At 67.4% G+C, this 46,568-nt stretch carries 47 protein-coding genes and 2 tRNA genes; 19 read left to right on the top strand and 30 right to left on the bottom strand.

Going from position 1 to position 46,568, the window contains the following annotated elements; translation table 11 throughout:
* The first annotated feature begins 189 nt into the window (after positions 1–189).
* From AU194_RS22510 to pknB, 4 genes are read left to right on the top strand one after another with little or no spacing between them, the layout of a single operon-like run.
* Positions 190–1,605: an FtsW/RodA/SpoVE family cell cycle protein gene (locus AU194_RS22510; protein ID WP_059091490.1), complete on the top strand. Its 1,416-nt coding sequence runs from the start codon at positions 190–192 to the stop codon at positions 1,603–1,605.
* Positions 1,602–3,080 (top strand): D,D-transpeptidase PbpA, encoded by a 1,479-nt coding sequence (gene pbpA, locus AU194_RS22505; RefSeq protein ID WP_059091489.1) that lies wholly within the window; start codon positions 1,602–1,604, stop codon positions 3,078–3,080. Before AU194_RS22510 ends, pbpA begins: the two co-directional genes overlap by 4 nt.
* On the top strand, positions 3,077–4,408 hold the full coding sequence (locus tag AU194_RS22500) for a protein kinase (RefSeq protein WP_059091488.1): 1,332 nt from the start codon (positions 3,077–3,079) through the stop codon (positions 4,406–4,408). Before pbpA ends, AU194_RS22500 begins: the two co-directional genes overlap by 4 nt.
* Complete coding sequence (pknB, locus tag AU194_RS22495) at positions 4,405–6,279, top strand: Stk1 family PASTA domain-containing Ser/Thr kinase (RefSeq protein ID WP_059091487.1); 1,875 nt, start codon at positions 4,405–4,407, stop codon at positions 6,277–6,279. The genes AU194_RS22500 and pknB overlap by 4 nt, the downstream gene beginning before the upstream one ends.
* Here pknB and AU194_RS22490 read toward each other — a convergent pair.
* Both AU194_RS22490 and AU194_RS22485 read right to left on the bottom strand, forming a co-directional pair.
* Complete coding sequence (locus AU194_RS22490) at positions 6,257–6,931, bottom strand: aminodeoxychorismate/anthranilate synthase component II (protein ID WP_059091486.1); 675 nt, start codon at positions 6,929–6,931, stop codon at positions 6,257–6,259. The genes pknB and AU194_RS22490 overlap by 23 nt on opposite strands.
* 23 nt (positions 6,932–6,954) lie before the next feature.
* Complete coding sequence (locus AU194_RS22485; RefSeq protein ID WP_082698794.1) at positions 6,955–7,791, bottom strand: DUF881 domain-containing protein; 837 nt, start codon at positions 7,789–7,791, stop codon at positions 6,955–6,957.
* Positions 7,792–7,856: 65 nt separating this feature from the next.
* Between AU194_RS22485 and crgA the strand changes: the two genes are divergently transcribed.
* Both crgA and AU194_RS22475 read left to right on the top strand, forming a co-directional pair.
* A complete protein-coding gene (gene crgA / locus AU194_RS22480; protein WP_059091484.1) occupies positions 7,857–8,141 on the top strand; it encodes a cell division protein CrgA in 285 nt (94 codons plus the stop codon).
* Positions 8,142–8,296: 155 nt separating this feature from the next.
* The gene (locus AU194_RS22475; RefSeq protein ID WP_059091483.1) at positions 8,297–8,716 is read left to right on the top strand and encodes a PH domain-containing protein; all 420 of its coding nucleotides are present in this window, start codon (positions 8,297–8,299) and stop codon (positions 8,714–8,716) included.
* A 12-nt stretch (positions 8,717–8,728) separates the two neighbouring features.
* Here the strand turns inward: AU194_RS22475 and AU194_RS22470 are convergent, their stop codons facing one another.
* Positions 8,729–9,265 carry a peptidylprolyl isomerase gene (locus AU194_RS22470; RefSeq protein WP_197417714.1) on the bottom strand — a complete coding sequence of 179 codons (537 nt, stop codon included), beginning with the start codon at positions 9,263–9,265 and terminating at the stop codon, positions 8,729–8,731.
* 88 nt (positions 9,266–9,353) lie between these two features.
* Here AU194_RS22470 and cwsA point away from each other — a divergent pair, with 88 nt between their 5' ends.
* Positions 9,354–9,767: a cell wall synthesis protein CwsA gene (cwsA, locus tag AU194_RS22465; RefSeq protein WP_059091481.1), complete on the top strand. Its 414-nt coding sequence runs from the start codon at positions 9,354–9,356 to the stop codon at positions 9,765–9,767.
* 349 nt (positions 9,768–10,116) lie between these two features.
* Here the strand turns inward: cwsA and AU194_RS22460 are convergent, their stop codons facing one another.
* From AU194_RS22460 to AU194_RS22435, 7 genes are all read right to left on the bottom strand, one after another.
* Positions 10,117–10,434 (bottom strand): hypothetical protein, encoded by a 318-nt coding sequence (locus AU194_RS22460; RefSeq protein ID WP_059091480.1) that lies wholly within the window; start codon positions 10,432–10,434, stop codon positions 10,117–10,119.
* Positions 10,434–11,282 (bottom strand): phage major capsid protein, encoded by an 849-nt coding sequence (locus AU194_RS22455; RefSeq protein WP_059091479.1) that lies wholly within the window; start codon positions 11,280–11,282, stop codon positions 10,434–10,436. The genes AU194_RS22460 and AU194_RS22455 overlap by 1 nt, the downstream gene beginning before the upstream one ends.
* A gap of 119 nt (positions 11,283–11,401) precedes the next feature.
* Positions 11,402–11,569: a hypothetical protein gene (locus AU194_RS31960; protein ID WP_157576415.1), complete on the bottom strand. Its 168-nt coding sequence runs from the start codon at positions 11,567–11,569 to the stop codon at positions 11,402–11,404.
* Between the two features lie 16 nt (positions 11,570–11,585).
* On the bottom strand, positions 11,586–12,032 hold the full coding sequence (locus AU194_RS22450) for a hypothetical protein (RefSeq protein ID WP_059091478.1): 447 nt from the start codon (positions 12,030–12,032) through the stop codon (positions 11,586–11,588).
* Complete coding sequence (locus AU194_RS22445) at positions 12,029–12,616, bottom strand: hypothetical protein (RefSeq protein WP_059091477.1); 588 nt, start codon at positions 12,614–12,616, stop codon at positions 12,029–12,031. Before AU194_RS22445 ends, AU194_RS22450 begins: the two co-directional genes overlap by 4 nt.
* Positions 12,613–13,950: a phage portal protein gene (locus tag AU194_RS22440; protein ID WP_059091476.1), complete on the bottom strand. Its 1,338-nt coding sequence runs from the start codon at positions 13,948–13,950 to the stop codon at positions 12,613–12,615. Before AU194_RS22440 ends, AU194_RS22445 begins: the two co-directional genes overlap by 4 nt.
* Positions 13,947–15,413, bottom strand: coding sequence for a terminase TerL endonuclease subunit (locus AU194_RS22435; protein ID WP_059091475.1), 1,467 nt, complete (start codon positions 15,411–15,413; stop codon positions 13,947–13,949). The genes AU194_RS22440 and AU194_RS22435 overlap by 4 nt, the downstream gene beginning before the upstream one ends.
* A 14-nt stretch (positions 15,414–15,427) precedes the next feature.
* On the opposite strand from AU194_RS22435, the gene AU194_RS31955 reads away from it, so the two are divergent.
* Positions 15,428–15,628 (top strand): hypothetical protein, encoded by a 201-nt coding sequence (locus AU194_RS31955; RefSeq protein ID WP_059091474.1) that lies wholly within the window; start codon positions 15,428–15,430, stop codon positions 15,626–15,628.
* Between the two features lie 377 nt (positions 15,629–16,005).
* Here the strand turns inward: AU194_RS31955 and AU194_RS22425 are convergent, their stop codons facing one another.
* From AU194_RS22425 to AU194_RS22410, 5 genes are all read right to left on the bottom strand, one after another.
* Positions 16,006–16,278, bottom strand: coding sequence for a hypothetical protein (locus AU194_RS22425; RefSeq protein ID WP_059091473.1), 273 nt, complete (start codon positions 16,276–16,278; stop codon positions 16,006–16,008).
* Entirely contained in the window at positions 16,275–16,562 is a 288-nt protein-coding gene (locus AU194_RS31420) for a hypothetical protein (RefSeq protein ID WP_231743538.1), read from the bottom strand. The genes AU194_RS22425 and AU194_RS31420 overlap by 4 nt, the downstream gene beginning before the upstream one ends.
* Positions 16,559–17,956, bottom strand: a complete 1,398-nt coding sequence (locus tag AU194_RS22420; RefSeq protein ID WP_157576411.1) for an AAA family ATPase — start codon at positions 17,954–17,956, stop codon at positions 16,559–16,561. Before AU194_RS22420 ends, AU194_RS31420 begins: the two co-directional genes overlap by 4 nt.
* Before the next feature lie 277 nt (positions 17,957–18,233).
* Positions 18,234–18,827 (bottom strand): hypothetical protein, encoded by a 594-nt coding sequence (locus tag AU194_RS22415; protein WP_157576408.1) that lies wholly within the window; start codon positions 18,825–18,827, stop codon positions 18,234–18,236.
* The gene (locus AU194_RS22410; protein ID WP_059091470.1) at positions 18,827–19,039 is read right to left on the bottom strand and encodes a hypothetical protein; all 213 of its coding nucleotides are present in this window, start codon (positions 19,037–19,039) and stop codon (positions 18,827–18,829) included. The genes AU194_RS22415 and AU194_RS22410 overlap by 1 nt, the downstream gene beginning before the upstream one ends.
* A gap of 175 nt (positions 19,040–19,214) precedes the next feature.
* Here AU194_RS22410 and AU194_RS32285 point away from each other — a divergent pair, with 175 nt between their 5' ends.
* Positions 19,215–19,724 (top strand): helix-turn-helix domain-containing protein, encoded by a 510-nt coding sequence (locus tag AU194_RS32285; protein WP_059091469.1) that lies wholly within the window; start codon positions 19,215–19,217, stop codon positions 19,722–19,724.
* Complete coding sequence (locus AU194_RS22400) at positions 19,711–20,907, top strand: tyrosine-type recombinase/integrase (RefSeq protein ID WP_059091468.1); 1,197 nt, start codon at positions 19,711–19,713, stop codon at positions 20,905–20,907. The genes AU194_RS32285 and AU194_RS22400 overlap by 14 nt, the downstream gene beginning before the upstream one ends.
* A 16-nt stretch (positions 20,908–20,923) precedes the next feature.
* Here the strand turns inward: AU194_RS22400 and AU194_RS22395 are convergent.
* The 10 genes from AU194_RS22395 to dnaA form a co-directional block, all read right to left on the bottom strand.
* Positions 20,924–20,996 (bottom strand) — tRNA-Ala (locus tag AU194_RS22395).
* A gap of 160 nt (positions 20,997–21,156) precedes the next feature.
* Positions 21,157–21,230, bottom strand: a tRNA-Ile gene (locus tag AU194_RS22390).
* Between the two features lie 58 nt (positions 21,231–21,288).
* Entirely contained in the window at positions 21,289–22,134 is an 846-nt protein-coding gene (locus tag AU194_RS22385) for a DUF3566 domain-containing protein (RefSeq protein ID WP_059091467.1), read from the bottom strand.
* Positions 22,135–22,151: 17 nt separating this feature from the next.
* Positions 22,152–24,662 (bottom strand): DNA gyrase subunit A, encoded by a 2,511-nt coding sequence (gene gyrA, locus AU194_RS22380; protein WP_059091466.1) that lies wholly within the window; start codon positions 24,660–24,662, stop codon positions 22,152–22,154.
* A 30-nt stretch (positions 24,663–24,692) separates the two neighbouring features.
* Positions 24,693–26,720, bottom strand: coding sequence for a DNA topoisomerase (ATP-hydrolyzing) subunit B (gyrB, locus tag AU194_RS22375; RefSeq protein WP_059091465.1), 2,028 nt, complete (start codon positions 26,718–26,720; stop codon positions 24,693–24,695).
* A gap of 211 nt (positions 26,721–26,931) precedes the next feature.
* Positions 26,932–27,501, bottom strand: coding sequence for a DUF721 family protein (locus AU194_RS22370; protein ID WP_059091464.1), 570 nt, complete (start codon positions 27,499–27,501; stop codon positions 26,932–26,934).
* Entirely contained in the window at positions 27,498–28,640 is a 1,143-nt protein-coding gene (gene recF / locus AU194_RS22365) for a DNA replication/repair protein RecF (RefSeq protein WP_059091463.1), read from the bottom strand. Before recF ends, AU194_RS22370 begins: the two co-directional genes overlap by 4 nt.
* 4 nt (positions 28,641–28,644) lie before the next feature.
* Positions 28,645–29,538, bottom strand: a complete 894-nt coding sequence (gene gnd / locus AU194_RS22360) for a phosphogluconate dehydrogenase (NAD(+)-dependent, decarboxylating) (RefSeq protein WP_059091462.1) — start codon at positions 29,536–29,538, stop codon at positions 28,645–28,647.
* Between the two features lie 30 nt (positions 29,539–29,568).
* Positions 29,569–30,765: a DNA polymerase III subunit beta gene (gene dnaN, locus AU194_RS22355; protein ID WP_059091461.1), complete on the bottom strand. Its 1,197-nt coding sequence runs from the start codon at positions 30,763–30,765 to the stop codon at positions 29,569–29,571.
* Positions 30,766–31,350: 585 nt separating this feature from the next.
* Complete coding sequence (gene dnaA / locus AU194_RS22350; protein ID WP_059091460.1) at positions 31,351–32,820, bottom strand: chromosomal replication initiator protein DnaA; 1,470 nt, start codon at positions 32,818–32,820, stop codon at positions 31,351–31,353.
* Positions 32,821–33,367: 547 nt separating this feature from the next.
* On the opposite strand from dnaA, the gene rpmH reads away from it, so the two are divergent.
* The 9 genes from rpmH (at position 33,368) to AU194_RS22310 (ending at position 39,550) form a co-directional block, all read left to right on the top strand.
* Entirely contained in the window at positions 33,368–33,511 is a 144-nt protein-coding gene (gene rpmH / locus AU194_RS31405; RefSeq protein ID WP_005142265.1) for a 50S ribosomal protein L34, read from the top strand.
* A 21-nt stretch (positions 33,512–33,532) separates the two neighbouring features.
* Positions 33,533–33,889 (top strand): ribonuclease P protein component, encoded by a 357-nt coding sequence (gene rnpA / locus AU194_RS22345; protein ID WP_059091459.1) that lies wholly within the window; start codon positions 33,533–33,535, stop codon positions 33,887–33,889.
* Positions 33,886–34,209, top strand: a complete 324-nt coding sequence (gene yidD / locus AU194_RS22340; RefSeq protein ID WP_059091458.1) for a membrane protein insertion efficiency factor YidD — start codon at positions 33,886–33,888, stop codon at positions 34,207–34,209. The genes rnpA and yidD overlap by 4 nt, the downstream gene beginning before the upstream one ends.
* Positions 34,210–34,252: 43 nt before the next feature.
* Positions 34,253–35,302, top strand: a complete 1,050-nt coding sequence (yidC, locus tag AU194_RS22335; protein ID WP_231743539.1) for a membrane protein insertase YidC — start codon at positions 34,253–34,255, stop codon at positions 35,300–35,302.
* A gap of 35 nt (positions 35,303–35,337) precedes the next feature.
* The gene (locus AU194_RS22330; protein WP_059091456.1) at positions 35,338–35,865 is read left to right on the top strand and encodes a R3H domain-containing nucleic acid-binding protein; all 528 of its coding nucleotides are present in this window, start codon (positions 35,338–35,340) and stop codon (positions 35,863–35,865) included.
* A 54-nt stretch (positions 35,866–35,919) separates the two neighbouring features.
* The gene (rsmG, locus tag AU194_RS22325) at positions 35,920–36,597 is read left to right on the top strand and encodes a 16S rRNA (guanine(527)-N(7))-methyltransferase RsmG (protein ID WP_059091492.1); all 678 of its coding nucleotides are present in this window, start codon (positions 35,920–35,922) and stop codon (positions 36,595–36,597) included.
* On the top strand, positions 36,594–37,586 hold the full coding sequence (locus tag AU194_RS22320) for a ParA family protein (RefSeq protein ID WP_059091455.1): 993 nt from the start codon (positions 36,594–36,596) through the stop codon (positions 37,584–37,586). Before rsmG ends, AU194_RS22320 begins: the two co-directional genes overlap by 4 nt.
* Before the next feature lie 27 nt (positions 37,587–37,613).
* A complete protein-coding gene (locus AU194_RS22315; RefSeq protein ID WP_059091491.1) occupies positions 37,614–38,606 on the top strand; it encodes a ParB/RepB/Spo0J family partition protein in 993 nt (330 codons plus the stop codon).
* Positions 38,607–38,806: 200 nt separating this feature from the next.
* Positions 38,807–39,550: a hypothetical protein gene (locus AU194_RS22310; RefSeq protein WP_059091454.1), complete on the top strand. Its 744-nt coding sequence runs from the start codon at positions 38,807–38,809 to the stop codon at positions 39,548–39,550.
* A 3-nt stretch (positions 39,551–39,553) separates the two neighbouring features.
* Here the strand turns inward: AU194_RS22310 and AU194_RS22305 are convergent, their stop codons facing one another.
* The 5 genes from AU194_RS22305 to murJ all read right to left on the bottom strand — a co-directional run.
* Positions 39,554–40,750: an N-acetylmuramoyl-L-alanine amidase gene (locus AU194_RS22305; RefSeq protein WP_059091453.1), complete on the bottom strand. Its 1,197-nt coding sequence runs from the start codon at positions 40,748–40,750 to the stop codon at positions 39,554–39,556.
* Between the two features lie 143 nt (positions 40,751–40,893).
* On the bottom strand, positions 40,894–41,226 hold the full coding sequence (trxA, locus tag AU194_RS22300; protein ID WP_059091452.1) for a thioredoxin: 333 nt from the start codon (positions 41,224–41,226) through the stop codon (positions 40,894–40,896).
* Positions 41,227–41,271: 45 nt separating this feature from the next.
* On the bottom strand, positions 41,272–42,243 hold the full coding sequence (gene trxB, locus AU194_RS22295) for a thioredoxin-disulfide reductase (protein ID WP_059091451.1): 972 nt from the start codon (positions 42,241–42,243) through the stop codon (positions 41,272–41,274).
* Positions 42,244–42,325: 82 nt separating this feature from the next.
* Positions 42,326–42,970 carry an RNA polymerase sigma factor SigM gene (gene sigM, locus AU194_RS22290; protein ID WP_059091450.1) on the bottom strand — a complete coding sequence of 215 codons (645 nt, stop codon included), beginning with the start codon at positions 42,968–42,970 and terminating at the stop codon, positions 42,326–42,328.
* Between the two features lie 64 nt (positions 42,971–43,034).
* A partial coding sequence (gene murJ / locus AU194_RS22285) for a murein biosynthesis integral membrane protein MurJ (RefSeq protein WP_059091449.1) occupies positions 43,035–46,568 on the bottom strand: 3,534 nt, incomplete at its 5' end.

The following is a 46,568-nucleotide window of genomic DNA, read 5'->3' as shown; positions in this document are numbered from 1 at the left end:
AACCCTGCACCTCCGGCACCCCCACCGTCGGCCGCCCCGACCACCAGCGCCGCCGAGCTGGCCCGGTTCCTCGCCGGCGCCCGAGACCCCCACGACGGTCACCGCGCCGCCGCCCCCACCTCCGTCCCCCACCGTCACACCACTGCCGCCCCCGCCACCACAACCGGGAACGACCTGCCGGGCGGTGTCATGACCACCCAGCCGCAGTCGCCGGTGACGGTCACCCCGCCGCTGCCGAATCGGCGCAACGCCGAGCTGCTACTGCTGGCCTTCGCCGCGGTCATCACCACCGTCGCCCTGCTGATGGTGGAGGCCAACCAGGAACAGGGGATCAGCTGGGACCTGCTGCAGTACGCGGCCGGGTACCTGGCGCTGTTCGGCGGTGCGCACCTCGCGGTGCGCCGGTACGCGCCCTACGCCGATCCGCTGCTGCTGCCCGTCGTCGCGCTGCTCAACGGCCTCGGGCTGGTGATGATCCACCGCCTCGACCTGGCCCAGGGTGAGCTCATCGAACGCGGACTCGGCGGCACCGCCAACCAGCAGATGCTGTGGACGCTGGTCGGTGTCATCGGATTCGCTTGTGTCATCGCGTTTCTCAGTGATCACCGGATGCTGGCCCGCTACGGCTATGTGTGCGGGCTGTCCGGTCTGATCCTGCTCGCCATCCCCGCGGTGCTGCCTGCGTCGATGTCGGAGCAGAACGGCGCCAAGATCTGGATCGAGTTGCCGGGCTTCTCGATTCAGCCCGCGGAGTTCTCGAAGATCCTGCTGTTGATCTTCTTCGCGGCGGTCCTGGTCGACAAGCGCGAACTGTTCACCAGCGCGGGCAAGCACTTCCTGTGGATGGATCTGCCCCGCCCGCGCGATCTCGCCCCGCTGCTCGCGGCGTGGATCGCCTCGATCGCGGTGATGGTCTTCGAGAAGGACCTCGGCACCTCGCTGCTGTTGTTCGCGTCGTTCCTGGTGCTGCTCTACGTCGCGACCGAACGGATCAGTTGGGTCGCCATCGGATTGAGCCTGTTCGCGCTGGGAAGCGTGGTGGCGTACAACCTCTTCGGCCATGTGCGGGTGCGGGTGCAGACCTGGCTGGACCCGTTCGCCGACCCCGAGGGCGCCGGCTACCAGATGGTGCAGTCGATGTTCAGCTTCGCCACCGGCGGCATCTTCGGCACCGGTCTGGGCAACGGTCAGCCGGGGACGGTGCCCGCGGCGTCGACGGACTTCATCATCGCCGCCGTGGGTGAGGAACTCGGGCTCGTCGGGTTCTCCGCGGTCCTGATGCTCTACACGATCCTGGTCATCCGCGGGCTGCGCACCGCGATCGCCGTACGCGACAGCTTCGGCAAGCTGCTCGCCGCAGGATTGGCCTCGACGCTGGCGATCCAGCTGTTCATCGTCGTCGGGGGAGTGACGCGGCTGATCCCGCTGACCGGTCTGACCACCCCGTGGATGTCCTACGGTGGATCGTCGCTGCTGGCCAACTATCTGCTACTGGCGATCCTGCTGCGCATCTCGCACGCGGCCCGCAGGCCGATCACCACCAAACCGCCGCAGCAGCAGACGCCGCTCGCCGCCGCCAGCACCGAGGTGATCGACAAGGTATGAACACCTCACTGCGCCGCGTCGCCATCACGATCATGGTGTTGATCGTGCTGTTGCTCGGCAACGCCACCATCACCCAGGTCTTCACCGCCGACGGTTTGCGGACCGATCCGCGCAACCAGCGCGTCCTGCTCGACGAGTACTCACGTCAGCGCGGTCAGATCACCGCGGGCGGGCAGCTGCTCGCGTACTCAGTGGCGACGCCCGGCCGGTTCCGGTTCCTGCGCGTCTACCCCAACGCGGAGGCCTACGCCCCGGTGACCGGGTTCTACTCGCTGACCTACTCGAGCGTCGGCCTCGAACGCGCCGAGGACACCATCCTCAACGGCTCCGACGAGCGGCTGTTCGGCCGCCGCCTCGCCGACTTCTTCACCGGCCGCGACCCGCGCGGCGGCAACGTCGTCACCACGATCAGCCCGCGGGTGCAGCAGGCCGCGTGGGATGCGATGCAGCAGGGCTGCGGCGGCGATCCGTGCAAGGGTTCGGTCGTCGCGCTGGAACCGTCGACGGGCAAGATCCTGGCGATGGTGTCCGCACCGTCCTACGACCCGAACCTGCTGGCCACCCACGACGTCGAAGAGCAGACCGCGGCGTGGCAGCGGCTGCGCGACAACCCGGACAATCCGCTGGTCAACCGCGCGATCTCGGAGACCTACCCGCCTGGGTCCACGTTCAAGGTGATCACCACCGCCGCCGCGCTGGAGAACGGCGCGACCCCGGACACCCAGCTCACCTCCGCCGCGCGCGTGCCGCTGCCGAACAGCACCGTGACGCTGGAGAACTACGGCGGCTCGCCGTGCGGGGGCGGGCCGACCGCACCTCTGCGCGAGGCGTTCGCCCGCTCGTGCAACACCGCCTTCGTCGAGCTCGGCCTCGACACCGGTGCCGAAGCGCTGAAGAGCACCGCCGCCGACTTCGGCTTCGACACCCCGACCGCGCCGATCCCGTTGCAGGTCGCCGAGTCCACGGTCGGGCCCATCATCGACGGCGCGGCGCTGGGGATGTCGAGCATCGGGCAGCGGGACGTGGCGTTGACTCCGCTGCAGAACGCGATGGTCGCTGCCACCGTCGCCAACGAAGGGGTGACCATGCGGCCCTACCTGGTGGACAGCCTCCGGGGACCCGACCTGGCTAACCTGACCACGACCGAGCCGGTGGAAGAGCGCCGGGCGGTGTCACCGCAGGTCGCGGCTACACTGACGGATCTGATGGTCGGCGCCGAGCAGCAGACGCAGCAGAAGGGAGCCATCGCCGGCGTGCAGATCGCTTCGAAGACAGGCACTGCGGAGCACGGGTCTGATCCCCGTAACACCCCGCCGCACGCGTGGTACATCGCGTTCGCGCCCGCACAGGCTCCCAAGGTCGCCGTCGCCGTCCTGGTCGAGAACGGTGGCAACCGGCTGTCGGCCACCGGCGGTCAGGTCGCCGCGCCGATCGGTCGCGCCACCATCGCCGCCGCGCTGAGGGAGGGCTCATGAGTGCCCGCGTGGGTGTCACCCTGTCCGGCCGCTACCGCCTGCAGCGGCTCATCGCCACCGGCGGTATGGGTCAGGTGTGGGAGGCCGTGGACAGCCGCCTGGGCCGCCGCGTCGCCATCAAGGTCCTCAAGGCCGAGTACTCCACCGATCCGGAGTTCGTCGAACGGTTCCGCGCCGAGGCGCGCACCGTCGCGATGCTCAACCACCCCGGCATCGCGAGCGTGTACGACTACGGCGAGACCGATATGGACGGCGAGGGCCGCACCGCCTACCTCGTCATGGAGCTCGTCAACGGCGAACCGCTGAACTCGGTGCTCAAACGCACCGGCCGGCTGTCGCTGCGGCATGCGCTGGACATGCTCGAGCAGACCGGCCGCGCGCTGCAGGTCGCGCACACCGCGGGGCTGGTGCACCGCGACGTGAAACCCGGCAACATTCTCATCACCCCGACCGGGCAGGTGAAGCTCACCGACTTCGGCATCGCCAAGGCCGTCGACGCCGCACCCGTGACGCAGACCGGCATGGTGATGGGCACCGCCCAGTACATCGCCCCCGAACAGGCCCTCGGCCACGATGCCACCGCCGCCAGCGACGTGTACGCGCTCGGTGTCGTCGGCTACGAATCGGTGTCCGGTAAGCGACCGTTCACCGGCGACGGTGCGTTGACCGTCGCGATGAAGCACATCAAGGAGACCCCGCCGCCGCTGCCCGCGGATCTGCCGCCGAATGTGCGGGAGCTGATCGAGATCACGCTCGTGAAGAACCCGGGCATGCGGTACCGCTCCGGCGGCCCGTTCGCCGACGCGGTGGCCGCAGTGCGTTCCGGACGGCGTCCACCGCGGCCGAACCAGGCGCCGACGCTCGGCCGCGCCACGCCGGCGGCCGTGCCGTCGGCCGCGCAGGCCCGCGCCGCCGCCGACCTGACCGGACGCGCGCCGGTCACCGCCGCCCGCGCCAGGCCCACCGGCGCGATCCACCGGCCGCCGCCCCCGCGGCGCACCTTCTCCTCGGGTCAGCGTGCGCTGCTGTGGGCGGCAGGCGTGCTGGGTGCGCTCGCGATCGTCATCGCGATCCTGATCGTCCTCAACGCCCAGGACCGCAAGGACCGCGAGGTGCCGCCGCCGACGGTGACCAACACGATCACCGAGACCACGCCCTACGAATCACCCGCGGCCATGCCCGACCGGATGCCCGATTGGACCTCTTCTGCGGTCATCGGTCATCGTGGAGACAACCACGGGACCGCCGGTCCCGACGCGGCTGCTGCTTCCGCGCACCTCAGGGCGCTGTCCGCCCCAGCACAGACATGGCTTCGAGCACAGACATGACCACCCCACAGCACCTGTCCGACCGCTACGAACTGGGCGAGATCCTCGGCTTCGGCGGGATGTCGGAAGTCCACCTCGCCCGCGATACGCGCCTGCACCGCGACGTCGCGATCAAGGTGCTGCGCGCCGACCTCGCCCGCGACCCGAGCTTCTACCTCCGGTTCCGCCGCGAGGCGCAGAACGCGGCCGCGTTGAACCACCCAGCGATCGTCGCGGTCTACGACACCGGTGAGGCCGAGACGCCGACCGGACCGCTGCCCTACATCGTCATGGAGTACGTCGACGGAGTGACGCTGCGCGACATCGTGCACTCCGAGGGGCCGATGCCGCCGAAGCGGGCACTCGAGGTCATCGCCGACGCCTGCCAGGCGCTGAACTTCAGTCACCAGCACGGCATCATCCACCGCGACGTCAAACCCGCCAACATCATGATCAGCAAGACCGGCGCGGTGAAGGTGATGGATTTCGGCATCGCCCGCGCGCTGGCCGACTCGAGCAGCGTCACCCAGACCGCCGCCGTCATCGGCACCGCGCAGTACCTGTCCCCGGAACAGGCCCGCGGCGAGAAGGTCGACGCCCGCTCCGACGTGTACTCGCTCGGGTGTGTGCTCTACGAGATCCTGACCGGGGAGCCGCCGTTCGTCGGCGACTCGCCGGTGGCCGTCGCGTACCAGCACGTCCGGGAGGATCCGGTGCCGCCGTCGCAGCGGCACGAGGGCGTCTCGCGTGACCTCGACGCGGTGGTGCTCAAGGCGCTGGCGAAGAACCCGGACAACCGCTACCAGACGGCCGCCGAACTGCGCGCCGACCTGGTCCGCGTGCACAGCGGGGAAGCCCCTGAGGCGCCGAAGGTGTTCACCGACGCCGAGCGCACCTCGATGCTGGCCGCCGCACCGCATCCCGACCGCACCGAACCGATCGGCCACATGCCGCGGCCCGAACCGCGGCTGGCGCAGCAGAACCGGGGCGGGTCGATCGGCCGGTGGATCGTCGCGGTCGCGGTGCTCGCGATCCTGACCGTCGTCGTCGCCGTCGCGATCAACACCTACGGCGGCGAGACCCGTGCCGTGCAGGTGCCCGATGTGCGCGGTGAGGTCTCCGCGGAGGCCATCGCCCAGCTGCAGAACGCCGGCTTCGCGGTGCGCACCCAGCAGGAACCGAACTCCGAGGTCCCGCCCGACCACGTGATCGGCACGTCGCCGGAGGCGAACTCCGAGGTCGACGCGGGTGAGGAGATCACCCTCAACGTCTCCACCGGGCCCGAGCAGCGCGAAGTGCCCGACGTGAAATCGCTGACCTACGCCGAGGCGGTGCGCAAACTCACCGACGCGGGCTTCGGGCGGTTCCGGCAGCAGGCCTCGCCGTCGACCCCGGAACTCAAGGACCGGGTGATGGCCACCAACCCGCCGGCCAACCAGACCTCGGCGATCACCAACGAGATCACGATCATCCTCGGCTCCGGCCCGCAGAGCCGCGCCGTGCCCGAGGTCGTCGGCCAGTCGGTGGAGTCGGCCCAGCAGATCCTCACCGCATCCGGATTCAGCAATTCGGTGCCCGCCGAGGTGGACAGCACCGAACCGGCGGGCCAGGTGATCGGCACCAGCCCGACGGCGGGGGAGAACGTGCCGGTGGACACGCTGATCCAGCTGCAGGTGTCGCGCGGCAACCAGTTCGTGATGCCCGACCTGACGGGTCAGTTCTGGACCGACGCCGAACCCCGGCTACGGGCACTCGGCTGGACCGGTGTGCTCGACAAGGGCGGCGACGTGCAGAACAGCGGTCAGCGCACCAACGCGGTCGTCCGGCAGAACCCGCCCGCGGGCAGCGGTGTGAACTTCAACAGCAGGATCACGCTGAATTTCGCGTCGTAGCCGCGGCGACCGTGGTGGCGACCTCGTCCTCGAGGCGGCGGACCAGCGCCTCGTCCGGGGCGCTGCCGCAATAGCCGAGCCAGTTGGCCAGCATGCGGTGGCCGCCCTCGGTGAGGATCGATTCGGGATGGAACTGCACGCCGTGGATCGGCAGCTCGGTGTGCCGCACACCCATGATCACGCCGCCCGGCGTGCGGGCGGTGACCTCGAGTTCGTCGGGCACGGTGTCGGGCAGGATCGTCAGCGAGTGGTAGCGGGTCGCGGTGAACGGATCCGGCAGCCCGCGCAGCACCCCGTCGTTCGTGTGGTGCACGACGCTGGTCTTGCCGTGCAGGAGTTCGGGGGCGCGGTCGACGGTGCCGCCGAACGCGACGCCGATGGCCTGGTGGCCGAGGCACACGCCCAGCAGGGGAGTGCTCGCCTCCGCGCACGCGTGCACCAGCGGGATCGACGCGCCCGCGCGCTCCGGGGTGCCGGGGCCGGGGCTCAGCAGCACCCCGTCGAACTCGTCGGCGGCCTTGGCGATGTCGGCGTCGGTGCGCAGGCGGTCGTCGTCGTTGCGCCAGACCGTGACGTCCACCCCGAGCTGTCCGAGGTACTGGACGAGGTTGAACACGAAGCTGTCATAGTTGTCGACGACCAGAAACTGCATTCGCCCAGGTTACATGCGGTCGTTCAGTACCCCAGGGGACCGAGGGGTTTCGCGAACCGCATCCGCACCGGTTCGGTGTGACCGACGAGTTCGACCTCGCCGCGCGGTTCCTCGGTGTAGCCGAGGCCGAACCGCATCACGTACTGCCGGTAAAGCGACACCAGCGGCGACGCCGCCAGCGCGGCCTGCATCGCCTCGGCGTCCCCGATCGCGGTGATCACGTACGGCGGGCTGTAGGTGCGGCCGTTGAGCAGCAGCGTGTTGCCGACGCAGCGGGGCGCCGAGGTGGCGATGATCCGCTGGTCCTGCATCTGGACGCCCTCGGCGCCCGCACTCCACAGTGCGTTGAGGACGGCCTGGATGTCCTGCTGGTGCACCACCAGATCGTCGGGGGCAGCGTCGCGCGGGAAGCGGCCCTCGGCGTCGCGGTGGGCGTCGTCGAGGGTGACGACCAGCCCCGGCCCCTTCATCGGGTCGATGCCCACTCCGACGGCGAGCGCCGCGGACCGGTTGGTGATGGCGGCCAGGGCGGCGTCGGCGCCCGGGCTGCCGCCGTGGTGACCGTCGACCTCGGCGGCGAGGGTATCCCGTTCGGCGCCGAGCAGGTCGACCGACTGTTGCGCCTCGCGGACCAGGTCGACCAGGCGGGGTGCGTCGCTGCGCCGGATCTCGTCGCCGCCGGAGACCCCGTGGGTGGCCGCCAGCAACAGCCCCGCCGCCAGGCACACCAGGGGCACCCCGAACCGCCACGCGGAGCGCCGTCCGGTGGCGGGACGCCCGGGTGCTGCGGGGACCGTCGCCTCCGTGGGCGGCCGATCCCGATCCGGTCCTGCGTTAGGCTCTGGGGGCATCCGCACCATCGTCGCATTTCGGAGCCGGTCAGCGCACCGGGGGAAGTGCGACACCGACCGCCACGAAGGTGACCATGCCCAAGTCGAAAGTCCGCAAGAAGAACGACTTCACCATCAACCCGGTGAGCCGGACTCCGGTGAAGGTGAAGGCCGGGCCGTCGAGCGTGTGGTTCGTCGCGCTGTTCGTCGGCTTGATGATCATCGGCCTGATCTGGCTGCTGGTGTTCCAGCTCGCCGCCACCAACCCGATCGACGCCCCGGGATTCCTGCAGTGGATGTCCGACCTCGGCCCGTGGAACTACGCGATCGCGTTTGCCTTCATGATCTCGGGTCTGTTGCTCACGATGCGTTGGCGCTGACCCCGGAAACCGGCCAGATGAATTCATCTCAGCCGGCTCCCACCGGTATCACAGCAACTTCAGGCGCCTGCAATCACAACCGTGTAGTTCATCCCCATTGGGGATAGCACCTGTGGATAACCTCATCGGCAACGGTAAGAGGGTGTGGACAACTCATGCAGCAAACTGAGTGGAGCCCGCGACCGCTCGGAATAGCAGGTTGCGGGCTCGTGGGAATCCTGATGGCTATCGTCTGTGTGACTGTCGTCACAGATGCGCCAGGACGTGTCATCACGGGGATTGCCGCAGTGGGACTGATCACGTTTGCAATCTTGTCGTGGCGTGCGCGGCCGAAGCTGGCAATCACCACCGAAGGCGTCGCAATCCGCGGTTGGCGGAATACGCAGGTGCTGACGAACGCCGAGATCAAGCTCGTCCGGATCACGGAGTTCCGGCGGCTGGCGCGTAAGACGCGGCTACTGGAGATCGACACAGCCGACGACCGGCTGCACGTGTTCACCCGGTGGGATCTGGGAACCGACCCACTCGAGGTGCTCGACGCCCTCACTGCGGCCGGCTACACCGGCGCGCAGTGAGGCGTCAGTCGGTCAGCTGATGGTGACCGACTCGATGACCACGGGATCGGTCGGACGGTCGTTACGGTCGGTCGCCGTGTTGGCGATCGCGTCGACGACCTTCTGCGACTCCTCGTCGACGACCTCACCGAAGATGGTGTGCCGCCGGTTGAGGTGCGGGGTCTGGCCGACGGTGATGAAGAACTGCGAACCGTTGGTGCCCGGTCCGGCGTTGGCCATGGCCAGCAGGTAGGGCTTGTCGAACTGCAGCTCGGGGTGGAACTCGTCGGCGAACTGGTAACCCGGCCCGCCGCGGCCGGTGCCGGTCGGGTCGCCGCCCTGGATCATGAAGCCCGAGATGACACGGTGGAACACGGCGCCGTCGTAGAACGGGCCGGACGTGCTGCCCGAGGCGTTCTCGCCCTGGTAGTCCTTCGTGCCCTGGGCCAGTCCGACGAAATTCGACACCGTCTTCGGTGCGTGGTTTCCGAACAGGGCGATCTTGATGTCGCCACGATTGGTGTGCAGGGTGGCCGTCGCGGTCTGAATGGGGCTCGTCACGAAAGTCAGTCTGCCATCCGCCGATTGCGTGTCGTCACCGCACCCGGTGATGGCAGGCTGTACGTGCCCGACCCGGCACCGCGAGAGAGGTATCCGCATGAGCCCCGCACCCCTGACATCGCGCCAGCGGCTGGCCCGCGGCCTGACGTACACCGCGCTCGGGCCCGTCGACGTGACCCGCGGCGCGCTGGGGGTGAGCACGGACACCGCCCGGGCGACGGCCGCCGAACTGCGCAGGCGCTACCGCAGCGGTCAGCTTCGCCGCGAACTGGCCACCGCGCAGCAGACCCTGGTGGCCGAGCTCGCGGCCGCGCAGGAGGCCGTCAGCAGCCTTCCCGAGGTCCTCACCGGAGCCCGGGTGAAGAACAAGCGGCGTAAGCGCCTGCTGATCGTCGGGGTGGGTGCGGGTGTGCTCGCCGTCGGCGCAGTGAGCTTCTCGATCCTGCGCCGCTCGATGCAGCCGGAGCCGTCGCCGCTGCCGCCGAGTGTGGACGTCGCCCCCAAGCCCTGACGTCACGAGGGCTGGAGCCTGCCGAGGAAGGGGCGGATGTGGCGATGAACGCCTCGAGCCGATCCATCTGGCGCGGTGTGCCAAAAAGAGTGGAGCCTAGGAGATTCGAACTCCTGACATCTGCCTTGCAAAGGCGAATCACGGTGCTGTTCAGGTGATTCCACACGCGGTTTCCTGCGAAATCACCTCAGTGTGATTCACCGGAGATAACTGTAACTGTGGTCAAATTGTGGTCACGGTGTGGTCGGCCCGGCGCAGGAATCCACTCTCAGACGCCATATGTCCGGTCGTGGTGAACCCTTGCCCCTCGAAAGGAGTGAAGCGGGGTTTGACGCCAGGCCGACCTGATCTACATCGCGCGCCTGCGGTACCGGTTGAGGACGAACAGCTCGGCGAGCGTCCAGCCCTGGAAAGCTCCCCGCACTGACTGGGTGAACTGGCCGGCGGTGGCGTCGTGAGCGATCCCGGATGGGTTGGACACCATGCGAGCCGAGGCGGTGACGATCACGGCGTCCAACTCCTCGTTTGACTCCCATCCGGGACCGCCACGCACGTAGGCCCGAACCATCACTGTGACGATAGGGACGGCCTGCTGGGCGATGGCCAGGGTGGCCGCGTCTTCGGGTTTCCCGAGGAACGCGGCCACCTGCTCGGCTTCAACAGCCACTAGCTGCCGTCCGTGTCCAGGACGATGACGCCCTCGGGGTGCAGCAGGCCGAGGTCATAACGAGTCACGACCCTCAAACCGACCTGATCAAACTCGGCGTAGCGTTCCGTGAGGACCGTGACCGAGGGTGCGATGTCGCGGGCGATGGCCACCTGGGACATGTCGGCCAGGACCGCCTGGCCTTCAGCCAGCTTGTTGGTAACGACCACCTCCAAGCCAAAGAGCCGGTAGGTGGCGTCCTTGGTCAGGTCCGACTCGAGGACGTACTTCTTGCTTCCAGAATTGTTCTCTTTTACCTTGCGGAGCTTGATGAAGTCCGCGCCGTTGATGAACCACCGGTTCGGGTTGGCCTCGGCGGCGACGGCCAAGCCGATGGCGTCCATGAGGCTGTCCGGGTCGGTGGGGTCCCAGTCGGAGGTCTGGACGTTGGGCTGGTTGATGAAGCCGGTGATCGTGTCGGAGGTGCCGGTGCCCTTGAGCAGTGCGTCGTCGAGGGCGTCGGAGACATCCTTGACGAGGCGGGCCTTGAGGACTGCGTCGATGCCGAGCACCGACTGGCGGACCAGCTCGTTGGTGTACTTCAGGATCGTCTTGATGCTCTTGCGTTCGGTCGGCATCAGGACGAGTTCGTCGAAGTCGACGTCGGCAGTGTCGGGGATCAGCTGGCCTTCCCCGACGAACGTGGGGGTAGAGCCGGACACGAGCTTGGGGATGCGCAGCACGCCGCTGGTGTCGAAGATCCGCGGTCCGCTGGAGAGGACGACGCTGGCGGCTTCGAGGGGTTGGACGAGGAGATTGGCTACCTGGTCAGCGAGAAGCTCGGGATTGGCGGCAGTTGTTTCAGTCATGGAATGTCCTTGTGACAGCGTGACTTTGAGTCACGTAGTGGATTCAGGGAACCCGTGTCACCAGGACAGCGATGGGGCCGGCCACCAGGACCGACCCCATCAGCATACCCCGGGGGGGTTTATGACTGCGACACTCGCTCGATTGAGGTCACGCTCGTCGTCGGCAGTGCGAAAACCTTCTCGTCGGCCGGAGAAAAGAACACCACGAGCGACTCCACCTCCCGGAAGTTCTTCGCCTCGACCGTCTTCTCTGACTCGTACCCCTTGTTGATCACGAACTGCGCCACGTTGACACCTTCCCCTTTAGCTGGCTTTGCCGCGCAGGATTGCGGCGAGGTCGACGGTACCGCCGGGGGGTGACACGCCCTGGCCGATGTCGCCGACGGGGCGGCGGCTAGCAAGGTGCGGTTTGCGTGCCAGCAGGTCGTCGATGGCTGCGGTCATCTTGTCGGGCTCGGCAAGATGGTCCTCGTCGAAGGGCATGTCGGTGGGGTCGGCTAGCCTGCCGGTTGCCCTGACGAGTTCGGTGTGGAGGCGCTGTGCGTAAACGTCGGCCTTCTGGGCGCGCTGCCGGTACTTGCCGTTCTCCTGGCGCAGATCCTCGACGTAGGCGCGGGGGAAGGTGTCCGGCTCATCATCGGCATTGGGAGATACCCCCACATCGCCGTCGGCGGCTTGCTCGGTATTTCGGATTTCCGAATCTGTTTCGGCCGCTTCGTTGATCTCGTTGTCGGGATTGTCGTCGGTCATGCTGCGCTCCTTCTGAGTTGGCGGGTGTAGCCGGTGGACTTGATGTCCTCGGCGAGGACGATGCGGGGTTGGCAGTTGCAGCCCTTGTGTCGCTGGAAGGGGTGTTCCTTGGGCCAGATTCGGCCCTCTCGCCACCACCAGGTGCAGAGCTGGCAGGGGTCGGCGTCCATCTGCCGGGTCCAGCCCTCGACGAGCTGCTGGGACTGCATGGCTTCGTGGATGCCGTTCTGGGCGGCCTCGAGGGATTCACTGCGGGCCAGGCGGGACAGGCGCATCTCGGCGTCGGCCTGCTCGGTCAGCACAGTGTGCACGGCGGTGATGAGGCGTTCGGAGTCATCGGTGGGGAGGACCCCGACCGAGCGGGTCGCAACCCCGGTGAGTTCTTCGATCTGGGCGGTGAGCCAGAGATCTCCGAGGGTGACTGCGGCGGCGGTGGCGCGGTTGATGATGCCGCCGATGATCAGCATGGCGTCTTCCATGCTGATCTGACCGGCCGTGTACGCGGCGTACACGGTCAGCACCTCTTGTTGGGTCGTGGCGGCCAGCGTCGCGGTACTGACCTGGAACTCCTCGACGGCTGTCATGCCGACCTCGGCAGGGCTTGCAGATCGACGGCGACGGTGTCGAGAGCTTCGGCGCGGCGGGCGGCACGGATCTTGGCGATCTCGTCGTCGGAGTAGCCGAGTTTGGCGAGCGCGTAGGAGGCGGGCAGCAGGCCAGCGGTGTGCAGTTTGACCACGGCGTCGGCTTCCTGCGCGACGGAGCGGGTGGCGGCGTCGGCCCACTGAACCCGGACGTCGATCTGGTTGGGGTCGCGCCCATCTCGGACGGCGATCATCAGTTTGGCGACCTGCTCCCACGCTCGCCCGAATGTCGCCTGCCTTGCCTCAGCGCGGGCCGTGAGCGATGCCTCAGCGGCGCGGAGAGCATCGGCGGAGGCGGGGTTGTCGGTGAATACCCCGACGTAGTGCGCGGGCAGGGTGGACACGGCCATGATCTGTCCGAGGATCACTCGAACCGACGCTTCGTACCCGCCGAGGTCGGCGGCGGCGAGTTGACCGAACTTCGCGCCCTCCTCCTCGGCGATCATCGCGCGATTGCCCTCGGGGATCGGGTTGACTTCGGTCATCACCGGCTCGTTGTTCTCGTCGAGGACGGGGTTGCCGTCGTCGTCGAGGACGGGCTTCTCCGTCAGTTCAACACCAGTTGCCCAGCGGCGCGGCCGGCCGGTGTATTCGGAGGTGACCATCATGTCGAGCAGGCTCTTGTTGAGAGCGTCCACGAGCGGCATCAGGTCGTCGAGTTCGGACAGTCCGCGCCCGTCGAGGATGCGGTCACTGTTTCGGATCTGCACGACCGGCACCACTCCCAGCGGGTTGGCGATCTCCTCCACCGGTTGGAACCCGTTGATAGTGGCGCCCGTCGCATTCGCGCGTAGGCGGACGATTCGGTCAGGCATGTAGTGGACCGCCTCGGTGGTGGTCGCGGTTTCCCACCGCTTCACCGCGGCCAGGATCTGCCTGGTTCCCGGATCGCACTGCACAGCAACCTGTTTCGCGGATTCGATGGTGACCTTGGGCCGGCCGAACGTGTCGGCCCACACCATCGCGTAGGAGTCGCCCAACAGCAGGGCTTCACGGTGCGCAGTTCCGGAGAGCTGGTCGAGGTCACAGCGGATCCAGTCATCCCAGAGGGCGGGGTCGGAGAACCCGGTGATGCGGAGGCGCTCCGCGAGGGCGGTGATCGACAGGCGGCAGATGTTGGACGCCATGCGCCCGAACCGGTTACCCAAGGCGACCTTCGATTCCGGGGACAGGAACGCCGCGCCCTGCATGCCGGTGTAGTAACGGTCCAGCATCGAGTACCGGGCCACCGGTTCATCGAGCTTTTGGAGGAGTTGTGTCAGTTGGTCATTCATGCTGCGAAGCTCACCGCTTTCTTTCGTTTCTTATGGGTAGCGCGCCAGGTGGCGCGTGAGTGCGCCATGACAAGGCAAGCGGCGCAGTCGATTTTGCGGGCGTTCCGGGAACGGGACGCTTTGTCCAGTCGCATGCCCCGGGGGTCTTCCCGGATCACCGCGGCGGCGACGTGGGCGGCCAGCGTGGAGTTTCCTGAGTGGGTCAGGTCGCCGTTCACGCACGCCTTGTACAGATCTGTGGTGGCCGCGGTCAGCCGGGACGGCGAGTGAGGGAATTCGACCACCGGTAGACGCTCGGACTCCAACGCCTGCAGGGTGCGGGTGAAACGGAACGGGTCCGCCACGATCTCCTGTACCCGCCACTTTTTTGCCGACTGCCGAATAACTTCCTCGACCTCGGCGACCGGCACCCGGTAGTCGGGGTCGCCCTTCGGGTCCCACACCCGCACCACATCGAAATGTGGTTGCGCAGAGACCGTCCCGACCAATAGCGCTGTGGTATCGCCGTTGTAGGAGCCGTCCAGAGCCAGGACCACGTCCAGGCCGTGCGGCACGTCCTTCCCCGTCGACAGGGACTCCCACACCCCTGGCGGAAGGAACGCGTTGTCCGTGTCGATCGGCAACTGACACAACCGGGCTCGCCGGAACGTCGCTTCCCGCGTCTTCGGCGGCAACAATGCATACAGGGCGTCGCGGTGCAGGAAGTCGTCCAGTGCGGGATTGGCAAGCTCCCAGCAGTGCTGACAATCGGGTGGGTGGTCCTCGAAACCGGCGGCCGAGAACTCCCGGAACACCAGCGACTTGTCGTCCGGGTTGTCCGCGGCGTAGGACCGCAGATCCAGGAGCACCTGGTCGTCCAGCCGCGGGCCGGGGGTTCCGATAGCGACCAGTACCGAGCGTTCCCGCTTGCCCTGGGCGAGCTGCACCACCTCGAACAGATCTCGGTTGACCACACCGGCCTCGTCGACGATGGCGAGCACGTAGTCCAGCCCCTCGGCGCCAGCCGGTGACGCCGGGTACACCGCGAACGACGAGTCCGTGGACGGGATGACCAAGCGGTCCTTGAACACCTGGCACCGCTCGGCCAGTTCCGGTGACAGCTCGACCATGCGGCGGGCCGCCGAGAACGCCAGATTCGCCTGGCGCTCATCGACGGCGAACACCACCACATTCGCGCCGTCTCCCCAGCAGAAGAACACGTACAGGCCGATAGCTGCGTTCAAGGTGGTCTTGCCTGAACCCCTCGGCAGCATCAATCCCACAGTGCGAGCACCGGAGTCGAGGACGTCTTCAGCGATCTCCACCTGCCACTTGCGGAGGTTCAGCTTTCCCCGCGAGTTCGTGCCCTTCGGCACCCGCAAGAACTTGTCCGCGAACGCCACAAACCGCTCTGACTCCACCTCCGACCGAGGTCGGAAGGGCAGCGGGGAATCGTCAACCGCCGCTTTCGGGCCGGCCTTCACGGCATACTCGCTTCATGATCAGGGTCACCTACATCAATCCCATCCCCGACGATCCCAAGCACATCGAGGAGAACTTCACCGGCTGGAAGTACACCTTCGACCCGAGTGGCGCGCTGATCCTCACGAAGGGCAAGGAGAAGACCGCCTTCGGCCCCGGATTCTGGGTCCGCATCACCGACAACGACGCCCCCGAGGACGGCCTCACTCGCGTGTAACTGGGTGTGTAACGCCCTCTGCGCCTTGCCATCGGTGCTTGGACCTGCGGGTTGAGGGTGATCCCCCTGGGTGGCTCGGTGGCTGCCGGGGCGTGCGGATCCGCGCCGGATGTTGCAGGGGCCGCAGACGACGTCGACGTCGCGCAGGCGGATGGGTTTGCCTTGGGCCTTGCGTGCCCATGCTGATGGCAGGTGGTCGCACTGGAGGTTGTCGGTGGTGCCGCAGTCGGTGCAGAACTTCTGGAGTCGTCGTGCTCGTCGGGAGAGCTGGTCCCATGTCCAGTCGTATCCGCGTTGGCGTCGGTCGCGGGTGTCCTTGAGTTGGTGGTCGGCGCACCGTGTCTGGTCGGTGGGTTCGCCGCAGTCGAGGCAGGGCTTCACTGGCCGTCCTTCAGTTGCGTGATGGCGGCGGAGAGCTTGGCGGGGTCGTTGCAGATTTCGGAGAACTCGGCGGCTTGCTCGAGTAGGTCGGTCCAGTTGTCGCGGCCGAGGAAGTAGCGGTGCCAGCCGTCTTTGGTGGCGACGAGGAGTGAGCCGACGAGGTGTCCTTCGGTGGTGATGCTGAGGCTGAGGCCGACGAGGTCGGCGGGTTCGACGATGGTGTCGGGGGGCAGGGTGTCGGCGAGGTTGACGTACTCGGGCTTGCTCATGGGGTTGGTCCTTTCTCCACTGCGTCGACGAGGGCGTCGGCGAGGGCGATGGCTTGGGCTGGGGTGAGGTTGAGGCCGGCGAAGGAGATGGTGTTGCCGTCTCGGTGGATGGTGGGGATGGCGTCTGCTGGTCGGCAGGTGGTGCAGTAGCCGGTGATGCTGCGGGTGGTAGTGCGGCAGGTTCGGCAGGGCCGGGACTTGTTGGCGCGCCTGCGGGACGCCGGTTGCTGGTCGGCGGGCAGCCAGTAGTCGTCGCCAGGGAAGATCACGCGGCGGGCGGTCATGCTGTCTCCTGTTTGCTGACGCAGCTCAGGTGTGCGTCGCCCTGTCCGCCGACGACAGCCTTGCCGCAGATGTAGCAGCGAGGGACTTCTTGGCCTTTGACGCGGATCGTTCGGCGGCCACTCAGTTCTTGCCGACGTGCATCGAGCGGTGTCGGAGGTGTCAACAGTGGAGACTCCACAGCGCTGGGAGCACCAAGGGAGCACTCTCCTGCACCCTGCTCCCTTGGTCTGATTTCGCCTTCCTGCACCCCTCCTGACGTGCAAGGGAGCAAGGGAGCAGCTGTGTGCACGACAGGGGTGCTCCCTTGGTCGGTGCTCCCTTGGCTTGGAGGGGTTGGCATGGACCAGAACCACGGGCCGTCACCGGAGGGACGCTCGGCCTTGATGCCGAGGCGCTTCTTCGCCCGCTTGGCCTGATCCTTGCTGTATCCGGCTGCGTCGGCCGCAGAGTAGACGTCGTTGGCCTTCTTGGATCCGGTAGCTAGGAAGTCTCTCAGCCAGGCGTCGATGTCGCGGGCGTCGTCACCGTCGCCGCCGGAGAGGATGTCTCTGGCGTCGATGGTGGTGTCGCCGATCCAGCGGACGGTGCCGATCTCGGTTGGGCCGTCGTCGGTGTGGATGACGCCGGTGATGATTTCGCACTCGATGCTGCGTTCGGTGGCCGCGTAGTTGCCCTTCGTGGCCGTGACGATGCGGTGGTTGGTGTCGGGGTCGACGGCCACGGAAAGCACGGAGCGTGCCACCTGGGACCACGCGATGGAGCCGAGCAGCAACTTGCCCGAGTCGTCGCCGGCCCGCTTCCCGAAGTGGCAGATGCCGAGTAGTACTACGTCGTTGCGGGCGGCAAGCGACGCCAGCGGTTCGAGGTATTGGCGGACGGCCACGTCGTCGTTCCCGGAGAACCCGGCGGGCATGTAGCCCTTGCACGGATCGAGCACGATCATGGTCACGTTGTGCTCGCGTATGACGTCCTCGATCCCGGCGAGGTCGAGGGGGAACCGTAAGGCGCCGATCACATTGTCGAGTTCGACGTCGAGGAAGATCACCTTGGTCATGTCCGCGCCCGCCGCGGTAAGACGTGGCGCTTGGGCCTGTTCGCGGGATTCCTCAGAGCCGAGCCAGAGAACTGAGCCACCGGTGAGGGTTTCTCGTGCGGCCCATCCGGCGACGATGGTGGACTTCCCTTGGCCTTCGCGGCCACCGACGAGGGTGATGGCGGCGCGGAGGATGAGGCCAGGTTCCCACCACACCATCGGCTTGAGTTTGACGTCGGAGCCACGGGTGACGATTAGCTTGCGGACAGGGTCGGTGGGGAGTTTGTGAGATGCCGCGGGGGCGGCAGCCCACTGCTGGGCTGCCGCCTTTCCGCGTGCGATCACTTCAGGGTCGGTCAAGCCGCCACCTCCCACAGTTCGGACAGTCGGACGGCGAGGCGCTGTTCATCCCCGCCACGTCGCCACAGGACGCGCATGGCGGCGATGTTCGGGGCCGGCGTCAGCCCTTGACTGAGCAGATGATGAGCGGCGTCTCGGTACCCGTCGACGTACTGCTCAGTGACCTCATCCGGCCGACCACAGCGGCAAACAAGCGGATCCCGGCAACCGCAATTCAGTGGCGCTGACCGGATCGCGATGTACTGCCTCCGCTTCATCTGGGCCAGAACCGATTCGGTCATCGGCGGGCCTCCTGTGCGGCGGTGAGCCGGGAAGCGTGGGAGCCACCGCTACGAGGTTCGCCATCCGCGTCAGCGCACGGCTGGTAAGGCTGGGCCTGGCAGATCGGGCAGCTGACGTCTTCAGCCTCGGCGCGGCACGCCATGCAGGTGAATTCATGCAAGGCACCGGACGATGGCGCTTCGACCCACTGGTCGACTTCGTCGGCGGTTTCGAGGAGAAGAGCTGCTAGCTGCCGCGCCTGCGAGGAATTAATGGCCTCGTTGACGGCGATGCCCAGCCAGATGTGCGGGCCGTCGTCCTGGGACGCCTCGATGGTTCCGTCTGAGTATTGGACGGCGCTGGTCCCAATGACTCCCTCGACGCCGGAGACGCGGCGGTCGCGGCCGGAGAAGATCCGGTAGGGCCGACCTTCGTCGTCTTGCCATCCGTCTTCGCACACGGTGTTGGGCGGCAGCTGCGCGGGGTCAGGGTGTCGTGGCATGATGGTGTTCTCCAATCGGTATTCATCTGCGGGTTGGGTGCAGCAGCTCCCGCTCGACGTTGGCGCGTCGAGGTCCACGGGGGCTGTTGTCGTTTCCGGGGTGTTCATCAGGCGGCGTCACCGCCGATGCGGTTGGCGACCAGGTAGGCCAGAACGTCGGCGCGTGCGTACCGGACTCGGCCTGACACCTTGATCCAAGGGAGCCCGCGGCGGCGGTACCTGTCTTGGGATAGGGCGTCGACTGTGGTCTGCATGACGGCAGCCACTTGGGCGGGGGTCGCCAGCGGCGGCAGATCTTCCGGTGCAAGTAGGTCAGGCATCTCTTTCCTGTCTGTTCAGAAATGGTGGTGGACTGTTCAAAGATGGCAGTGCCCTTACAGAAGATCACACGCCGTGGCCGGTGTCAACAACTGCAACTTGACTGCCATTCTTTGACAGTGGACGATGAGCGCCGTGGCAGGAAAAGAAGCAGCCCGAGGGCCAACAGGAGAGACGGTGGCGACGAGGTTGCGAGAGATCCGGACTTACCTGAACCTCACGTACACCGAGGTATCGGAGCGCTTGACTTCGGTTGGGTGGCCGATCAGCGCGGTCGGCATCCGTCGCATTGAGGATGAGGAGAGGAAGGTAACGGTCGATGACTTGGTGAGTTTGTCTGTCGCCCTGGGGGTTTCGCCGATCAGCCTGCTAGCCGATAACGTCGACGACCCTACTGATTTGGTTGCGGCGACAGGACTGTCTGATCCCATTTCCGCTGAGGAGTTCTGGAAGTGGTTGCGGGCGGATAGGCCGTTACAGGAGCCAGAGGATCGCGCCGCAGCATTGATTGAGTTCACACGGCTGGCCGCCCCTGGTTGGCGCTGGTCGCAGTTCGCGGAGGGGGTCCGGCAGTTGCTTGAACTCAACCAGATCGAGCGAGACCAGAATTCTCCTGATCCTGCTGTGAGAGCAGAAGCCGACCGGCGGATGAAGGAAATGATGGCGGAGACCCTTGGCGACAATTGAGAAGTACGAGACGACGGCGGGTGCTATCAAGTACCGGGTCCGGTACCGGACCCCGGATCATCGGCAGACGACACGTCGCGGGTTCACGACGAAGCGGGACGCGCAGGCGTGGGCGGACCAGCTCGAGGTCGACAAACGCCGTGGCGCGTATGTGGCGCCGGCCGCCGGGCGGGTGAAACTGGGAGAGTACGCCAACGAGTGGCTGCAGTCGAAGCACAATCTCAAGCCGTCGACGAAGGCGCGGTACCAGGTTGTGCTGGATACCTTCGTCGCCGACCACGCGCAGGTGCCTATCGGGGACATCTCGCGGCATCTCGTCCGCGAGTGGGTTGCCGAGTTAAGCGCAGCCCGGTCCCCGGCGACGGTGCACAAGGTGGTGGGGGTGCTGCGGCAGATCTTGGCGATGGCGGTGTCCGACAACCGTCTGGTACTCAATCCGGTGGACGGGGTGGAGTTGCCGTCAGTGGCGACCGTGGAACAGCGCTTCCTCACGCTGGAACAGCTGCACGCCCTCGCGGACGCGGCGGGGGCTTATCGGCCTCTTGTGTACGTACTGGGCACGTGTGGGCTGCGCTTTGGTGAGGCTGCGGAGCTTCGGTGGCGCGATGTCGACCTGGACCGGCTGACGATCCGGATATCGCGATCGGTGGTGCTTGTCGACAACAAGTTCGTGATCGGCTCCCCGAAGGGCGGGAAGGCCCGCACGGTGAGCATGTCGGCCTTTGTCGCGGACTTGCTTGACCTCGACGTTGAAGGCCGAGGTCAAGGCGATCTCGTGTTCCCCGACTCGTCGGGCGGGCACATGCGGGGCAGCAATGTTCGTCGGCGCTGGTGGGCCGACGCGGTCACCGCCGCGAAACTGTTCCCGCGTGCCGTACCCGATCAGGACAGTTCTTCAAGAACAGGTCTTGATGACGGCGTGGTGTACGACTTCAAGATCCACGAGCTGCGGCACACGGCTGCCTCGCTGGCCATCCAGGCGGGCGCGAACATCAAGTCGCTGCAGAACATGCTCGGCCACGAGTCCGCGGCTCTCACGTTGGACCGTTACGGCCACCTGTACGGGTCGGACGTCGAAGCGATCGGGGTCGCGATGAACGCCCTTTTAACTCGCGATTGTGGTCAAAATGTGGTCAGCAGCGATGGCCTGAACGCAGAACAGGCCAGACCTTATAGGGTCTGACCTGCTTATTCACTTGTGGAGCCTAGGAGATTCGAACTCCTGACATCTGCCTTGCAAAGGCAGCGCTCTACCAACTGAGCTAAGGCCCCTCGCGGGTCAGGCTGTGTGTTCTTCCAGCGCGTGCCACACCTCGGGGCCGTGCCGTAACCGCCACACCGCCACCGTGGCCGTCACTGCCGCGAGCACCAGAACGAATCGCACGGTGCCCCCTTCCAGTGGGCGGGCCGGTGTGGCGACCAGCCTGTCCAGTGGGCCTAGGAGGACTCGAACCTCCGACCTCTTCGTTATCAGCGAAGCGCTCTAACCGCCTGAGCTATAGGCCCGTTTGTCACTGCGGACGAGCAGCGAGATTACCGTAACCGCGCCTCTGTCCCCAAATCACTAGTCGCGGTCGGCCAGCGTCACCTCGACACCGCCGACGAGGTCGGTGGTGAGGTTGTAGATGAACGCCCCCGCGGTGGCCATCGCGGTGAGGATCACGATGTTCACCAGCCCGATCAGCGCGGCGCCGCCGAAGATCGTCCCGCTGGACACCAGTTCACCTCCGCTGGAACCGCTCGCGCTGGTCAGCAGGTCACCGACGTTGCTGTTGAGCTTGCTCCACACGCCCATCCCGCCGAGGACGAGGTAGAGGAACGCGACCGCGATCATCCACACGAAGAACAGTGCGACCGACAGCACGAGTGAGACCTTGAGCGCACTCCACGGATCCACGCGGCGGATCTGCATGCTCGCCCGGACCGGACCCCGCGCCGGGCGCTGACCCACCTGGGTGCGCGCGGCCGGCCGGCTCTGCGATTCGGTGGCCGGCCGGTCGGGCTTGCGCTGCGGGCGCGGACCGGACAGATCCGGCAGCTCGCTCGCGTACGCCTCGGGCCGCGGCGCCTCCTGCCGGGGCGGGTCCTGCCGCGGGGCGTCGGGACGGGGTGCCTCGCTGCGTTCGGGCGGACGCGGTGCGCGGGTCTCCTCGGTCGGCGCCGACCCGCTCACCGGGAACCGGCTGGTGTTCCTGGCCTCGGCGCCGGGGGCCTGCGTCGGGGCCGCGGTGCGACCCGGCTCCGGACGAGCCGGGCCCTCCTGCGGATGCCCCTGCGGCGGACGGTTCGGGCGGCCGCGCTGCCAGGGCGGAACATCCCCACCCTCGGTGCCGACCCGGCCTGTCGAGCCGTTCCCGCCGCCGGAGTTCTCGCCCGCACGCGGGAATCCCGGCTCGTTCGGTGCACTCACCTACGGCTCCTCACTGATCAGACCGCGTCCGGGTCGGTATTGACCTCGTCGGTGCTGTCGCCCGCTTCGGCGTTGCGCGCGATGGCGATGAGTGTGTCGCCTTCACCCAGGTTCATCAACCGAACGCCCTTCGTCTGCCGCCCGGCCTTGCGGACCTGGCGGGCAGCCGTCCGGATGACACCGCCACCCGAGGTGATCGCGTACAACTCGGTCTCGTCATCGACGATCAACGCTCCGACAAGATTGCCACGTCGGCGGTCGTACTGGATCGTCAGGATGCCCTTTCCGCCGCGGCCCTGCGCGGTGTACTCCTCGATCGAGGTGCGCTTGGCGTACCCACCGCTGGTCGCGACCAGCAGATAGGTGTCCGGGCGCACCACGTTGAGCGAGAGCAGCTCGTCGTCGGCATTGAACCGCATGCCCTGCACACCGGAGGTCGCCCGGCCCATCGGCCGCAACGCCTCGTCGGTTGCCGAGAACCGGATCGACTGACCCTTCGCCGACACCAGCAGCAGATCGTCCTCGGCAGAGCAGAGCACCGCGCCGACGAGTTCGTCCCCGTCGCGCAGGTTCACCGCAACGATGCCGCCGGAGCGGTTGGAGTCGAAATCGGTCAGCCGCGACTTCTTCACCAGCCCGTTGCGGGTGGCGAGCACCAGATAGGGCGCGTCCTCGTAGCTGCGGATCTGGATGACCTGCGCGATGCGCTCGTTGGGCTGGAACGCCAACAGGTTTGCCACATGCTGCCCGCGCGCCGTGCGCGACGCTTCCGGCAACTCGTATGCCTTTGCCCGGTAGACGCGACCCTGGGTGGTGAAGAACAGGATCCAGTCGTGGGTAGAGCAGACGAAGAAGTGGTTGACGATGTCGTCCTGCTTGAGCCCGGCGCCCTGCACACCCTTACCGCCGCGCTTCTGGCTGCGGTAGAGGTCGGTCTTGGTGCGCTTGGCGTACCCGGTCTCGGTGATCGTGACGACGACGTCCTCACGGGCGATGAGATCCTCGTCGCTCACCTCGCCGTCGGCGGGCACGATCCGGGTGCGCCGGTCGTCGCCGTACTTCTCGACGATCTCGGCGAGCTCGTCGCGCACTATGGCGCGCTGGCGTTCCGGCTTGGCCAGGATGTCCTCGAGGTCGGCGATCTCGGCCTCGATCTTGGCCAGATCGTCGACGATGCGCTGACGTTCCAGGGCGGCCAGGCGGCGCAGCTGCATGTCGAGGATGGCCTGGGCCTGGATCTCGTCGACCTCGAGCAGCTCCATCAACCCGGTGCGGGCGACGTCGGCGTTGGCCGACGCCCGGATCAACGCGATGACCTCGTCGAGGGCGTCGAGTGCCTTGACCAGACCACGCAGGATGTGGGCCCGTTCGTTGGCCTTGCGCAACCGGTACCGGGTGCGGCGCACGATGACATCGAGCTGATGGTTGACGTAGTGGCGGATCAGCTGGTCCAGGCGCAGCGTGCGCGGCACGCCGTCGACGATGGACAGCATGTTGGCACCGAAGCTCGTCTGCAGCTGGGTGTGCTTGTAGAGATTGTTGAGCACCACCTTGGCGACGGCATCGCGCTTGAGCTCCACCACGATTCGCAGCCCGACGCGGTCGCTGGACTGATCCTCGATGTTGGAGATGCCCGCCAGTTTCCCGTCGCGGACCTGCTCGGCGATCGAGGTGATGAAGTTGTCGTGGTTGACCTGGTACGGCAGCTCGGTGATGACGATGCCGGTGCGGCCGCGACTGTCTTCCTCGATCTCGACGACGCCGCGCATCTTGATCGACCCGCGGCCGGTCTTGTAGGTGTCCTCGATGCCCTGGCTACCGACGATCAGGCCGCTGGTCGGGAAGTCCGGGCCCTTGACCCGTTCCATCACCGCCGCACACGTGGCCTCTTCGTCGGCGTCGAAGTTGTCCAGGCACCAGTAAACCGCTTCGGCCAGCTCGCGCAGGTTGTGCGGCGGCATGTTGGTGGCCATACCGACGGCGATACCGCCCGAACCGTTGGCGAGCAGGTTCGGGAACCGGCTCGGCAGCACGGTCGGTTCTTGCACGCGACCGTCGTAGTTCGGGATGAAATCGACTGTCTCCTCGTCGATTTCGCGCAGCATCTCCATCGCCAGGGGAGTGAGCCGCGCCTCGGTGTATCTCATCGCGGCCGGCGGATCGTTACCCGGCGAGCCGAAGTTGCCCTGCCCGTCGACCAGCGGATAGCGCATCGACCACGGCTGGGCCATCCGCACCAGGGTGTCGTAAATCGACGCGTCGCCGTGCGGGTGGTAGTTACCCATCGTCTCGGCCACCGACCGCGCGGACTTCGCGTGGCTGCGGTCGGGCCGGAAGCCGGAGTCGTACATCGCGTACAGCACGCGGCGGTGCACAGGCTTGAGGCCGTCACGGACCTCGGGCAGCGCGCGGCCGACGATGACGCTCATCGCGTAATCGATGTAGCTGCGCTGCATCTCCTGCTGGATATCGACCGGTTCGATCCGGTCGCCGGCCTCGTCGCCGGGGGGCAACGTCGTATCAGTCATCGATGATTCCTAATATTGGTCAGACGTCTTCTAGACATCAAGGAAGCGAACGTCTTTGGCGTTACGGGTGATGAAGCTGCGCCGCGCCTCGACGTCCTCGCCCATCAGGATCGAGAACAGCTCGTCGGCAGCCGCCGCGTCGTCGAGGGTGACCTGACGCAACACCCGCACCGACGGATCCATGGTGGTCTCCCACAGTTCCTTGGCGTCCATCTCACCCAGACCCTTGTACCGCTGGATGCCGTCGTCCTTGTTGATCTTCTTCCCGGCTTTCTGACCGGCTTCGAGCAGCCCGTCGCGCTCACGGTCGGAGTACGCGAATTCCGGTGCACTGCGCTGCCACTTGAGCTTGTACAGCGGCGGCTGTGCCAGGAAGATGTGCCCGTTCTCCACAAGGGGTTTCATGAACCGGAACAGCAGCGTCAGCAGCAGCGTCGAGATGTGCTGGCCGTCGACGTCGGCATCGGCCATCAGCACGATCTTGTGATAGCGCAGCTTGGAGATGTCGAACTCATCGTGGATGCCGGTGCCGAGCGCGGTGATGATCGCCTGGACCTCGGTATTCTTCAGCACGCGGTCGATACGGGCCTTCTCGACGTTGATGATCTTGCCGCGCAACGGCAGGATCGCCTGGAACATCGAATCGCGGCCGCTCTTGGCCGAGCCGCCGGCCGAATCGCCCTCCACCACATACAGTTCCGACTTGCGTGGATCGGTCGAGCGGCAGTCGGCGAGCTTACCGGGCAGGCCGCCGATGTCGGTTGCGCTCTTGCGCCGCACCAACTCTCGCGCCTTACGGGCGGCAAGCCGCGCCTGCGCGGAGGAGACCGCCTTGTTGACGACGGTCTTCGCTTCGGCGGGGTTGGCCTCGAACCAGTGCGACAGCTGTTCGTTGCAGATCTTCTGCACGAACGACTTGACCTCGGTGTTGCCGAGTTTCGTCTTCGTCTGACCCTCGAACTGCGGCTGGGCCACCTTCACCGAGATGACCGCGGCCAGACCCTCGCGGATGTCGTCGCCGGTGAGGTTCGGGTCCTTGTCCTTGAGCAGCTTCTTGTCTTTGGCGTACTTGTTCACCACCGACGTCAGCGCCGTGCGGAAACCCTCTTCGTGCGTGCCACCCTCATGGGTGTTGATGGTGTTGGCGAACGTGTGCACCGACTCCGAGTAGCCGGCGTTCCACTGCATCGCGACCTCGACCTCGTGGCCCTCACCCTTGCCGTCGAAGTCGATGACGCTGGGTTGGATCGCGGTCTTGGTGCGGTTGATGTGCTTGACGAAGTCGACCAGACCCCCGGGGTAGTGGAAGACCCGGTGCTTGACCTTCTGCGGTTTGGCCGCCTCGGCGGATTGCTCTTCCGCCGTCTTCGGCGCTTCGGCATGATCGCTGACGACGTCGTCGACGACATCCTCCGACGTCACCCGTTCATCGGTCAGCTCGATGGTGAGGCCCTTGTTGAGGAACGCCATCTCCTGCAGCCGCCGAGCGATCGTCTCGAAGTCGTAACTCGTCGTCTCGAAGATGTCGGGATCCGCCCAGAACCGAATCGTGGTTCCGGTCTCCTTGGTCTTCTCACCCTGTTTGAGGGTGCCCGGCACCGAACGGTCGTACGTCTGGAACCACTCGTATCCGTCCTTGCGGATATCGGCCTCCAGGCGGGTGGACAGCGCGTTGACCACCGACACACCCACACCGTGCAGACCGCCGGACACCTGGTAGGCGCCCTCTTCGAACTTGCCTCCGGCGTGCAGGACGGTCATGACGACGTCGACGGTGGGGATTCCGGTGGCGTGCATGGCGACGGGGATACCGCGACCGTCGTCGGTGACCTGGACCCCGCCGTTCTCGAGGAGCCGCACGTCGACCTTGGTGGCGAAGCCGGCCATCGCCTCGTCCACCGCGTTGTCGACGACCTCCCAGACCAGGTGGTGCAGGCCTCGTTCGCCGGTCGACCCGATGTACATGCCCGGACGCTTGCGGACTGCTTCGAGCCCCTCGAGCACCTTGATCGAATCCGCGCCGTACTCGGTCGGAGCATTCTTCTTCTGGGCAGCCACGTTGGACGCGTCTCCTCGGGGTTCGCGGGCGAACGGTCGACGGACCGTCGCGTAGTACCTGTCCAGTCTACCGGGAGATGCCGTCAGGACCGACGCTGCGGCGGCGTTTTCACCCAGCTATCCGCGCCGTGCGCGGAATTTCTCGGGCTTCGGTGCGTCCAGACGCCCCAAGACCCGGCCGAACGACGCCTGGCGGCGCTCAGGCCACCGCTCATCCGTACGTATCGCGTGGCCCGCGGCCCGCGATGTGGTAGCGGCCCTTCCGCCACGACGGCGCGGTGGGACCGGTGATCTTGAGGGAGGTGACCACCCCGTCCCCGACCGCGGCCGCGATCTTCGCCAGCAGCTGCGACTGCACCATCCGCAGCTGGGTCGCCCACGCCGTGGACTCCGCCGTCACCGTCAGCACGCCCTCGCGCAGTGCGCTCGGGGTCGCGTGCGCGGCGATCTGCTCGCCGACCACCGTCGCCCACTGACCGAACACCGCACCTTCGGCGACCCGGGGCGACCAGCCGCGCACCCGGGCCAATTCACGGGTCAGCGCACCGAGGGGCTGGGGGTCACGGGAGTCGGGGCCGGGACCCGACCACGTCCGGCGACGGCCCACGGGCGGAATCCGGCGCGCGGGTGACGTCCGGCCGCGGCCGACATCCTTACCCTGGCTGCGCGCCGCGCCCCGGGCCTCCTCGAGGGTGCGCCGCACCAGGTCCATACCGCGCAGCTCCGACAGGTGCACCGGGGGACCGGTCACCTCGTCGTCGTCATCGTCGTTGTCGGTCATGCCTCGACCACCGAGATCCGCCCGTCGTCGTCGTCCTGCATTCGGATCATGATCCTCTGCGCATCCCAATCCGTGGGGATGTCCTCGGCGACGGCGGCGGTGACGAGCACCTGCTCGGCCGATGCCGCGACCTCGGCCAGCGCGCGGCGTCGCGCGGCGTCGAGTTCGGCGAACACATCGTCGAGCAGCAGCACCGGATCGCTGCCGTCGGTCCTGAGGAGTTCGTAGCCGGCCAACCGCAACGACAATGCCATCGACCACGATTCCCCGTGGCTTGCATAGCCTTTCGTCATTTGGTCACCGAGTTTGAGTTCCAGATCGTCGCGGTGGGGACCCACCAGGCACACGCCGCGTTCCAGTTCGGCGTCGCGGCGGCGGGCCATCGCGTCGAGCAGCGCGGCCTCGTAGTATTCGACGCTCACGTCGTCCTCGGCGTCGATGCTGGGCCGGTAGCGGATGGCCGCGGGCCGCGATCCGGGCGCAAGCAACTGGTAGGCCTTCTCCACCTCGGGGGCCAGGTGGTGCACCAGGTCGGCGCGGGCGGCCATCAACTGTGCCCCGTGTTCGGCGAGGTGGCCGTCCCACACGTCGAGCGTGTCGAGCACGCTGCGGTCACCCCGGAACCGTGCTCCCGCAGCACTTTTCAGCAGCGCAGTGCGCTGCCGGATGACCCGGTCGTAGTCGGCCCGGACACCGGCGATGCTGGGCCTGCGGGTGGTGGCCAGTTCGTCGAGGTAGCGGCGGCGTTCCCCCGGGTCGCCCCGCACGAGTGCGAGATCCTCGGGGGCGAACAGCACCGCCCGCAGCACCCCGAGTACCTCCCGCGGGCTGCGCACCGGTGACCGGTTGAGCCGCGCCTTGTTGGCGCGGCCGGTGGTGATCTCGAGGTCGACGGCCAGTTCGCGGCCCTCGTTGACGACGATGGTCGACACCACCGCCCGCGGGGCGCCCGCCCGGATCAGGGGCGCATCGGAAGCCACCCGGTGTGATCCTAAGGTCGCCGAATACCACAGCGCCTCAACCAGATTCGTCTTACCGAAGCCGTTTGGACCGACGAACACGGTGCGGCCGGGCTCCAGTTCCAGGTCGGCGCGCGCCCAGGACCGGAAGTCCGTGAGCGTCAGATGCCGGACGAACACGTACCTACCCCGACTTGCTGATCCTCTGGACGGCGTGCCCGCCGAACTGGTTACGCAACGCCGAGACCGCCTTCATGGTGGGGGAGTCCTCCTGGCGGGATTCGAACCGTGCGAACAGCGACGCCGCGATCGCCGGCACCGGCACCCGCAGCCGGATCGCCTCCTCGACGGTCCACCGGCCTTCACCGGAATCCTCGGTGTACCCGGAGATCTCGACCAGACCCGGATCTTCGCGCAACGCCTTGGCCAGCAGCTGCTGCAGCCAGGACCGCACCACGGTGCCGTTCGTCCAGGCCTGGTAAACCGCCTGCGGGTCCTTGATCAGGTCTTCGGCGGCGAGCATCTCGTAACCCTCGCCGTAGGCGGTCATCAGCGCGTATTCGACACCGTTGTGCACCATCTTCGCGAAATGCCCCGCCCCGACCGGTCCGGCGTGGACGAATCCGTCGGCACGGTCGCCGGGCGGACGCAGGGTGTCGAAGATCGGCATCACCCGTTCGATGTCGGCGTCATCGCCACCGACCATCAGCCCGTAGCCTTCGGCCAGACCCCAGATGCCGCCGGACACCCCGGCGTCGATGAAGCCGATTCCGTTGGCTTTCAACAACTCTGCGTGCGGAGCGTCCTCGGTGTAGCGCGAGTTTCCGCCGTCGATGACCAGGTCGCCCTCGGAGAGCACCTCGGCCAGCGAGACGATCGTGTCGTGGGTGACCGGACCGGACGGCACCATCACCCACACGACGCGGGGTGCCGGCAGCGCCTCGGCGAGTGCGGCGAGGGAGGGCACATCGGTGACTTCCGGCCGCGGATCGTATCCGACGACCTCGTGTCCGCCCTCGCGCAGGCGTTCACGCATGTTGAAGCCCATCTTGCCGAGTCCCACCAGACCCAGTTGCATGTCCCGCCCCTCTTGGTCGCCTCGAGCCGGTCAGCCGGGAAGGCGGACCGGCATCAACAGATACACGTAATCGGTCTGCAGCGCAGGGAACGGTCCCTCGCCGCCGACCGCCTCTTCGTCGCCGGCAGGCCGGAGCACCGCGGGGCGGCTCGGCGTGGTGAACCCGAACGTCACCCGCGACGAATGCAGCGAGCCGAGCCCGTCGGTGAGGTAGGTCGGGTTGAAGGCGATGGTCAGCGGCTCACCGTGGAATTCCACCGCCAGATCCTCTTCGGCGCGGCCGACGTCGTCGGCGCCGGCGGACAGCCGCAGCACGTCGTCGGCGAACTCCATCCGGACCTGGGCGCCGCGGTCGGCCACCAGTGCCACACGCTTGATCGCCTCTGTCAGCTCGGCGACGCCGATGGTGGCGACGGCGGTGTGCTCACTGGGCAGCAGCTGGCGGAACTTCGGGAACTCCGCGTCGAGCAGACGGGTGGTGCTGCGTTTGCCCTCGCTGCGGATGCCGAGCAGGCCCTCCTTGCCGACGGCCGAACCGGCGCCGAGCGCGAGGTGCACCTCGGTGCCGTCGGTGCCGGCCTTGGCCGCTTCGGCCAGCGTCTTGGCCGGAACCAGGACCGCCGCCTCGACGTCGGGGATGCTCGTCGACCACGTCAGTTCGCGCACGGCCAGGCGGAATCGGTCGGTCGCCGCCAAAACGACGCTGTCGCCGGTGATCTCGACCCGGATGCCGGTGAGCATGGGCAGGGTGTCGTCCCGCCCTGCGGCCACCGCGACCTGACCGATCGCCTCGGCGAACAGATCGGCGCCGATGACACCGGTCTCGTCGGGGAGGGTGGGCAACGCCGGGTAGTCCTCGACCGCCATGGTCGGCAGCGAGAAGCGGGCGCTACCGCAGGTCAGCGAGACGCGGGTGCCCTCGACGCTGACGTCGACCGGTTTGGCCGGCAACGCCTTGGTGATGTCGGACAACAACCGCCCCGACACGAGAACGCTTCCCGGAGAAGCGATTTCGGCTGCGACCCGGACCTCGGCGGACACCTCGTAGTCGAATCCCGAGATCGTCAGACCGTCGTCGTCACCGGTGAGCAGCACACCGGCCAGGACCGGGACCGTCGGACGGGTCGGCAGATTGCGGGCCACCCAGGCCACGGCGTCGGCGAAGTCCTCGCGTACCAGGCGGAACTTCAGATCGGTGAGACCCGCCGTCGTCGGCACCACGTCCATAGCGTCCCTTCGCATAACACCACAATGAGCCCTACCAGCGGTTTTACCGGTATCCGAAGAACGCGTCGCCCAGATGCGTCTCGACGACCGTAACGGCTGTCGATGAACCACCGTAGAGCTTTCCACTCGAACTTGAAAGCTAATCGATCGGGGTGACATCGGGGCCACCCAGGGTGGGTCGGTCCCAGCGCTCGTGTGTTTCCCCAACGCCTGTGTTCTTAGGAGAAGAAGACAGAGATATACAAGCAACAGTATTAGGGGCTGTGGAAGTTGGGGATGAACACCGTTCGGTGCAGCACTGCTGGCGTGTCGGGCTGTGCGTGGGCTGTGGACGAAGGTGCCGGCCGGCGAGTGCGGCTGTGCACAGCGCACCGCTTGTATGACAAGTCGGATGTTCTCCACGATCGGATCACCAGGTTGTCCCCATGAGTTTCCACAGGCTTGTGTGGTGACGGGTGTGACAGCGGTGACCGAAGTTTTTTTCCCGAATTTCTCCGGCATGCCGACGAACGGTCGGGTTTCGACACGTGACAGAAGGCCGCCGGAACCATCCGGCGGCCGAAAATCCGTGAAAAAAAGAGGGCGTCAGCGCTTGGCGCGCTGGCGAATTCGCGTGGTGAGTTCCTTGACGTGATCGAACACCTCACGCCGTTCGGCCATCTCGCCGCGGATCTTCTTCTCGGCGTACATCACCGTGGTGTGGTCGCGGCCGAACGCCTGCCCGATCTTGGGCAGCGACAGATCGGTGAGCTCCCGGCACAGGTACATCGCGATCTGGCGGGACTGGGCCAGGGCGCGGGTCTTACCGGGCCCGCGCAGCTCCTCGACGGTGGTCTCGAAGTACTCGGCGGTCGCGGCCATGATCGCCGCGGTCGAGATCTGCATCGTGCTCGCATCGGAGATCAGATCCCGCAGCACGATCTCGGCGAGTGACTTGTCGATCGGCGTCTTGTTCAGCGAGGCGAACGCGGTGACCCGGATCAGGGCACCTTCGAGTTCGCGGATGTTGCGCTCGATACTGCTCGCGATGAGCTCGAGTACGTCGTCGGGGACGTCGAGCCGGTCCATCTGCGCCTTCTTGCGCAGGATCGCGATCCGCGTCTCGAGTTCGGGCGGCTGCACATCGGTGATCAGCCCCCACTCGAACCGCGTGCGCAGCCGATCCTCCAGCGTCGCCAGCTGTTTGGGCGGCCGGTCCGAGGAGATGACGATCTGCTTGTTCGCGTTGTGCAGCGTGTTGAAGGTGTGGAAGAACTCCTCCTGGATGCCTTCCTTGCCTTCGATGAACTGGATGTCGTCGACGAGCAGCACGTCGATGTCGCGGTAACTCCGCTTGAACGAGGCCTTGCGGTCGTCGCGCAGCGAGTTGATGAAGTCGTTGGTGAATTCCTCGGTCGACACGTACTTGACGCGCATACCCGGGAACAGCCGCTGGGCGTAGTTGCCCGCGGCATGCAGCAGATGCGTTTTGCCGAGGCCGGATTCACCCCAGATGAACAGCGGGTTGTACGCGCGGGCCGGCGCCTCGGCGATCGCGAGCGTCGCGGCGTGGGCGAACCGGTTCGACGCCCCGATGACGAAGGTGTCGAAGGTGTAGCGCCGGTTGAGGCTGACCGCGTTGGGATCCTCGGGGGCCGGGTTCTCCGGCGGCCGGCTGAAATACCGCGGCCAGGTCTCCTCGGCGCTGACCCGGGCCTCAGTGTCCTCGTCGACCTCGTCGACCTCAGGAGCCAGGACCGGCGGCGGGGCCTCATCCTCGGGGGAGGGGGTCGCGATGCGCACGCCGAGCTCGACCCGCTGACCGAGATGACGGCTGAGGGCGGTGATGATCGGTTCGCGCAGGTGGCGTTCGATCTCGTTCTGGACGAACGGCGTCGGCACCGACAGCAACGCGAACCCCTCGGTGATCACGAGGGGTTTGACGAGTTTGAGCCACGCCCGCTGCTGCGGGGTGAGAGTGGGGAGGGCGCCGTCGCCGTTGCGGGTGTCCCCGTTGAGTTCGGCGACGACGGTGTTCCACACGGCGACGAAGGGTGGGTCGGGGTCCGCGGTCAAAGACGGCTCACCCCCTCGCGGTCGGGTCCAGAGGTCGACCAAAGGCACGAGGACAAACTGTCCACAAAGTTATCCACAGTCTGTGGAGTAACGGGCAGTCGTCGTCGTCCTGTTTGTCTACCGGTTGGGACGCCACCGGGACGGGGCTCGGCACAGCGGGTGATGCGGCTGTGGGCTCGCGGCCGGTGGGTCGTTCTGGTTTCGTTGTCGGCGGCCGTCCCGGGTACGAAACGGCATTGCCAGAAGCTAACAGTTTTCTCTCGGAGTGCCAACCGTTCGACAACATTGGGAGACTTCATCTTTGTCGCCGAAAACCACGGTGAAGAATGTGACGAATGTCAACGTTCGGGCGGTGCCGGGACCAGGTTTGACCCGGGCAAATCTCGTCAGTACCCTCGAACAGTCGCCCGCAAGTGGCGGTACGGCTGCGATCCGTCTGACGGAGCCCGCGCCGGCAAGTTGCACGAGCTTAACAACGGCAACCGCGTCCATCCGGCACGACATGCGGATGGAACTCGGTCGCCACACGTAACGAGGAGAGATTGCCGTGGCCAAGGGCAAGCGGACGTTCCAGCCCAACAACCGTCGTCGCGCGCGTGTGCACGGGTTCCGGCTGCGGATGCGTACCCGCGCCGGTCGGGCGATCGTGACGGGCCGTCGTCGTAAGGGCCGCCGTTCTCTGACTGCGTGAGTCGACGCAGGTTCACCCGCGGTGCTTCCGGCTCGGTACCGGATGACCCGGTCGACGGAGTTCAGCTCGACGGTCGGTAAAGGGGTGCGCTCCGCGCAGCCCGACCTCGTCGTGCACCTGGCGCATGCCGCCGACGATCCGACCGGACCGCGCATCGGTCTGGTGGTCTCGAAGGCCGTCGGCAATGCGGTGGTGCGCCACCGGGTGTCCCGTCGCCTCCGGCACAGCGTCTATCCCATGCTCGACCAGTTGCAGCCCGGCCACCGGATGGTGATCCGGGCGCTGCCCGGCGCCGCCACCTCGTCCTCGGCGCGGCTGTCGCACGAACTGTCCCAGGCGCTGCGCCGCGCCCGGCCCCGTGTCGAGGCCTCGGCGTGAATGCCGCCCGCCGCGTGAGCATCTCGGCAGCCAAGGCCGTCGTGTACGTCATCCAGCTCTACCGGCACATGATCTCTCCGCTTCGCCTGCCGTCGTGCCGCTTCACGCCGACCTGCAGCCAGTACGCCGTCGACGCGCTGACCGAATACGGGTTGGTTCGCGGCGGTTGGCTGTCCTTGGTACGGCTCGCGAAGTGCGGTCCGTGGCATCGGGGAGGATGGGACCCGATCCCCGAACGGCCGGATGCGGCGAGTGCGCCGCCCCAAGACCGAAGCGGCGCCGACGCCGCGGACCCCGTCAGGAGCAGCACGAGTGTTTAACTTCTTCAGTCTCGACATCATCTATTACCCGGTGTCGGCGATCATGTGGGTCTGGTACAAGGCGTTCGCCTTCCTGTTGGGCCCCGACAACTTCTTCGCCTGGGCGCTGTCCGTGATGTTCCTGGTGTTCACGCTGCGCGCGATCCTCTACAAGCCGTTCGTCCGGCAGATCCGCACCACGCGTCAGATGCAGGAATTGCAGCCGCAGATCAAGGCGCTGCAGAAGAAGTACGGCAAGGACCGTCAGCGCATGGCGCTGGAGATGCAGAAGCTCCAGAAGGAGCACGGGTTCAACCCGATCCTCGGATGCCTGCCGATGCTTGCGCAGATCCCGGTGTTCCTCGGCCTGTACCACGTGCTGATGTCGTTCAACCGGACCCAGACCGGTATCGGTCGGCTGGGGCTGTCGGTGGAGGAGAACCGCAGCCTGCCCAACTACGTGTTCAGCGCGACCGATGTCGGACACTTCCTGGACGCCAACCTCTTCGGGGCGCCGCTGGGGGCGACGATGATCCAGCAGCACGGTCTGGAGGCGTTCACCGAATTCAACCGCGTCGCGGTGATCGCCGTCGGTGTCCCGATCATGATCCTGGCCGGCATCGCGACGCACTTCAACAGCCGCGCCTCGGTGGCCCGGCAGACGCCCGAAGCGGCGGCCAACCCGCAGACCGCGTTGATGAACAAGCTGGCGCTCTACATCTTCCCGTTGGGCGTGGTGGTCGGCGGTCCGTTCCTGCCGCTCGCGGTGATCATGTACTGGTTGGCGAACAACATCTGGACCTACGGTCAGCAGCACTACGTGTTCAACAAGATCGAGAAGGAAGAAGAGGCCAAGAAGGCCGAGGCGCTCGAGCGCCGTTCCGCCAACGCGCCGGCCCCGGGTGCCAAGCCGAAGCGGACCCGCAAGGCCGAGGACGCCGCCGGCGTCGTGGATGCGGGTGCCGATGACGGCGACGGCGTGGTGTCCGATGACGCGGCGAGCGACGGGCCGGTGCCCAAAGCGAGCGGTAACGGGGTGGCGAATCCCAGCGGCGGACCGGCCGCGAACCGAACGCCACGGCCGGGGGCCCGGCCGAAGAAGCGTAAGCGTTGACCAGTCGGGGACTGGCGGAAGAGGGAGAGACACACATGACTGACGCAGACACGACCGAGCGGACCGACGACGTGGAGACCTCGGCTCCGGCCGACGATCTCGAGGAGCGGTTGGTCGCCGAGGGCGAGATCGCCGGCGACTACCTCGAGGAGTTGCTCGATCTGCTCGACTTCGACGGCGATATCGATCTGGACGTCGAGGGCGACCGTGCGGTGGTGAGCATCGACGGCGGCAGCGACCTGAACAAGTTGGTCGGCCGCAAGGGTGAGGTGCTCGACGCGCTCCAAGAGCTGACGCGGCTCGCCGTGCACCAGAAGACCGGCGAGCGCAGCCGGCTGATGCTCGACATCGCGCGGTGGCGTCGCCGTCGTCGCGACGAGCTGGCGGCGTTGGGCGACAAGGTGGCCCGCCGGGTGCTGGAGACCGGGGAGCGCGAAGAACTCGCTCCGATGACCCCGTTCGAGCGCAAGATCGTGCACGACGCGGTCGCCGCGGTGCCGGGTGTGCACAGCGAGAGCGAGGGCGTCGAGCCGTCGCGTCGCGTCGTGGTCCTCGCCGACTGACCTGAGTTACATCCATGTAGTTCTTCGGGCGTCGACAGGCAGGGGATGTTTCACGTGAAACACGGTGAGCCGCCGCCCGCCGCCGAAGCGGTCTTCGGTGAGCGCCTCCCTTTGGCGTGCCGGTATACCGAACTGTTGGCGACCGCCGGTGTGGAACGCGGGCTGATCGGCCCACGGGAGACAGACCGGCTCTGGGACCGGCACGTCCTCAACAGTGCCGCCGTCGGCGAGTTGGTCGAACCGGACCAGTGGATCGCCGACATCGGGAGCGGCGCCGGACTCCCCGGGATACCGTTGGCGTTGGCTCGGCCGGACGTCCACGTGACGCTCATCGAGCCGATGCTGCGGCGGTCGGAGTTCCTGAGCGAGGTCGTCGAGGAACTCGGCATCGACGTCCGGGTGATCCGCGGACGGGCCGAGGATGCCGACGTGCTGGGCGAGGTGGGGGAGATGGACGTGGTCACATCGCGGGCGGTCGCCGCTCTCGACAAGCTGGCCACGTGGAGCATGGGTCTCCTCCGAGTCGGCGGTGAGATGCTGGCGCTCAAGGGTGCGCGGGCGGAAACAGAGATCGAGGAGAACCGGCGTGTACTCACCCGCGCCGGCGCCGTCGATGTGAGGGTGTTGAAATGTGGCGCGGAGTACTTGGAACCGCCCGCGACCGTCGTCGCGGCTCGGCGCGGGGCACCGTTGAAGAAGCGCAACCGGCCGATGCGATCGGGCAGGAGATGAGCATGAGCAGCGGACCTGATCGAACCGGGGGCGCGCAGGTTTCACGTGAAACATGGCCCGCCGCGGCACCCGACAATGCGGCCCACGGCCAGGAGTGGCAGAACGACGCCGTGATCGACACCCCGATCGGCGCGGAGGCCGAGCGGGCCGTCCGGGTCCTGCACTCGGCCCAGCGCGGTGGGCTGCCGCGGCCGACACGGCAGCGCGTCTTCACCATCGCGAACCAGAAGGGTGGCGTCGGCAAGACGACGACGGCAGTCAACATCGCGGCGGCGCTGGCGCTCCAGGGGTTGAAGGTGCTCGTGATCGACCTCGACCCGCAGGGCAATGCGAGTACCGCCCTCGGCATCGAGCATCGCCCCGGCACCGCCTCGTCGTACGAGGTGTTGATCGGCGACATCCCCGTGGAGGAGGCGCTGCAACGGAGCCCGCACAGCGAACGGCTCTACTGCGTACCCGCGACCATCGACCTCGCCGGCGCGGAGATCGAACTCGTCAGCATGGTGGCCCGCGAGGGTCGACTGCGGACCGCGCTGTCGGAACTGAAGAAGTACGACTTCGACTACGTCTTCATCGACTGCCCGCCGTCGCTCGGCCTGCTCACGATCAACGCCTTGGTGGCGGCGCCCGAGGTGCTGATCCCCATCCAGTGCGAGTACTACGCCCTCGAGGGGGTGGGCCAGCTGCTTCGCAACATCGAGATGGTGAAGTCCCATCTCAACCCCGAGCTCACCGTGTCGACGGTCGTCCTCACGATGTACGACGGCCGAACCCGACTCGCCGACCAGGTGGCGCAGGATGTCCGCGCACACTTCGGCGACAAGGTGCTGCGCACCGTGATCCCGCGCAGTGTGAAGGTGTCCGAGGCGCCCGGTTACGGGATGACGATCCTCGACTACGACCCCGGATCCCGGGGTGCGATGAGCTACCTCGACGCCAGCCGCGAACTGGCGGAGCGGGGAGCACCCCATGACGGCACCGCCCGATGACCGTCTGTGCGCGAAGGAGACAACGACATGACCCAACCCACTCGTAAGCGCAGCGGACTCGGCCGCGGGTTGGCCTCCCTGATTCCGACCGGTCCCGCGGAGGACGGCAGCCCGTCCGCATTGGGCGGACCCCGGATGGGTAGCGCCGCGGCCGACGTGGTGATCGGCGGCGGCCCGGCGGTGGTGCCGCCCGCGGCGGAGGTCGGCGCGGTGTACCGGGAGATCGATCCCGCGGCCATCGAACCGAATCCCAAGCAGCCCCGCCAGGTGTTCGACGACGAGGCGCTGGCCGAACTCGTGCACTCCATCCGGGAGTTCGGGCTCATGCAGCCGATCGTCGTGCGGGCGTTGGAGCCCGGCGATGCGGGGCCGCGCTACCAACTCGTGATGGGGGAGCGGAGGTGGCGGGCCGCGCAGGAGGCCGGGCTGGCGACGATTCCCGCCATCGTGCGGGAGACCGCCGACGACAATCTGCTCCGCGACGCGCTGCTCGAGAACATCCACCGGGTACAGCTGAACCCGCTCGAAGAGGCGGCCGCCTACCAACAACTACTCGACGAGTTCGGGGTCACCCACGACGAACTCGCTTCCCGGATCGGTCGATCGCGCCCGTTGATCACGAACATGATCCGGCTGCTGCGTCTCCCGATCGCCGTGCAGCGGCGGGTTGCCGCGGGCGTCTTGTCCGCCGGCCACGCCCGTGCGCTCCTCGCCCTCGAGGGCGGCCCGGAACGGCAGGAGGAGCTCGCCGCCCGCATCGTCGCCGAGGGTCTGTCGGTCCGCGCGACCGAGGAGGCCGTCACTCTGGCCAACCGCAGCGATCCGGCCGCACCGCCGGCGCCACGGCGTAAGCCGATCCAGATGCCGGGGTTGCAGGATGTGGCCGAACAGCTCTCGACGGCGTTCGACACCCGGGTCACCGTGAGCCTCGGCAAACGCAAAGGCAAGATCGTGGTCGAATTCGGGTCGGTCGACGATTTGCAGCGAATTGTCGAGTTGATGAACTCGGCGAAGTCCTGAACAAGGACACGGGGGCATTACGTCACTGTGACACCACGATGTTCGGCGGGCCGGCTGCCCGCACCTGTCCTACGTAAAGCGATTGACCCGCAAGGGGATTCGCCTTCCGCGGGCCTCCGACCCGCCGTTGTCCGACCCACCGCGGCCACGGTGCCTATCCTGGACACGGAATCCGCAGCGCACGAGAACCGGAGAGGCTAGTGCCGGCACGAATCACGCCCCTGCGTCTGGAAGCGTTCGAGCAGCTTCCCAAGCACGCGCGGCGCTGCGTGTTCTGGGAGGTCGATCCGGCGACACTCGGCCGCGAGGATCACCTGTCGGACCCGGAGTTCGAGAAGGAAGCGTGGCTGTCGATGGTCATGCTCGAGTGGGGTTCGTGCGGTCAGGTCGCGGTGCTCTGCCCCGAGGGCCTGAGCGACGAGGACGCGGCGACCGACCCGTCCGTGGAGGAGCCCTGCGTCGGGTATGCGTTCTACGCGCCGCCGCGGGCGGTTCCACGTGCGACCTTGTTTCCCACCGGTCCGGTCAGCCCGGACGCCATCCTGCTGACGACGGTGGGGGTGGAGCCCGGCGACGACGCTGCGGATCTGCCGAACACGTTGCTCACCTCGGTGGTCGGCGACCTCGTCCGTCGCGGGGTGCGCGCACTCGAGGCATTCGGCCGTACCGCCGCGGCGGCCGAACTGCTCGACCCGCGCGTGGTGCCCGCCGACCTCGTCCCGGTCGTGGAGGCGCTGGGGGAGTGCTCGGTGCATCAGTGCATGATCGACGCCGATTTCCTCGAGGACGTCGGCTTCACCGTCGTCGCGCCGCACCAGTACTTTCCGCGGCTGCGGCTCGAATTGGAGCAGGGCCTCGGCTGGAAGGCCGGCGTCGAGGCGGCGCTGGAACGACTGCTGGAGTCCGCGCAGCTGCCGGTAGGCGCGGGCAGCGGACGCTACTGAGAACTAGCCGGAGCTCAGCCGGCCGGCCTGTTCGACCGACAGTTCATGTGCGAGCAGCTCGGCGAACGTGAAAGTCCCTGTGGGACGGTCGTTCTTACCCAGCAGGTAGAGCCGTTTGACCGCGGCGAGGATACCTTCGGCGATCGCGTCGCGAGTGTGATTGGACACCAACAGTTCTCGATCGCGCGGATTGGTGATGTAGCCGACATCGACCTGCACGGTGGGCATTCGGGTCAACCGCAGCAGATCCCAGGTGCGGCCGTGGGTGCGGCAGTCGCGTAACCCGGTGCGGGCGACGACCTCTCGCTGGATGAAGTCGGCGAGGTTGCGGCCGATGGTGGACACCGATCCGTGGGAGTTGCCGAAGTGGAACGAGGCGACACCGTTGGCCGCCGGGCCGGCCTGGGCGGCGCAGCGCAGGCTGATCATCAGGTCCGCGCCGACGGTGTTGGCGGTCGCGGCGCGTTCGGCGTCCGACGGGCTGCGATTCACCGGGCGCGACAGGAAGGTGTCCATCCCGATCGCGGTCATGCGGCCTTCGAGGCGACTTGCCAAGTCCCACAGGATGTCTGCTTCGCTGATCGGGCCCTCCGGGCCGTGGGTGATGAGCCCGTGGTCGCTGCCGCCGCGGCCCGGATCGATGATGACCCGCTTACCCGACAGCCGGGGACCGGACCGGCGCACCAGTTCCTCCTCGCGGATCGCGTGCGGGGAGCCGCCGGTGACCCGGGATCCGAGGAAGTACAGCGAGCGCAGTGTCTCCGGACCGCAGATGCCGTCCGGGTACAACCCGTACTCGCGTTGGTAGGAGGTCAGACCGTGGTGGGTCTGCAGACCGAAATGTCCGTCCACCAAACCGGTGTAGAAGCCGAGGTCCTGTAACCGGGCCTGCAGCGTGGCGACGTCGTCGCCGTACATCGGGGCGCCGAACTGGTGCATGAGCGTGCGGGCGCCGAGTCGGTAGGACGCCTCTTTGAGCGCGCGGTAGGTCGCCTCGCCGACGATGCCGTCGACCAGCAGTCCGCGGTGCTGTTGGAACGCGCGGACCGCCTGGTCGAGGTCGTCGTCGAACAGATCGGCCACGACGTGCCTTCCGGTGGCGAGATCGTCGTCGGGGCTTTCCACCAAGCCCAGAGCGGAGAGCGCTGCGCGGATCTCGGCGACTGCGGCCCCGCGATCGCCGTGACGCAGACTCGACATACTTGCCCCTTCGGCAGGCCCTCAGCTTTCGCTGTCAGTACCCCTGTGGCACCGACATATGCACGACAGGCCCGGAGGCATTCTCTCAGAAGTTGCCGCCAATCCGGAAAACGCCAGGCGGACCGGAACCGGGCCGTGACGTGTCAGAGCAGGTCCGAGAGTTCCCGCAGCAGTGCCGCCTTGCCTTTGGCACCGACGATCCGCTTGACCGGTTCACCGTCCTTGAACAGGATCATGGTCGGGATCGAGACCACCTGGAAGTCACGGGCGGTGGTCGGGTTCGAGTCGACGTCGAGCTTGGCGACGGTCAGGGCGCCCGCCTTCTCGCCGGCGATCTCCTCGAGGACCGGGGCGACCATCTTGCACGGGCCGCACCAGGTCGCCCAGAAGTCGACCAGCACCGGAGTGCTGCTGGACAGGACGTCCTGCTTGAACGAGTCGTCGGTGACGGTGACGGTGGCGCTGTTGTCGGCCATGTCTACTCCTCAAAGGGTCGGGGATGGGGTGGGTCGGATCGCGGCTCAGATCGGTGCGGAGATCTCTTCATCGCTTGGGGCGACGCCGATCTCGGCGAGCCAGCGTTCGGCGTCGATGGCCGCCGAACAGCCGCTGCCCGCGGCGGTGATCGCCTGCCGGTAGATGCGGTCCACGAGATCGCCTGCGGCGAAGACACCTTCGATCGACGTGTTGGTGGTCCGGCCCTGCGTGAGCACGTAACCGTCCTCGTCGAGGTCGACCTGACTGCGCACGATGTCCGACCGCGGGACGTGTCCGATCGCGACGAACACACCGGTCACCGAGAGTTTGGACTCTTCGCCGGTCACGGTGTCGCGCAAGCGGATTCCGGTCACCTTGGGGTCGCCTTCGATCTCGGTGACCGCGGTGTTGGTGAGGAACGTGATCTTCTCGTTGGCGCGGGCGCGGTCGAGCATGATCCGCGACGCGCGGAACTCCTCGCGGCGGTGGATGACGGTGACGCTGCGGGCGAAGCGGGTGAGGAACGTCGCCTCCTCCATCGCCGAGTCGCCGCCACCGATGACCGCGATGTCCTGGTCGCGGAAGAAGAAGCCGTCACATGTGGCACAGGTGCTCACACCCATACCGAGCAGCGACTCCTCACCGGGCACACCGAGGTGGCGGGCGGCCGCACCCATGGCGAGGATCACGGCGCGGGCCCGGTGGGTCTCGTCGCCGACCGTGACCGTCTTGATCGGACCTTCGAGGGAGACCTCGTCGACGTCTTCCATCCGCAGGTCGGCGCCGAAGCGCAGCGCCTGCTCGCGCATCTCGTCCATCAGTTCGGGACCGGTGATGCCGTTGCGGAAGCCGGGGTAGTTCTCCACCTCGGTGGTGGTCATGAGGGCGCCGCCGAACTGCGTGCCCTCGAATACCAGGGGTTTGAGCTGGGCGCGCGCGGCGTACACGGCGGCCGTGTAGCCGGCCGGCCCGGAGCCGATGATGATCACATCGTGAACCGTGGAAGAGGTGGTCATGAGAGCCTTTCTGCCGTTTCGCACCGGCACGGGTACAACACCAGCGTAGGTCGGGGTGTTCCCGCGCGCGTGCAGGCCTACGCTACGGCCGCTCGACGGCACCCGTGTGACGCACCGCGCGCTCGAGGGTGGGCCGCCTGCGGCTGCGTGCCCGGGTGGATCGCGGCAGGGTGCCGCAGGCCGGCGGTTCCTCGAGGCCGCGCAGCGCCTCGGCGAGTTTGGCACGGCCGCGGCTGCACCGGCTCTTGACCGTGCCCTCGGCGATGCCCAGCAGCCGGGCGGTCTCGGCGACGGAGTAGCCCTGCATGTCGACCGCGACGATCGCGGCGCGTTGTTCGGCGGGTAGCCGCAGCAAGGCGCGTTCGACGACGATCGCGGTGTCGACGTGGGCGGTGGGATCGCCGACCGCGACGTCGTCGAGCAGGGTGGTGGTGCCGTGGATGCGGTTGCGGCGCAACCGGTCCAGACAGGCGTTGACCACGATCCGGTACAGCCAGCTGCTCACCGCGCAGTCGTGCCGGAACGTCGCGGCGTGGCTGTGGGCCTTGAGCAGCGCGTCCTGCAGCGCGTCGGCGGCGTCCTCCCGGTTGGTGCTGGTGGTCAGCGCGAGCCGCTCGAGCTGGCGGTGGTGGCGTTCCAGCAGCGCGGCGAACGCGTAGCGGTCACCGGCGACGTGATCGGCGAGCAGTTGGGCGTCGGATCTGGCCGCGGTGTCGAAGCTCCCCACAGCCGAACACTAAGGGCCCCGGCGGGGGGTCGCGGGCACGAAGTCACCCGCCTGTGGATAACTCCTAGGACGTGCCCTTGAGTGTGATCTCCGAGACGTCGGTACGGCTCGCCCCGTCGACGGTCCCGAGCTTGTCGATCCACACCAGCACGTAGGAGGTGGGCGAGGCGTCGCTGATCTCGATGGTGTTGCTGCCGGTCTTCAGTGGGGTCGACGGCGTCATCGCGGTGGTGCTGTCGAGCGACGACGGATCGGCCGACTGGGAGGACCGGATCTGCACCGAGGTGCCGGTGGAGGAGACGTTGATGTCGACCGCGCTCAGCGTGGTGGGCTGCGGCAGCTCGAGCATGAGCCCGACACCGTTCTTGAAGTTCGGGAACGGCATGGGATCGGAGTAGGTGTCGGTGGGCCACACCGTCGACGGGTTGCCGTCGATGGCGTTACCGGCCTGATCGGGGGAGTCGGCGCCGCCGTCGGGGGAGAACACGGTCGCGCGCACCGGCTTGACCACGTTGCCCGGCGCGCTCGATCCGCCGTCGGATTCCGCCGAGGTGCTCGGGGCGTTGAGGCCGAGTTCGTCACCGTCGAAGCCGCCGCCGACGTCGCCGAAGATGCGGGACAGCACGGTCGCCAGCACGATCAGCGCGATGACGACGATGGCCCCACCGACTGCGAGGCCCACCATCAGACCGCGCTTGCGCCGCGCGAGCGTCTCCGGATCGTCGTCGGGGCGGCCGCGGAAGCGGGACGGCGCCTCCCCGCCGTCGGGGCGGTCGACCGGGGAGATGAGGTCGGTGCGGTCGGCGACCGCGGTGGCCTGCTGGAGCAGGTTGAGCAGCGTGGGCGCGCTGCGGATGCCGCCGTCGGGCTGGACCGCGTGCGCGGCCGCGGCGGAGATCTGGAACGGGATGTCGCGATCGACCGCGCGGGGTTCGAGGGGGTTGCCCGCCGGGTCGGTGTCGGCGGGGGCGAGCCCGCTGGGCACCCCGGTCTCGGGCAGCGGCCACTTGTTGACCAGCAGCGCGTACAGCGCGGCCCCGATACCGCGGATGTCCTCTTCGGGCGTGGCGTCGGGCATGGTCGCGGGGAACGCCAGCGCGACGTCGCCCTCGATGCTCACCCGCACGCGGCTCGGATGGTCGATGGACAGGGAAACCCCGGAGCGGTGCGCCGCCTCGGCGGCCGCGGCGAGCGACTGCATCGCGCGGGCCCCGCCGATCGGGGAGGGCGAGGTGTCGGCGACCTCGGCCAGCGACCCGCCGCGGATCCACTCCGACACGATGAGGCCACCGGAGCCGGTGTTGGCGACATCGAGGACGCGCGCCACGCCGGGCATGTCGAGGCGGCTGAGCTTGAGGGTGCGCGCCAGGATCTCCCGGACGCGCTCGTCGGGCAGGGTGGCGTCCGGGTCGACGAACGTCAACGCGACCTGGCGGTCGAGCGCGGTGTCGAGCGCCTGCCAGAACTGGAGATTGGGCGGTCCGCCGTGGGACACCAGCAGGCGGTACCGGCCGCCGCCGACGGTCGCGCCGGGGATGAGGTGCACGTCCTCGTCGGAGGTGGCCGCCTCGATCGGGGGTTCGCGGGGGGCGTCGAAGGGCAGCGATTCACGGGAGGGATCGCCGCCGTAGTCGGCCGGGGGACGGCCGGACGCGGGCATCTCCTTGGTGACCTCGGGGACGTCGGGGGCGAAATCATCCGCGGACGGCCGCGAGATCTTGGTGGTCGACGTGCCGTCTTTCGCTGCGGAATCACCCGCGGAGTCGTCGCTCACCGCTGGTCCTCTCCACCTGTCCGCCCCGGCCCCACGCACCGGAGTACCCCGCATCGGAGGCGCGTAGCGGCCGGAATCCTCGCGGTCATGACGCGCACTCCTGGGGTCAGCGTACGGGAAGCCGGTCGCGGGCCGCGGTCGGTCGGGTGCAGATATTGACGCGGCGGGCACCGGTGCGGCCCGCCCGAGCCGCCGCCGCACGAACGCGATCGCGGCCTGGGCCTCGGGGACCTTCGCCGCCACCAGCACACCCGCAAAGACGGGCAGCATGATCACGCCCATCACCACGAGCCGCACCAGCGATCCCGGTCCGCTGGTGAGCGTCTCGAGTCCGGTCAGCTGGTCGACGACGTAGGCCAGCAGACCCGCCAGCAGAGACGCCGCGACCGTCACCAGGACGGTCCGGATGACCTGGACGTCGAGCATCCGGCCACCGGGCGGCCGCAGGCTCGACCGCAGCAGGAACCAGCCGACCACCGCGCCCGCGAGGAAACCGAGTCCGTTGGCGAGGCCGAGGTAGCCGGCCACCAGGTCGGGGTCGTCGGTCATGGCAGGCGCGAACAGTGACGCGATGATCTTCACCGTCGTCACCACGATGATCACGATGATCGGGGTCCACGGTTGCTCGCGGGCGTAGAACACCCGGAGCTGCAGGAGCACCAGCGAATACGGGATCAGCGTGAACGCCGACAGCGCGATCGCCATGCCGAGGTAGCCGGCGTCGGTCTCGCCGAAATTGCCGTACGCGAACAGCGCGGTGCCGATCGCGGGCCCGCCGACGGTCATGATCGCCACGATCGGGATCAGCGTCACCATCGTCAGCCGGGTGGCCAGCGAGAAGTCGCCGAGAACGGCGCGGATGTTGTTGGCGGCGGCGTTGCGGGACAACCGGGGCATGACCACGGTGAGCACGGTGACGCCGATGATGCCGAACGGCAGCTGCAGCACCAGCCAGGTGTAGTTGTAGATGGCCGGCCCCGACGCGGCCGCGCCGCTGGCGATCTGGTTGCCGACGATCAGGCCGATCTGGCTGATGAGGACGTAGAGCACCATCGCCGCGGCCATGGTGCCGAACTTCTTGAGGCGGTCGTCGATGCCCCACAGCGGGCGCAGGCTGATGCGTTCGCGGCGGATCGCGAGCAGCAGCACCGCGGTCTGCGCGAACACGCCGAGCGTGGTGCCGATGCCGAGGACCAGCAGTTTCGCGTTGCCCATCTCGACGGGGTCGATCGACAGTTCCCCGGGCACGATCACGTACAGCCCGAGCGTGGCGATCGCCACCACGTTGTTGACCACCGGCGCCCACGCGGGTGGCCCGAACACGTTGCGGGTGTTGAGGATCGCCATGAACACCGACGACAGCCCGTAGAAGAGCACCTGCGGCAGCAGCAGGTAGGCGAACGCCGTGGTCAGCGGATTGTTGACCTGCGGGTCGTCGCCGAGCATCAGGTGTACGAGCAGCGGCGCGGCCGCCACCGACAGCACGGTTGCGACGAGCAGCAGGGTGGTCGCCAGCGTCACCAGGCGGCGGACGAACGCGGTGCCGCCGTCGGGGTCGTCGCGTTCGGCGCGCGCCAGGACCGGCACGAAGATGGCGGTGAAGGTGGCCTCCAGCACCAGCGCGGCGACGAGGTTGGGCAGCTGGTTGGCCACCGAGAACGAGCTGGACAGCGCGGCGCCGAGGATCGCCGCGAGCAGCACGATCCGCAGGAATCCGGTGATCCGGCTGACCAGCGTCGCCAGTGCCATGCCCCATGAGCGCGAAACGACCGCGGCGTCGGACAGTTCGGGTCGGGCGGCGCGGCGGCGGGGGCCGACCCGAAC

Origin of the sequence: Mycobacterium sp. GA-2829, assembly GCF_001499965.1 — a bacterium.
GTDB lineage: Bacteria > Actinomycetota > Actinomycetes > Mycobacteriales > Mycobacteriaceae > Mycobacterium.
Note: the sequence above shows the minus strand (reverse complement) of the source record. Positions and strands in the feature narration are given on the sequence as shown.

Bases quoted from the DNA above. Each gene is read 5' to 3' on its own strand.
- AU194_RS22475 (WP_059091483.1), top strand. From the start codon at position 8,297: ATGCAGCAAACTGAGTGGAGCCCGCGACCGCTCGGAATAGCAGGTTGC.
- yidC (WP_231743539.1), top strand. From the start codon at position 34,253: ATGTGGGTCTGGTACAAGGCGTTCGCCTTCCTGTTGGGCCCCGACAAC.
- AU194_RS22315 (WP_059091491.1), top strand. From the start codon at position 37,614: ATGACCCAACCCACTCGTAAGCGCAGCGGACTCGGCCGCGGGTTGGCC.
- gnd (WP_059091462.1), bottom strand. From the start codon at position 29,538: ATGCAACTGGGTCTGGTGGGACTCGGCAAGATGGGCTTCAACATGCGT.
- gyrA (WP_059091466.1), bottom strand. From the start codon at position 24,662: ATGACTGATACGACGTTGCCCCCCGGCGACGAGGCCGGCGACCGGATC.
- trxB (WP_059091451.1), bottom strand. From the start codon at position 42,243: ATGACCACCTCTTCCACGGTTCACGATGTGATCATCATCGGCTCCGGG.
- AU194_RS22415 (WP_157576408.1), bottom strand. From the start codon at position 18,827: ATGAACACCCCGGAAACGACAACAGCCCCCGTGGACCTCGACGCGCCA.
- AU194_RS22370 (WP_059091464.1), bottom strand. From the start codon at position 27,501: ATGACCGACAACGACGATGACGACGACGAGGTGACCGGTCCCCCGGTG.
- AU194_RS22425 (WP_059091473.1), bottom strand. From the start codon at position 16,278: ATGAGCAAGCCCGAGTACGTCAACCTCGCCGACACCCTGCCCCCCGAC.
- pbpA (WP_059091489.1), top strand. From the start codon at position 1,602: ATGAACACCTCACTGCGCCGCGTCGCCATCACGATCATGGTGTTGATC.
- AU194_RS22305 (WP_059091453.1), bottom strand. From the start codon at position 40,750: ATGTCGAGTCTGCGTCACGGCGATCGCGGGGCCGCAGTCGCCGAGATC.
- cwsA (WP_059091481.1), top strand. From the start codon at position 9,354: ATGAGCCCCGCACCCCTGACATCGCGCCAGCGGCTGGCCCGCGGCCTG.
- AU194_RS22445 (WP_059091477.1), bottom strand. From the start codon at position 12,616: ATGACAGCCGTCGAGGAGTTCCAGGTCAGTACCGCGACGCTGGCCGCC.
- crgA (WP_059091484.1), top strand. From the start codon at position 7,857: ATGCCCAAGTCGAAAGTCCGCAAGAAGAACGACTTCACCATCAACCCG.
- AU194_RS31955 (WP_059091474.1), top strand. From the start codon at position 15,428: ATGATCAGGGTCACCTACATCAATCCCATCCCCGACGATCCCAAGCAC.
- AU194_RS22410 (WP_059091470.1), bottom strand. From the start codon at position 19,039: ATGCCTGACCTACTTGCACCGGAAGATCTGCCGCCGCTGGCGACCCCC.
- pknB (WP_059091487.1), top strand. From the start codon at position 4,405: ATGACCACCCCACAGCACCTGTCCGACCGCTACGAACTGGGCGAGATC.
- dnaN (WP_059091461.1), bottom strand. From the start codon at position 30,765: ATGGACGTGGTGCCGACGACGGCGGGTCTCACCGATCTGAAGTTCCGC.
- trxA (WP_059091452.1), bottom strand. From the start codon at position 41,226: ATGGCCGACAACAGCGCCACCGTCACCGTCACCGACGACTCGTTCAAG.
- AU194_RS22490 (WP_059091486.1), bottom strand. From the start codon at position 6,931: ATGCAGTTTCTGGTCGTCGACAACTATGACAGCTTCGTGTTCAACCTC.
- AU194_RS22330 (WP_059091456.1), top strand. From the start codon at position 35,338: ATGACTGACGCAGACACGACCGAGCGGACCGACGACGTGGAGACCTCG.
- AU194_RS22320 (WP_059091455.1), top strand. From the start codon at position 36,594: ATGAGCATGAGCAGCGGACCTGATCGAACCGGGGGCGCGCAGGTTTCA.
- AU194_RS22450 (WP_059091478.1), bottom strand. From the start codon at position 12,032: ATGACCGACGACAATCCCGACAACGAGATCAACGAAGCGGCCGAAACA.
- AU194_RS22485 (WP_082698794.1), bottom strand. From the start codon at position 7,791: ATGGTGCGGATGCCCCCAGAGCCTAACGCAGGACCGGATCGGGATCGG.
- AU194_RS31420 (WP_231743538.1), bottom strand. From the start codon at position 16,562: ATGACCGCCCGCCGCGTGATCTTCCCTGGCGACGACTACTGGCTGCCC.
- AU194_RS22510 (WP_059091490.1), top strand. From the start codon at position 190: ATGACCACCCAGCCGCAGTCGCCGGTGACGGTCACCCCGCCGCTGCCG.
- AU194_RS22455 (WP_059091479.1), bottom strand. From the start codon at position 11,282: ATGACTGAAACAACTGCCGCCAATCCCGAGCTTCTCGCTGACCAGGTA.
- AU194_RS22440 (WP_059091476.1), bottom strand. From the start codon at position 13,950: ATGAATGACCAACTGACACAACTCCTCCAAAAGCTCGATGAACCGGTG.
- AU194_RS22500 (WP_059091488.1), top strand. From the start codon at position 3,077: ATGAGTGCCCGCGTGGGTGTCACCCTGTCCGGCCGCTACCGCCTGCAG.